At 47.9% G+C, this 57,038-nt stretch carries 57 protein-coding genes and 1 tRNA gene (1 of these 58 running past the window's edge); 31 read left to right on the top strand and 27 right to left on the bottom strand.

Features of this window, described 5'->3' with window-relative positions:
• Positions 1-258, top strand: partial view of an EamA family transporter gene (locus VM802_RS27625; RefSeq protein WP_325536853.1) — the end only. Its footprint begins 618 nt before the window's first position; 258 of the gene's 876 nt are visible here — the last part of the coding sequence; its start codon lies beyond the left edge, outside the window; it ends in the stop codon at positions 256-258.
• Between the two features lie 170 nt (positions 259-428).
• Here VM802_RS27625 and VM802_RS27620 read toward each other — a convergent pair whose 3' ends face one another.
• Positions 429-647: a hypothetical protein gene (locus VM802_RS27620; RefSeq protein ID WP_325536851.1), complete on the bottom strand. Its 219-nt coding sequence runs from the start codon at positions 645-647 to the stop codon at positions 429-431.
• 7 nt (positions 648-654) lie between these two features.
• A complete protein-coding gene (locus VM802_RS27615; protein WP_325536849.1) occupies positions 655-786 on the bottom strand; it encodes a hypothetical protein in 132 nt (43 codons plus the stop codon).
• A 183-nt stretch (positions 787-969) separates the two neighbouring features.
• Between VM802_RS27615 and VM802_RS27610 the strand changes: the two genes are divergently transcribed.
• Both VM802_RS27610 and VM802_RS27605 read left to right on the top strand, forming a co-directional pair.
• On the top strand, positions 970-2,400 hold the full coding sequence (locus VM802_RS27610) for a sensor histidine kinase (protein ID WP_325536847.1): 1,431 nt from the start codon (positions 970-972) through the stop codon (positions 2,398-2,400).
• Positions 2,401-2,409: 9 nt separating this feature from the next.
• Complete coding sequence (locus VM802_RS27605; RefSeq protein WP_325536845.1) at positions 2,410-3,105, top strand: response regulator transcription factor; 696 nt, start codon at positions 2,410-2,412, stop codon at positions 3,103-3,105.
• Here the strand turns inward: VM802_RS27605 and VM802_RS27600 are convergent.
• From VM802_RS27600 to VM802_RS27590, 3 genes are all read right to left on the bottom strand, one after another.
• Positions 3,092-3,364, bottom strand: coding sequence for a hypothetical protein (locus tag VM802_RS27600; RefSeq protein ID WP_325536843.1), 273 nt, complete (start codon positions 3,362-3,364; stop codon positions 3,092-3,094). The two genes, VM802_RS27605 and VM802_RS27600, sit on opposite strands and share 14 nt — an antisense overlap.
• A gap of 74 nt (positions 3,365-3,438) precedes the next feature.
• Positions 3,439-4,341 (bottom strand): LysR substrate-binding domain-containing protein, encoded by a 903-nt coding sequence (locus tag VM802_RS27595; protein WP_325536841.1) that lies wholly within the window; start codon positions 4,339-4,341, stop codon positions 3,439-3,441.
• Positions 4,342-4,438: 97 nt separating this feature from the next.
• A complete protein-coding gene (locus VM802_RS27590) occupies positions 4,439-5,017 on the bottom strand; it encodes a DUF1579 domain-containing protein (protein ID WP_325536839.1) in 579 nt (192 codons plus the stop codon).
• A gap of 80 nt (positions 5,018-5,097) precedes the next feature.
• Here VM802_RS27590 and VM802_RS27585 point away from each other — a divergent pair, with 80 nt between their 5' ends.
• The 7 genes from VM802_RS27585 to VM802_RS27555 all read left to right on the top strand — a co-directional run bounded on the left by VM802_RS27585 (position 5,098) and on the right by VM802_RS27555 (position 10,892).
• Complete coding sequence (locus VM802_RS27585) at positions 5,098-5,577, top strand: hypothetical protein (RefSeq protein WP_325536837.1); 480 nt, start codon at positions 5,098-5,100, stop codon at positions 5,575-5,577.
• A 227-nt stretch (positions 5,578-5,804) separates the two neighbouring features.
• Positions 5,805-6,668, top strand: coding sequence for a sugar phosphate isomerase/epimerase family protein (locus VM802_RS27580; protein WP_325536836.1), 864 nt, complete (start codon positions 5,805-5,807; stop codon positions 6,666-6,668).
• A gap of 25 nt (positions 6,669-6,693) precedes the next feature.
• Entirely contained in the window at positions 6,694-8,058 is a 1,365-nt protein-coding gene (locus VM802_RS27575) for a Gfo/Idh/MocA family protein (RefSeq protein WP_325536835.1), read from the top strand.
• A 192-nt stretch (positions 8,059-8,250) separates the two neighbouring features.
• Entirely contained in the window at positions 8,251-9,420 is a 1,170-nt protein-coding gene (locus tag VM802_RS27570) for a T9SS type A sorting domain-containing protein (RefSeq protein WP_325536833.1), read from the top strand.
• Positions 9,421-9,456: 36 nt separating this feature from the next.
• Positions 9,457-10,125, top strand: a complete 669-nt coding sequence (locus tag VM802_RS27565; RefSeq protein ID WP_325536831.1) for a GDSL-type esterase/lipase family protein — start codon at positions 9,457-9,459, stop codon at positions 10,123-10,125.
• A gap of 25 nt (positions 10,126-10,150) precedes the next feature.
• On the top strand, positions 10,151-10,519 hold the full coding sequence (locus VM802_RS27560) for a DUF4260 domain-containing protein (protein WP_325536829.1): 369 nt from the start codon (positions 10,151-10,153) through the stop codon (positions 10,517-10,519).
• Positions 10,520-10,523: 4 nt separating this feature from the next.
• Complete coding sequence (locus tag VM802_RS27555) at positions 10,524-10,892, top strand: YccF domain-containing protein (protein WP_325536827.1); 369 nt, start codon at positions 10,524-10,526, stop codon at positions 10,890-10,892.
• On the opposite strand, the gene VM802_RS27550 is transcribed toward VM802_RS27555, so the two are convergent.
• The 3 genes from VM802_RS27550 to VM802_RS27540 form a co-directional block, all read right to left on the bottom strand.
• Positions 10,886-11,287: a glyoxalase superfamily protein gene (locus VM802_RS27550; protein WP_325536825.1), complete on the bottom strand. Its 402-nt coding sequence runs from the start codon at positions 11,285-11,287 to the stop codon at positions 10,886-10,888. The two genes, VM802_RS27555 and VM802_RS27550, sit on opposite strands and share 7 nt — an antisense overlap.
• A gap of 98 nt (positions 11,288-11,385) precedes the next feature.
• Positions 11,386-12,132, bottom strand: coding sequence for a YqjF family protein (locus tag VM802_RS27545; RefSeq protein WP_325536823.1), 747 nt, complete (start codon positions 12,130-12,132; stop codon positions 11,386-11,388).
• 13 nt (positions 12,133-12,145) lie between these two features.
• Positions 12,146-12,505 carry a winged helix-turn-helix transcriptional regulator gene (locus VM802_RS27540; protein ID WP_325536821.1) on the bottom strand — a complete coding sequence of 120 codons (360 nt, stop codon included), beginning with the start codon at positions 12,503-12,505 and terminating at the stop codon, positions 12,146-12,148.
• A gap of 83 nt (positions 12,506-12,588) precedes the next feature.
• On the opposite strand from VM802_RS27540, the gene VM802_RS27535 reads away from it, so the two are divergent.
• Entirely contained in the window at positions 12,589-13,536 is a 948-nt protein-coding gene (locus tag VM802_RS27535; RefSeq protein ID WP_325536819.1) for a quinone oxidoreductase family protein, read from the top strand.
• Here the strand turns inward: VM802_RS27535 and VM802_RS27530 are convergent.
• A complete protein-coding gene (locus VM802_RS27530) occupies positions 13,531-14,406 on the bottom strand; it encodes a class I SAM-dependent methyltransferase (protein WP_325536817.1) in 876 nt (291 codons plus the stop codon). The genes VM802_RS27535 and VM802_RS27530 overlap by 6 nt on opposite strands.
• Positions 14,407-14,416: 10 nt before the next feature.
• Positions 14,417-15,394, bottom strand: coding sequence for a GNAT family N-acetyltransferase (locus tag VM802_RS27525; protein WP_325536815.1), 978 nt, complete (start codon positions 15,392-15,394; stop codon positions 14,417-14,419).
• A 50-nt stretch (positions 15,395-15,444) separates the two neighbouring features.
• Between VM802_RS27525 and VM802_RS27520 the strand changes: the two genes are divergently transcribed.
• The 4 genes from VM802_RS27520 to VM802_RS27505 all read left to right on the top strand — a co-directional run bounded on the left by VM802_RS27520 (position 15,445) and on the right by VM802_RS27505 (position 18,638).
• On the top strand, positions 15,445-16,347 hold the full coding sequence (locus VM802_RS27520; RefSeq protein ID WP_325536813.1) for an SAM hydrolase/SAM-dependent halogenase family protein: 903 nt from the start codon (positions 15,445-15,447) through the stop codon (positions 16,345-16,347).
• 30 nt (positions 16,348-16,377) lie between these two features.
• The gene (gene rluF / locus VM802_RS27515; protein WP_325536811.1) at positions 16,378-17,124 is read left to right on the top strand and encodes a 23S rRNA pseudouridine(2604) synthase RluF; all 747 of its coding nucleotides are present in this window, start codon (positions 16,378-16,380) and stop codon (positions 17,122-17,124) included.
• The gene (locus tag VM802_RS27510; protein ID WP_325536808.1) at positions 17,117-17,653 is read left to right on the top strand and encodes a 2'-5' RNA ligase family protein; all 537 of its coding nucleotides are present in this window, start codon (positions 17,117-17,119) and stop codon (positions 17,651-17,653) included. Before rluF ends, VM802_RS27510 begins: the two co-directional genes overlap by 8 nt.
• Positions 17,654-17,756: 103 nt before the next feature.
• Positions 17,757-18,638, top strand: a complete 882-nt coding sequence (locus tag VM802_RS27505; protein WP_325536806.1) for a hypothetical protein — start codon at positions 17,757-17,759, stop codon at positions 18,636-18,638.
• 129 nt (positions 18,639-18,767) lie between these two features.
• On the opposite strand, the gene VM802_RS27500 is transcribed toward VM802_RS27505, so the two are convergent.
• The 3 genes from VM802_RS27500 to VM802_RS27490 all read right to left on the bottom strand — a co-directional run bounded on the left by VM802_RS27500 (position 18,768) and on the right by VM802_RS27490 (position 20,790).
• The gene (locus VM802_RS27500) at positions 18,768-19,766 is read right to left on the bottom strand and encodes a DUF6528 family protein (RefSeq protein ID WP_325536804.1); all 999 of its coding nucleotides are present in this window, start codon (positions 19,764-19,766) and stop codon (positions 18,768-18,770) included.
• Positions 19,767-19,861: 95 nt separating this feature from the next.
• The gene (locus tag VM802_RS27495) at positions 19,862-20,317 is read right to left on the bottom strand and encodes a nuclear transport factor 2 family protein (RefSeq protein ID WP_325536802.1); all 456 of its coding nucleotides are present in this window, start codon (positions 20,315-20,317) and stop codon (positions 19,862-19,864) included.
• Positions 20,318-20,397: 80 nt separating this feature from the next.
• Complete coding sequence (locus VM802_RS27490; RefSeq protein WP_325536800.1) at positions 20,398-20,790, bottom strand: DoxX family protein; 393 nt, start codon at positions 20,788-20,790, stop codon at positions 20,398-20,400.
• A 220-nt stretch (positions 20,791-21,010) separates the two neighbouring features.
• On the opposite strand from VM802_RS27490, the gene VM802_RS27485 reads away from it, so the two are divergent.
• Positions 21,011-22,000 (top strand): SRPBCC domain-containing protein, encoded by a 990-nt coding sequence (locus VM802_RS27485; protein WP_325536798.1) that lies wholly within the window; start codon positions 21,011-21,013, stop codon positions 21,998-22,000.
• A gap of 65 nt (positions 22,001-22,065) precedes the next feature.
• Here the strand turns inward: VM802_RS27485 and VM802_RS27480 are convergent, their stop codons facing one another.
• From VM802_RS27480 to VM802_RS27465, 4 genes are all read right to left on the bottom strand, one after another.
• On the bottom strand, positions 22,066-22,854 hold the full coding sequence (locus tag VM802_RS27480) for a PhzF family protein (protein WP_325536796.1): 789 nt from the start codon (positions 22,852-22,854) through the stop codon (positions 22,066-22,068).
• Positions 22,855-22,995: 141 nt separating this feature from the next.
• Positions 22,996-26,217, bottom strand: coding sequence for a S41 family peptidase (locus VM802_RS27475; RefSeq protein WP_325536794.1), 3,222 nt, complete (start codon positions 26,215-26,217; stop codon positions 22,996-22,998).
• Between the two features lie 166 nt (positions 26,218-26,383).
• The gene (locus VM802_RS27470) at positions 26,384-26,722 is read right to left on the bottom strand and encodes an ArsR/SmtB family transcription factor (RefSeq protein ID WP_325536792.1); all 339 of its coding nucleotides are present in this window, start codon (positions 26,720-26,722) and stop codon (positions 26,384-26,386) included.
• The gene (locus VM802_RS27465) at positions 26,703-27,158 is read right to left on the bottom strand and encodes an SRPBCC family protein (protein WP_325536790.1); all 456 of its coding nucleotides are present in this window, start codon (positions 27,156-27,158) and stop codon (positions 26,703-26,705) included. Before VM802_RS27465 ends, VM802_RS27470 begins: the two co-directional genes overlap by 20 nt.
• Positions 27,159-27,337: 179 nt before the next feature.
• On the opposite strand from VM802_RS27465, the gene VM802_RS27460 reads away from it, so the two are divergent.
• A complete protein-coding gene (locus tag VM802_RS27460) occupies positions 27,338-28,318 on the top strand; it encodes a terpene synthase family protein (RefSeq protein ID WP_325536788.1) in 981 nt (326 codons plus the stop codon).
• 71 nt (positions 28,319-28,389) lie between these two features.
• Here the strand turns inward: VM802_RS27460 and VM802_RS27455 are convergent, their stop codons facing one another.
• Together VM802_RS27455 and VM802_RS27450 are read right to left on the bottom strand one after the other, a co-directional pair.
• Positions 28,390-29,268, bottom strand: a complete 879-nt coding sequence (locus VM802_RS27455) for a dihydrodipicolinate synthase family protein (protein ID WP_325536786.1) — start codon at positions 29,266-29,268, stop codon at positions 28,390-28,392.
• 45 nt (positions 29,269-29,313) lie between these two features.
• A complete protein-coding gene (locus tag VM802_RS27450; protein ID WP_325536784.1) occupies positions 29,314-29,775 on the bottom strand; it encodes a cupin domain-containing protein in 462 nt (153 codons plus the stop codon).
• A gap of 106 nt (positions 29,776-29,881) precedes the next feature.
• On the opposite strand from VM802_RS27450, the gene pdxR reads away from it, so the two are divergent.
• The 3 genes from pdxR to VM802_RS27435 all read left to right on the top strand — a co-directional run bounded on the left by pdxR (position 29,882) and on the right by VM802_RS27435 (position 33,524).
• Complete coding sequence (gene pdxR, locus VM802_RS27445; RefSeq protein ID WP_325536782.1) at positions 29,882-31,351, top strand: MocR-like pyridoxine biosynthesis transcription factor PdxR; 1,470 nt, start codon at positions 29,882-29,884, stop codon at positions 31,349-31,351.
• Between the two features lie 168 nt (positions 31,352-31,519).
• On the top strand, positions 31,520-32,644 hold the full coding sequence (locus VM802_RS27440) for a hypothetical protein (RefSeq protein ID WP_325536781.1): 1,125 nt from the start codon (positions 31,520-31,522) through the stop codon (positions 32,642-32,644).
• A gap of 4 nt (positions 32,645-32,648) precedes the next feature.
• Positions 32,649-33,524: a hypothetical protein gene (locus VM802_RS27435; protein WP_325536780.1), complete on the top strand. Its 876-nt coding sequence runs from the start codon at positions 32,649-32,651 to the stop codon at positions 33,522-33,524.
• Here the strand turns inward: VM802_RS27435 and VM802_RS27430 are convergent, their stop codons facing one another.
• The 3 genes from VM802_RS27430 to VM802_RS27420 are packed head-to-tail and all read right to left on the bottom strand — an operon-like array spanning position 33,525 to position 36,390.
• Positions 33,525-34,631: an ABC transporter permease gene (locus VM802_RS27430; protein ID WP_325536779.1), complete on the bottom strand. Its 1,107-nt coding sequence runs from the start codon at positions 34,629-34,631 to the stop codon at positions 33,525-33,527.
• Between the two features lie 20 nt (positions 34,632-34,651).
• Positions 34,652-35,419, bottom strand: coding sequence for a 3-oxo-5-alpha-steroid 4-dehydrogenase (locus VM802_RS27425; protein WP_325536778.1), 768 nt, complete (start codon positions 35,417-35,419; stop codon positions 34,652-34,654).
• Positions 35,416-36,390, bottom strand: coding sequence for an NAD-dependent epimerase/dehydratase family protein (locus VM802_RS27420; protein WP_325536776.1), 975 nt, complete (start codon positions 36,388-36,390; stop codon positions 35,416-35,418). The genes VM802_RS27425 and VM802_RS27420 overlap by 4 nt, the downstream gene beginning before the upstream one ends.
• A 128-nt stretch (positions 36,391-36,518) precedes the next feature.
• Here VM802_RS27420 and VM802_RS27415 point away from each other — a divergent pair, with 128 nt between their 5' ends.
• Positions 36,519-36,992 carry a DinB family protein gene (locus VM802_RS27415; RefSeq protein WP_325536774.1) on the top strand — a complete coding sequence of 158 codons (474 nt, stop codon included), beginning with the start codon at positions 36,519-36,521 and terminating at the stop codon, positions 36,990-36,992.
• Positions 36,993-37,048: 56 nt separating this feature from the next.
• Here VM802_RS27415 and VM802_RS27410 read toward each other — a convergent pair whose 3' ends face one another.
• Both VM802_RS27410 and VM802_RS27405 read right to left on the bottom strand, forming a co-directional pair.
• Positions 37,049-39,373, bottom strand: a complete 2,325-nt coding sequence (locus VM802_RS27410; protein WP_325536890.1) for a T9SS type B sorting domain-containing protein — start codon at positions 39,371-39,373, stop codon at positions 37,049-37,051.
• Between the two features lie 168 nt (positions 39,374-39,541).
• Entirely contained in the window at positions 39,542-41,278 is a 1,737-nt protein-coding gene (locus VM802_RS27405; RefSeq protein ID WP_325536772.1) for a hypothetical protein, read from the bottom strand.
• Positions 41,279-41,449: 171 nt separating this feature from the next.
• Here VM802_RS27405 and VM802_RS27400 point away from each other — a divergent pair, with 171 nt between their 5' ends.
• The gene (locus tag VM802_RS27400; RefSeq protein WP_325536770.1) at positions 41,450-41,794 is read left to right on the top strand and encodes a hypothetical protein; all 345 of its coding nucleotides are present in this window, start codon (positions 41,450-41,452) and stop codon (positions 41,792-41,794) included.
• Positions 41,795-41,886: 92 nt separating this feature from the next.
• On the opposite strand, the gene VM802_RS27395 is transcribed toward VM802_RS27400, so the two are convergent.
• A complete protein-coding gene (locus tag VM802_RS27395) occupies positions 41,887-42,516 on the bottom strand; it encodes a helix-turn-helix transcriptional regulator (RefSeq protein WP_325536768.1) in 630 nt (209 codons plus the stop codon).
• Positions 42,517-42,587: 71 nt separating this feature from the next.
• Between VM802_RS27395 and VM802_RS27390 the strand changes: the two genes are divergently transcribed.
• From VM802_RS27390 to VM802_RS27380, 3 genes are all read left to right on the top strand, one after another.
• Positions 42,588-43,739, top strand: a complete 1,152-nt coding sequence (locus VM802_RS27390; RefSeq protein WP_325536766.1) for an efflux RND transporter periplasmic adaptor subunit — start codon at positions 42,588-42,590, stop codon at positions 43,737-43,739.
• 91 nt (positions 43,740-43,830) lie between these two features.
• The gene (locus VM802_RS27385) at positions 43,831-46,995 is read left to right on the top strand and encodes an efflux RND transporter permease subunit (RefSeq protein WP_325536764.1); all 3,165 of its coding nucleotides are present in this window, start codon (positions 43,831-43,833) and stop codon (positions 46,993-46,995) included.
• A 26-nt stretch (positions 46,996-47,021) separates the two neighbouring features.
• A complete protein-coding gene (locus tag VM802_RS27380; RefSeq protein ID WP_325536762.1) occupies positions 47,022-48,398 on the top strand; it encodes a TolC family protein in 1,377 nt (458 codons plus the stop codon).
• 60 nt (positions 48,399-48,458) lie between these two features.
• On the opposite strand, the gene VM802_RS27375 is transcribed toward VM802_RS27380, so the two are convergent.
• Positions 48,459-48,953: a hypothetical protein gene (locus VM802_RS27375; RefSeq protein ID WP_325536760.1), complete on the bottom strand. Its 495-nt coding sequence runs from the start codon at positions 48,951-48,953 to the stop codon at positions 48,459-48,461.
• Between the two features lie 52 nt (positions 48,954-49,005).
• Between VM802_RS27375 and VM802_RS27370 the strand changes: the two genes are divergently transcribed.
• The 5 genes from VM802_RS27370 to VM802_RS27350 all read left to right on the top strand — a co-directional run bounded on the left by VM802_RS27370 (position 49,006) and on the right by VM802_RS27350 (position 55,886).
• Entirely contained in the window at positions 49,006-49,602 is a 597-nt protein-coding gene (locus VM802_RS27370; RefSeq protein WP_325536758.1) for a pseudouridine synthase, read from the top strand.
• Between the two features lie 92 nt (positions 49,603-49,694).
• The gene (locus VM802_RS27365; protein WP_325536756.1) at positions 49,695-50,750 is read left to right on the top strand and encodes a hypothetical protein; all 1,056 of its coding nucleotides are present in this window, start codon (positions 49,695-49,697) and stop codon (positions 50,748-50,750) included.
• A gap of 69 nt (positions 50,751-50,819) precedes the next feature.
• Positions 50,820-53,117 (top strand): family 20 glycosylhydrolase, encoded by a 2,298-nt coding sequence (locus VM802_RS27360; RefSeq protein ID WP_325536754.1) that lies wholly within the window; start codon positions 50,820-50,822, stop codon positions 53,115-53,117.
• The gene (locus VM802_RS27355) at positions 53,099-53,383 is read left to right on the top strand and encodes a hypothetical protein (RefSeq protein ID WP_325536752.1); all 285 of its coding nucleotides are present in this window, start codon (positions 53,099-53,101) and stop codon (positions 53,381-53,383) included. Before VM802_RS27360 ends, VM802_RS27355 begins: the two co-directional genes overlap by 19 nt.
• A 40-nt stretch (positions 53,384-53,423) precedes the next feature.
• Positions 53,424-55,886 carry a glutaminase family protein gene (locus VM802_RS27350; RefSeq protein ID WP_325536750.1) on the top strand — a complete coding sequence of 821 codons (2,463 nt, stop codon included), beginning with the start codon at positions 53,424-53,426 and terminating at the stop codon, positions 55,884-55,886.
• A gap of 134 nt (positions 55,887-56,020) precedes the next feature.
• On the opposite strand, the gene VM802_RS27345 is transcribed toward VM802_RS27350, so the two are convergent.
• A complete protein-coding gene (locus VM802_RS27345) occupies positions 56,021-56,719 on the bottom strand; it encodes a CDGSH iron-sulfur domain-containing protein (RefSeq protein ID WP_325536748.1) in 699 nt (232 codons plus the stop codon).
• Positions 56,720-56,921: 202 nt separating this feature from the next.
• On the opposite strand from VM802_RS27345, the gene VM802_RS27340 reads away from it, so the two are divergent.
• Positions 56,922-56,997, top strand: a tRNA-Lys gene (locus VM802_RS27340).
• Positions 56,998-57,038: the final 41 nt, after the last annotated feature.

The raw sequence follows: 57,038 nt of genomic DNA, 5'->3' as shown, positions 1-57,038 counted from the left end.
GGCAGCCCTCACTTTGATATGGGCCTGCTCAAGTGGGTGTTATCGCTCTCCCTGTTTGGAACAATCCTGCCGCCATTGCTTTTTGCACGCGGTATCCCTAAAATAGGGGCAGGCATCAGTGGCATTATCATGACAGCTGAATTGCCTGTAGCAGTGATCTGCTCACATATTGTGCTGCACGAGCCGGTTGATGTATGGCAATGGACCGGCGTAGTCATTATGCTCATAGCAATCGCTTTGCAAAAGGTAATTGTCTGAACTGTGATTTATGTGATTAGTATGATTATTATGATGTGCGAAGATGTGTGTGAAAACCCATTTAGATGACGCTATATAGGCCTTTAGTGTTTTATAACCTTTTATTATCTCCATAATCTTCGCACATCATAATAATCACACTAATCACATAAATCACAGTTCAGACAATTTCACAGTCTGTTTACATGTTTCACCTTCACCGTTACCAGGTAAGTACCCTCCTGGTAGACCTGGAACTGGAAGCGCGGGTTCACGCTGTATACTCTATCGGTAGAAGGCACATAGGCTGGATCTATATTTACAAAGCTGCTGGGGATACGATAGTAGATCAAATAACCAAAGGAACTTTGTTTAAGCGGAAACGGAGTGGTTTCAAAATTGCAGATCATAGCGGTATCATTTGTCAGATACACGCTGTATCTTCACTTCAGGGTCGCCGAGGTCGCCGCTGGTGCTGCTATTGTCTTTGAACCATGCGCAGCCTCCGTCTCCGATGAAATAGGGATCTATTTTTTTAAAGACAGCCAAAGGCTAAGTTAGTGGAATCAGTCAACGGATGTTGTGAACAGAAACTAAACAGAATGCAAACAATTTTAAACAGATTTTAAACAGAATGTAAACGATAAAATTTATCTGCCGGCAAGAGATACAACCTGTTGCTGAATACATATATTTGTAGGTATTCCACGGGAGCATTTAATATCAACCAAAATGAAGTATCAGGTCAAAATATACGGCATTGTGGCCATCGTATGTTTTCTCGGATTGGCACTGGTGCAGGTGATCCTGTTGTACAATACCTATGAACGGCAGTACAACCGTTTTTACTACGATAAGAAAGGAACACTGGCAGAAGTGTACGCGCGTACCGTTACCAACGATAAGATATTTCCCGGCGCCCAGCCAGTGATAGACAGCATCATCATCCCGCAATACCGCCAGCTGGAAACACTGTATACCAGCGACCGAAAAGCCTTTGATGCCGCCGCCGCGCAGCTGATGGTCCGCGTATACAAAGCACTGCATCATTATGGCAATGCCGACAGCCTCCTGAACCAAATCCGGGAAGAAGGACATATTTCCGAAAAACTCTATTACGCCTTTTGCATCCATCGCTTGCAGATCAAATTCAGCGACCATCATTATATCAACCTGTATGATCCTATCAACAAATCATCCCTGATACCCGCCGGCATACAATGCGAACAGGGACTGTACCTGACCGGTAACCTCCGCAGCCTCAATGAAAACAACCGGATCATCACGCTGTCCGTCAGTTCCGCTACGGACTACAGCTATGCTATCGGCTACTCATTTTATGCAGAGCCTTACGACCGCCAGGCCACCGTACTGCAACAGATAAAGTTCACCATCATTCTTACTTTGCTGTCGCTGCTGGCCATCACCGCCCTGTTTATCGTTACCATGCGCAACTGGCTGCGGCAAAAACTATTGTCAGAAATGAAGTCCGACTTCATCAACAGTATTACACATGAATTCAATACCCCGTTGACGGCTATCATTGTAGCCAATAAAAGCCTCCGCAATGAAAAGACCCTGGGAAACAAAGAGGCGGTACAGGGGTTGTCAGATATCATCGGGCGACAATCCGACCGGCTGAGGCAACTGATAGGGCAGGTACTGGAAGTGGCTACGATCAACAGATTACAGATCTCCAGGCAACGTTGCAACCTCCACCAGCTTACTACACAGGTCCTGGACGCCTACCGGCTGAAAGTAACAACAGCGGATATACAGTTTTCAGGAGACCCCGATGCAGCAGATATTCTGGTAGAAGTAGATACCTTTCATTTCACAACCTTCCTGCAGAATATGCTGGATAACGCCCTGAAATATAACCGGCAGGAACACAAACAGGTAACCATCCATACCATGATGCAGAAGAATACGCTGGAACTGCGCATTGAAGACAACGGAATCGGTATGCACCAGCGCACTATCCGGCACATTTTCGATAAATTCTACCGCGACCCCGCCTCCCAGGCAGGCCACCCGAAAGGACTGGGGCTCGGACTCTACTATGTCAAACAGTTTGTGGAAGCGCATAAGTGGAAAATCACCGTGGAAAGCGAGCAAGGCAAAGGCAGCACATTTATTTTAACCATCCCGAACAGCATTTAATAAGATACTATGAAACAGAAAGTCCTGTTAGCAGAAGACGAAAAAGACCTGGGCAATGTTATGCAGCAATACCTGGAACTGATGGATTTCTCAGTGGAGCTGCAATTGAACGGGAAGTCCGCTCTTGCTGCATTTACCGCCAACCCCAGGCAATACGATGCCCTGTTGATAGATGTGAACCTCCCCGAAATGGACGGGTTTACACTGGCCCGCGAGATCGTTCGTATAGACGATACCGTGCCCTTTATCTTCCTAACCTCCCGCACCGAGAAAAAAGACCGCATCGCCGGCCTGCAGATCGGCGCAGACGATTACATTCTCAAACCCTTTGATATAGATGAGCTGATACTACGGGTCCGCAATATCATCAAAAGAAAACAGCGCTTCAGAACCTGCGCAGACCCCGACTGCATCGCTCTGGGGGGCATGTTCTATTATAAAAGCGCAATGAAACTGGTATGTGATACAGGGGGGGAGATCATGCTCACACCACGCGAGAGTGAACTGCTGCTGCATTTCTATTACAATAGCAACAGGGTGCTGAGCCGCAAGGAGATACTGGACCAGGTGTGGGGCTCCAGTGATTATTTTGTCGGAAGAAGCCTGGATGTATTCGTATCGCGGTTCCGTAAATATTTCCAGCACAACGAACATATCAGTATCCGGAACATTTACGGTATCGGCTTTATGTTTAGTTTAAAGTAGGCGTGTTCAGCCCGCTGTCATGCAGTTTGCTGAGCCCCGCATACTCCGCCGCAGCCTGCGGACAAAGAACCATTCCCAGGCTGTTCGTGATGTTACGCATCACTATTTCAATATCTTCAGTGGTCACGGGAAAATCCGGGCAGTGCTCTTTCAGCATCTGCAAGAGCCAGTCCCTGTGCTGCATAGATATATCTTTAATGGCTTTAATACGTGCATAGGCTGTTTTGTATAGCTCCTCGTAATAAAGGAAAGTATTCATAAAGATGGCTGTTTAGACTTTTTCAAATGTAAGCAAGGCTAATAAAACACTCTATATGAAAAACCTATAACCTATCACTTCAGATTATAGATCCTCCTGGCCATTTTAATGAACTGGGTATTAAGCTGGCTGCTTTCTCCCTTGCGCTGCATGAAATAGAAGGTACGCTCAATACGAAGCCCCTCAAAGTTCAGGGCCTTCAGTTCGCCATGCTGTAGTTCTTTCGCAATGGCGCGCGTAGACAAAAAGCCCAGGCTGCCCGATTCCAGCAGGAAATTCTTCAATGCTTCCGTGCCACCCAGTCTTACTTTGATATGTAGCATTTCCGGCTTGATCTTATGACGTGCCAGCGCTCTTTTCACCGCTTCATGAGTGCCGCTGCCCCGCTCGCGTATGGCAATAGGCATCTCCAGCATTGCCTTCAGCGGGTAGCTCTTGGCTCGCGCCAGCGGGCTGGCGGCACTGCATACCGGAATAATGATGTCCTCCAGGAACGGCTGATAGGTAATATTGGTGAGCTTACCTTTCTCTTCGCTTACACCCAGGTTAATCTCCTTGTTCAACAATGCCTCCAGTACAATCTCACTGTTGCGGTTCAATAAAGACACATCCACTTTAGGGAATTCCTTATGGAAAGCAGACAGAACTTTGGGTAGGATATACAATGCCGCAGTAGTGCTGGCCCCCAGGCTCAGCTGGCCGCTGGCCTCTTCCTTCCCATGAAGAACGGAAAGACTGAACTCCGTATCCTCCTGGATGCGCTTTACCTCCTGCAGGCGTTTATATAAAAGCTTGCCCGCTGCTGTCAGTTCTATCTGTATCCCGTTGCGCTCAAATAGTTGCGTTTTGTATTGCTCCTCCAGTGCTTTGATATGTGCGCTCACCGACGGCTGGGAGATGAACAGTTCTTCTCCTGCACGCGAAAAGCTCTTCTGCCGGGCTACCTCAAAAAATGCCAGATGACGTATGGAAAGCATGAACGATATATCTTTTTTTATTTAGGTATTCTTTTATTTGATGACGGCATTTACGCACAATCAAACAAAAAAATACCTAAATAAAAAAAATAAATAACTATTTCCGGGTGAACTTTATTTCCATCGCCTTCATTTCCTTACCATTTATTTCATGGTACATTTCCATGGTGTGATGGTTGTCGTCCTGCCGTTTCAATACCTCCCGGACATTCAATTCCTTGTTGGTCATAGGGTCATATTCTTTTCCTTTCAGGACAACCGCCTTTAATTCATCATCCCAGGTTCCTTCCATCACCATAATGCCGGTACCCATATTGTCGTACCATGTGCTGATGAATTTTTTACGGCCATTGTCATACGCCATCGTGCCGAAACCTTCGAAGGCCATGCCCATAGCATTACCGGTGTAATGCGTTTGCTCATAACGGCCTCCCAGTATCATAGTGGCAGTACACTCGCCGGTGGTTTTCTGCGGATTAGGATTGCCAGGCTCCCAGAAAGTGAGGTCAGTGGTCCATTCACCCGCGCCCTTGGCCATTTTTTCATGAATGGGGCCGGGAGACATATAGGTCATCCAGGCTTTCATGGCGGCGGCAGAATCCATCTGCGCAGAGGCAGCAGTCGAAATTAACAGGCATAATGCAGCTGTCAGGAAGTACAGTGAGTAAGTTTTCATTTGAGGTGGTTTAAGACTGTTAGAAATTGGGGTATGTGACGGATTGTAAAATTATACTAATTTTCTCTTTATTTGTCAAGATGAAGACAGCTACAATTAACGAACTGAAGAAGGAACTGGCAGAGATTCCGCCGGCACAACTGGCCGCCCTGTGCCTGCGACTGGCAAAATTCAAGAAAGACAATAAGGAACTGCTAACCTATCTGCTATTCGAAGCCCACGACGAACAGGTTTATATCGATAGCGTGAAAACAGAAGTAATAGATGAAGGAATGCAGGACATATCCGGGGATAACTTATATAACGCCAAAAAGCGGCTGCGAAAGATCCTCCGCTATACCACAAAACATATCAAATACACCGGTTCCAAACCGGCAGAGGCCGAATTACTGATCCATTTCTGTAAATGTGTGAAGGAAACCGGCCTGCTCAGAAAACACAGTACCGCACTGAACAACCTCTATGAGCAACAACTAAAAAAGATAGGGAAGGTGATTGCCACCTTGCATGAAGACCTCCAACATGACTATCAGCGGGAGCTGGACCGGCTCCTGACCTAGTCATCCCGGCATATTGTGAGATGCTAAGGGGCAAAGCCCACTCAAAGCTTACTCAAAGCCCGGTTAAAAGCGCACTATGGTATGATAGTATGTCATAGCAACACTTATGTAAGGCATTCCACTTAAACTTCTCAACCAGTACATTAAAAGTAAACAAACTAAACTTACTGCTTTGTTTTCTCAGGTTTAAGTATTACTTTTTGGATACGATAAGATCAAATTCCCGTATGAAAATAGTCCTGATATTACTTACGCTCCCATTAGCCTGCCTGTTTTTGCAATCGAATGCACAAAACAGGTATCCCTCCATAGGAATAGCCACTTCGATGGACAATGACAGCCTCGCTTATGCCAACGGATTTGTATACCTGGAAGAGACAGTGAAAAAGCTGCTTTCTCCTGCAGTGAATGATTCGGTATTTGAATCTAATCTACTGAAAATCAGGAAAATGAAATGCAGGCTAGAAACCTGTAATGTCTTCATTCCAGGGCAAATAAAACTCGTCGGACCTGCCGTAAATGAGGAAAAAGTACTTGAATTTGTAGAGCAGGTCATGCAAAGAGCACAAAAAGCTGGCATCCGGCTGATCGTTCTTGGAAGTGGTGATGCAAGGAGACTTCCTGAAGGGGTAAATGCGGCAGCCGCAAGAAGCAGTTTTATTCCGCTGGGCAGGAAGATGGCAGAAATTGCAAGAAAATATAACTGCTTGATTGCTATGGAGAATCTAAATAGTACTGAAACTAACTTTGTAAATAAATTGACCGATGCATACGCTATTGCCTCCGCTATCAACCATCCCAATTTTATGGTGACGGCAGACATCTATCACATGCTGAAAGAAGGCGAATCTCCACTTAGCATTGAGCAGGCGAAAGATCGCCTCGTACATTGCCATATCGCAGAGAAAGAACTGAGAACAGCACCCGGAGTTGCAGGTGATGATTTCAGGCCTTACTTCCGGGCACTGAAGAAAGCAGGTTACCAGGGACGCATCATGATGGAGTGCCGCTGGGATGATCCAGCCCGGCAATACAAACCCGCGCTTACCTACCTGGAAACACAACTGAAAGAAGCATACGATGCCAGATAAAACAATCATCTAAATATTACATCCGATGGTATCTTCTAAAAAAACACGAAGGGAGTTCCTGCAACAATCCTTATTGGCAGGAGCCGGCGTAACAATCAGCGCTATGGGTATCCCGGCCAGCAGCTACGCCCGGATCATGGGTGCCAACGACCGGGTAAATGTTGGCTTGGTAGGCTTCTCAGACCGCGCCCGTCAGGCATTGCTGCCCTCCTTCTTTAACAACAACAAAGAGCTGAATTTCGACCTGGTGGCAGTGTCCGACATCTGGAACAGACGGAGGGAAGAAGGCAAGGCATTCCTGCAGGAAAAGACCGGACATGACGTACAGGCATGTACGAATAATGATGAGTTGTACCGGATCAAACACCTGGATGCTGTATTCATCGCCTCCGCAGATTTTCAGCATGCTTACCATACCATCGAAGCGGTAAAGAATAATTGTGATGTATACAGCGAAAAACCTTTCGCGGAAACTATGGATGAAGCCCGCCGCGCCCTGAAAGCGGTAAAGGAATCAGGCCGGATCATGCAGGTAGGCACACAGCGCCGCAGCGGCTCCAGCTACCATGCGGCAGCCGACTTTATCCAGCAAGGCAAGTTCGGCGACATCACCATGGTAGAGATGACCTGGAACGTCAACCAACCCGGACGCTGGCGCCGCCCGGAACTGGTGAAGCAGATAAAGGAGTCAGACACCGATTGGAAACGCTTCCTGGCAGGACGGCCACTGGATTCCTGGGACCCACGCAAATACCTGGAATTCCGCCTCTTCTGGCCTTATTCTTCCGGTATCTTCGGCCAGTGGATGACCCACCAGATTGATACCGTACATTGGTTCAGTGGTCTTAAACATCCGCGTAGCGCGGTAGCTAACGGGGGCATCTACATGTGGCACGATGGCCGTAAAAACCCCGATACCCTCACCGCTGTCTTCGATTACGGACCTGCCAATGAACCCGGAAAAGGTTTCCAGGTAATGTACAGCAGCCGTTTTCATAATTCAGCCGGTGGCACCAAAGAGATCTACTATTCCAATGGCGGCACCATCGATATGTCCACCAACAAAATAAGCCCTACCGGTGGCCTCACCGAAAGAGAAGCCAGCGAAATGGGCCTGCATGCCAACCTGTTACCTTCCTTGTCACTCCGGAGTGAAGAGAAAGTAGAGACCAGCGCCAATACCGGCGGTGATGCCCTAACCAATGCGCACGTACGAAACTGGATGACCAGTGTGCGTGACCGTAAGCAACCCAATGCACCTATTGAGGCTGCCTATTCCCATTCCATCGCGCTGATCATGGGCAACGCCGCCTATCGCACAGGCATGAAAGCCACTTTCGATGAAGCTACACAGGAAGTGATGGTAGGAGGTAAGGTATTCACACTATAACCTTTTTTCCCGCAAAGCAACAGGGAACACAACAGAATAGCGTTCGTCAATATCCTTTATGTTCTTTGCTTCTTTGCGGGAAGAATATTCTCGTATCATACCAAAAAATACATTAACTTAATGATATAGTACAATCGATTGCATTTTCACCCAAAACACTGAATCAAAACCCTTATCTAAAATTGTTCCCTTATGAAAGCTTTTACCACGCTGCCTTACCCGCTGAGGCAACCAACCTTTTATTGCAAAACCGGATTGCTGACGATAGCATCCCTGTTCCTGTTTTCGTATAGCCACGCTCAGGTAACCCTGTCAGCCGATGGTCCAGGCAATACTTATGAACTGATTGAAAGCGTATTGGGCAACGGCACGGCAAGTGAAGTGCCCGACTGCGCGCACCCTGCCTTCGGCCGTCACATCACGGAGGTGTTTGACTCCCAGCTAAACAAGAATGTATTTGTATTCCACCTGCATGTAACGCCTGACAACGATCGCTGTGGGCCCAATACTGACCGGCAGCGGAACGAAATCAAGACTTTCGGCCCCTCTCCGGATAATGTGAAGGCGACCTATGGCGAAACAGTTACCTATCGCTGGAAATTCAAAATTGACGCGGGCTTTGTACCCACCACGAGCTTCTGCCATCTTCACCAGATCAAGGCGGGCGACGGCGATGACGGTGCGCCGCTGATAACTTTAACACCCCGCGCCGGCTCTCCACAGAAGTTGCAGGTAATCTATACCCCGGGTACCGGCGGTACCGGAGGCGGAGAGAAGGCGAGTGCATCACTCTCAGACTTCAAAGGCAACTGGGTGGAAGTGGTGGAGAAGATCACTTACACGACGACCGGTAAGTACCAGGTAACAATTAAGAAAGTGAGTGACGGTACTACGCTGTTAACGTATACCAATAACAACATAGATATGTGGCGCGATGGCACCACCTTCTGCCGACCTAAGTGGGGTATATACCGCAAGCTGGTGGCCGGTCTCCGGGATGAGCAGGTAAGATTTGCTGATTTCTGTATTGCGGAAGGCAGCGCCACCTGCGGCAGTTCACTGGATGAGACGCCAGCTGCAACCCAGGTAGCAGATAAGAACGGGGACGGTCTTGTCTTCAATGTTTTTCCCAATCCGGTGCAGCAGGTTGCCAATATTGAATTGCAGGTGAAGGATGCCGGCAATACAGCTGTGGAAGTATTTGATATGAATCAGCACAGGGTGGCCGCGGTGATGAACTCGAACCTCGATGCCGGTACACACCGGACTTCTCTTGATATAAAAAACCTTCCCGCCGGTTCCTATGTAGTGAAGGTTTCTCATAACGGTAAGATCTATACGAAAATCATTACACGTCAATAGCTATGACAGCAGCAATATTTTCCCGATATTTGATGCATGGGTAAATTCTTTTGCATCACAGCCTTGCTGGTTGCAGGTCTTACAGGATCGGTCGCAGCTCAGGAAGCTAATCCGTATCAGGAAGATATTGAAACGATCAGGCATTTTGATGAAATGTATGCGCCGCCGCAGCACCCTGTTCTGTTCACCGGCAGCTCGTCTATCCGTAAATGGGAAGACCTGGAACGCACTTTCAGCAGCTACGTGGCTATGAACAGGGGGTTCGGCGGCTCTACGATCAATGATGTGATCCACTTCGCCGACCAGATCATTTTCAATTATCATCCAAGACAGATCATCATGTATGCGGGCGAAAATGATCTCTTGGAAGAAGGCGTTACGGCAGATACCGTCTTCAACAGATTCAAAAACCTGTATGGCCTTATCCGTAAAAAACTGCCCCAGGTTCCCTTCGATTATATCTCCATCAAGCCAAGTCCTGTAAGGGAAAAATATATAGCAACAGCAAAACGTGCCAACCAGCTCATACGCGCCTTCCTGGCCAAAGAGCCTAACACCGCATACATAGATGTGTTCCCGCAAATGGTTGACAGGAACGGTCGCCCACGCCAGGAGTTGTTTGTGGAAGATATGCTGCACATGAATAAGAAGGGCTATGCCATTTGGGAGAAAGCTGTAAAACCTTACCTTGTAAAGCAGCAATAGCTCACACTTATCGCAAAATATAGTTATGAAACGTCTCCTTACTCTGGAAGAAGCTGGCATGTTGCTACTTTCCATCGCTGCCTTCTATTACCAGTTGCCCTATGCCTGGTGGTGGTTACCGGTATGCATATTATTACCAGATCTCAGCATGCTGGGATACGCCGCTGGCAATAAAGCCGGCGCATATATCTACAACTTCTTTCATCACAAAGGCGTGGCGGTATTGATCTGGCTCGCGGGTATTGTGTTGCACCAGAACTGGCTGCTGTTTACAGGCATCATTCTCTTTGCACATTCCTGTATGGACAGAATATTCGGATATGGATTGAAATATACCACTGCTTTTAAAGATACACACCTGGGCGAAATCGGCCCCAACGCCAATAAATCCTGACATTATGAACTTAATTGGAAATATTATCTGGCTGATATTCGGCGGCTTCGCCGCATTTATCGGCTATATGGTTTCGGGTCTCGCATTCTGCGTCACCATCATAGGCATCCCTTTCGGGATACAGTGCTTTAAGATCGGACTTTTCACCCTGATGCCATTTGGCCGCCAGGTAAGAGATGTACCGGGACCAACCGGTTGCCTTGCTACAATATTTAATATCCTCTGGATATTTACAGGAGGTCTGTGGGTTGCGCTGACCCACCTGTTCTTTGGTTTCCTGCTCACTATCACCATCGTCGGGATACCTTTTGCCCGTCAGCATTTCAAGCTGATGAGCCTTACCTTTACACCTTTCGGAAAGGAGATCTACTGAGTACTTTCTTCAAAGACGATGCTGTTATGAAATGGATCAATTACGGTCATCAGTAAAACATCGGGATTCCAGGATGCCCTTTCCAGCCCGGGTTTCATGTACTTGTACTCCCTGGCTATAAGCTGCGCATGGTAAGCTTTGATGCCTTTGAAGTCAGTGATGGTAATCCTGGTGCCCGGGCTGCTGTCCCCATGATGTTCAGACAGATCGATGACAGCATCGTCTTTTGCAATCCTCATGTATACAGGATTGCCCTCTGGCTTATGTTCCCAGACAATATCAAAGCCCAGCCAGTCAATGTAAAACTGAATTGTTTTTGCATAATCGAAAATCCGCATGATCGGGATAACACGTGCCATAGTGATGTTTATTATTCTGGTTGTCCGGAAAAACAATATCTGTGCCGTATATCCTGTCCGTTGTTCCTGTTCTTAAAAGTTCATCTTTTCTTAAATCTGAACGCGGGAAAAGTTCTTCTCTTAAATATAAAATATTATTTCCTTACTGTTACCGGGATATATTTCTTAGCCCAGGCTATCACTTCCACACCTTCAGAGTAGTGCACGAGATTCAGATTGTCTGTGTGCAGCCGTAAGGGGCCTGTATTATAGGCCACACTGACGTTAATCATTTTCGGTACGGAAAGCGGCCATTCCTTATGATGAACATCATATCGGTAAAGCCGGTTATTGTCTTCATGGTATACCGCGTAGCGTTCTGTCAGCCAGGTATCCAGTGCCGTTTTTTGAGGAAGCTGATCGCCGGTTGTGTAGCTGACATCAAGATAGTTGCCGGTAGCAGTATTCCGGGAAATATATGATGGGGTGTTACCCGTCGTTCTCAGTAGGTCAGCTTTTTGATACGGCAGCCCGCTGAAGCTACGTGCCACCAAGACAGAGAGGTATTTCTGTGCCTCGATGGAAAGAAAATAAACACCGGGTGTTTGTCCGTCAGTTACATAAGTGCGCAGGTTGATCTCATGAAAATCAGATACCAGGGGGACAGCCACCAGTGATCGCGGACGCGTTGCATTCATTGTAAAAGCTACCAGCGATACCCATGTGTCGCTGTTGATAGTGTCCGCTAGTAATCCTGCCGGCAGCAACCGGCTGATGATGCCAGGAGAAATTTTCCAATGCAGGAACAGGGCTTTGTTCCACTCCTGGTACCAGCGCCATGCTGTAGCTGGCGCTTCCCATCCGGGTCTGTGCGCACTTGCAAGAAGAAGCTGATTAGCCATCCGGTTTGTCATCCTATTTCCCTATAACCATTTTTCTGTGTGTAAACCCGAACTCCACCAGTGCATCAAATACTTTCTGGGTGCCATAGGCGTGTTCCGTAAGCGTGTAGGAGACGCTGACGGGCTTGGTATGATTAACCGTGCGGGTAATGAGGTAGTTCATTTCCATCTCCTGCAATTCCTTAGTCAGTACTTTGGGGGTGATACCGATGATATGTTCCTGTAGTTCTGTGAAGCGTTTGCTGCCGGACCATAGTGCACTGATAATGCATGGCTTCCATTTGCCGCCAAGCAGGTATATGGCATCTTTCAGGGCCTTCCCTTTCTCCCTGCATGTTCTCTCCGGTAAAACAGTCAATAAAGAAGTTTCCATAAAAATACAAGTTACTATCCTAAAGGTAAGGCATAGTGCAAGTATAGCGAAATGCCTTCACCTTTGTTTGCAAAACAACTCATATGAAAGCCATTATATTAAAGCAGGAAGATAACCGGCGTGTATTGTCGCTTGAGGAGAGGGGCATACCTGACGTGACTGCACAGGAAGTATTGATTAAGACCATTGCTGTAGGTATCAACTATGCCGATATACAGATCCGGAAAGGCGTGTATCCGCCGCCGGTAGAACTGCCCGCTATCATGCAGGGAGAGGTAGAAGGCATTATTACTGTAGTGGGCAGCGAGGTAACTGGGTTTCGTATAGGCCAGCGGGTTAGTGGCTTTGCCACGCATGGTTATGCAGAATATGCGGTGCTGCACAGTGATATGGTAAACAGTCTGCCCGATGAGCTGCAACCGGGACAAGGATTAACCGGACAGGCACTTACAGCGAAGCATCTGCTGGAAGGAGCTGCACATTACCAGGCGGTGGTCATTACTGCCGCAGCTGGTGGTGTAGGCACTTTTGCGGTACAACTGGCAAAGCAACTGGACATACCGGTCATTATTGCGATGACCGGAGACGACAGCAAAGCAGATTATGTAAAGTCGCTGGGCGCTACTCACCACGTGACCTATCGTAAAAGCGACTGGGAGCACCAGTTATCGGGCATCATTTCACGGACTGCACCGAATCTGATACTGGATGCAGTTGGCGGAGAACTGGGTGCCGCGCTGGCGGCTCATTTGTCGTTCAGGGGGAAGATGGTGGTATATGGTGGTACCGTTGCGCAGCCCACTATGCTCAATCTCCAGGAACTGATCATGCGGGAAGCAGTTGTCAGTGGCGCTACACTATACGCCGTAACGAAACAGCAACAACAGGAATGGGTAAACGAAATTACCGCAGCCATACTGCAAGGTCAGCTGGAGATGCCGCTGACGGCCTACCCGTTTGCAGAGGTAGCCGGCGCGTATGCGGATCTTGAAAGCAGGCGTACACGAGGCCGTGTGATACTCACCTTATAATGGTTGTAGTTTCCAGGTGGCGCGCATTTTACCGGCCGCACGCATATCGTTCATCACGGCGGTGGTAGTATTCTGTAGGAGATAAGGCAGCGTGCTCAGTTTGGAATGATCCGGCTGGGCACGTTGTATCACTTCAAAGCCTGCTTCACGGAAGAATGCCTCAGCCGACTCATAGTCGTCAAACATGTTTTCGTATATACGGTGCTCCTGGAAGAATTCATTCAGCTTATCATTGATGCGGATAGTTTTGTAATGCTGACATACGTAAATGTCGGCCGTGATCCAGCAGCCACCGCGTGGCAGCAGGGCTTCACGGATCGTGTTGCACAGCTGCTCTTTCTCCTGGACGGACAAGTACATCAACAGCCCTTCGTTAAGGATGGCCAGTGGCCCCGGACCAAAGTGACTGACGGTGGTGTGGAATGCCTGTTCGTCCATTGCATTCAGTGGCAGTATTTCCAATTGGCTGCCGGTTGCGGGGGGCGCTTCCTGCAAGTCCCTGATCATGGCCTGTTTGGTAGCAATAAGATCCGGAAGGTCCGTTTCGATATAATGGATGCCCGGTTGCTGCGTGGTGATGTCAAGACCACGAAATGAAAAGCCGGACGATAGTTCCAGTATGTTATTGACCGGCGTGGTGGCCAGCAGCTGATTAATGCTCCAGTATCGGTTTTCGAAATGAACAAGCCTGCCCCAGAACGCTGGGTCCTTGATGTTATAGTCCGGGGTGTATGCTTCGGGGGCGCACATCAGTTCTGCGGCCTTTCTTACATAAGGGATAGTGGTCAATCCCTTTAGCATGAGTAAGGACCTGGCGGATGGACTGATAGCACTGTAATCGCGTTGTTGTTCCGGTGTATTGGATATCATGAGTGTGTATTTAGGGAAGCCGTGCCACTTCTATTCGTTGTACCCATTTGACGTGGCGGGGACCGGTGATATTGTCATTGCTGCATATCATCACAAAGCGGCCGTCGTCTGTAATGGGTTTTCCGTTTTCTTCAAAAATCAGATATACATGCGTGCCTGTCGGATTGTTGAAAATTTCGTTCCACGAATATAACACGGTATAGCTGTCACTTCCCTTCACTATAATATAGTATTTACCTTTTTCTTTCGGTTGTGGCATTACGATTTTTGCGCTGTCGAGTATACTCTTCAGAGATATGCCTTTATAGGTATGAAAAGTCTTTCGGACATCGCCTTTGGCGCCAACTATCTTCAGGTCATGACCCGTAAAGGTCTTCAGCCCCTGTAGGTGGTCAATGGAATAGGTGAGGGGATGCTCTACGAGGCCGGTTACTTCCACCTGCGTAGTCACCTGTGCAGAAACCTGAGGGATCATAAAGAACAATAACACGGCTATTGCCGCAAGTGTAGCTATTACAGCCTTGATGGTGTCATCATCTTTCAGATCCTTTTTCATACAGACGCTGAAGCTGACGCCGACGTACTGCCCATAATTAGGGGTCTGCTTGTATCCGTTTTTTTTATACAAAGCCACAGCAGAAGTCAATTTGATGCTGGTTTCCAGGATACAGGCGCTGTAACCGGATGCTGCGGCCCATGTTTCCAGCTCATTCAATACCATCGTGGCAACCCCCTGCCCTCTGAAGGTGGGATCAGTGTACATACGCTTCACTTCTGCTTCTGCTGAACTGTAATGTTTGAAAGCGCCGCATCCCGCAGGTTGGTCATCAACATAAACGACCACCACATGTTTAATATCTGTTGTCTGGTTAAACTGACTAAGAAAAGCGTGGTCATCTCCGTTAATTGACTGCAATTCTTTGTCAAGTCTGCTGATCAGCAGTTGAAAATCGGGATGGGCAGGATTTGTTCTGACTGCGCGAAGCATAGTTTATTTATTTTACAAGCGTTAAATTAGCGAATCAAAAATTATTTATAATGAGAAAGATTGCCTGGATGATGATCGGCGTATTGTTGATCTCCCATTTGTTACATTCCCAGAATAAAGTAGTAGTGTTTCAATCTGACTTTGGTTTGAAAGACGGCGCGGTGTCGGCCATGAAAGGAGTGGCTACCGGCGTATCCGATAAATTGAAACTGTATGATCTCACCCATGAGATTCCCGCCTATAATATATGGGAAGCTGCCTACCGGCTTGAACAGACCGTTCCTTACTGGCCAGCGGGCACCGTGTTTGTGTCGGTAGTGGACCCTGGGGTAGGTACCAGCCGCAAGTCCGTTGTACTGAAAACCAATTCAGGCCATTACATTGTGACACCCGACAACGGCACACTTACACTGGTGGCAGCATCGTTGGGAGTTGCGGAGTTGCGGGAAATAGATGAAGCGGTAAACAGACGTAAAGGTTCCGGCAAATCTTATACTTTCCACGGCCGCGACGTATACGCCTATACTGCTGCCAGACTGGCTTCAGGTGTTATCACCTTTGAGCAGGTGGGGGCGGTACTACCAAAGAAAGTGGTGACACTGCCTTATCAACATGCCACGCTGGAAGACAATAAGCTGAAAGGGAACATCGCCATCCTGGATGTACAATACGGGAATATATGGACGAATATTGATGCGGACCTGGTAAGTAAACTGTCTTTGAAGTATGGTGACGTTCTACACGCTGACTTTTTCCATAACGATCAGCAGATAGCGTCAGTAGATGCCCCTTACAGCGAAACATTTGGCGCCGTACCGGAAGGTAAGCCCCTGGCTTATTTCAATAGCCTGATGCAATTGTCGTTCGCCCTCAATATGGGTAATATCGCTGAGAGTTATCATATCGGTAGTGGGAGTGGCTGGAGCGTGGTGGTGTACAGGAAAGGGAAATAAAGTAACTTGCGGCTGATTTCAATGATAACTATGGATATAAGCGTTAATAAGTATATAAGTGAAACCGGCTTTTGCAGCAGAAGAGAGGCTGACAAATATATTGAGCAAGGCCGGGTTACTATTAATGATAACATTGCCTCCAAAGGCAACAGGGTCAAGGATGGAGATGTGGTGGAAATTGACGGGGAACCGCTGAAGAAGAAAAAGACGACTGTATACATCGCACTGAACAAGCCCAAAGGCATTACCTGTACGACTGACCTAAAGGATAAGACCAATATCATTGACTATGTGAATTACTCCTCCCGCATCTTCCCGATAGGTCGGCTGGATAAACGTTCCGAAGGACTTATCTTCCTCACTAACGACGGTGATATAGTTAACAAGATCCTGCGTGCCGGGAACCAGCATGAAAAGGAATATATTGTTACAGTAGACCAGCCCATTACGCCGGAGTTCATTAAAGCAATGCGTAGCGGGGTGAAGATCCTCGGAGTAATGACGCAGAAATGCTTTGTACAGCAGGAGGGTCCCAATAGATTCCGTATCATCCTTACGCAGGGCCTCAATCGCCAGATCCGCCGTATGTGCGAGGCACTGGGCTATAATGTCGAAACACTTAAGCGTGTGAGGATCATGAACATGACGCTCAAAGATCTGCCTCCCGGTAAATGGCGCTATTTCACCAAAGAAGAAGTAGCAAATATCAATACGCTGGTGGCCAACAGCAGTAAGACTGCCGATGGCCGTAATCACCAGGATAGTATGGATGAATAATATCTCTTATTCCTGCCGGAACAACATGCAGCGAAAGTCTTTAATTATTACCGTTGATATAGATGAAGAACATCAGCAGTTCTTCAACCAGATGCGGAAGCAACATTTCCCGGCGCATGCCAATTACCTGGATGCGCATATCACCCTGTTTTATAAGCTGCCTTCAGACGAAGGCGCGATCCATGAAGCGCTGAAACGCTTTGCAGCAAGAGAGCCAATAGCGCTGACAGTAGAAGGCCTGGTGAACTTCGGCACTGGGGTCGCCTATACGATTATCTCCGATGAACTGGCACAACTGCATACCGATATGCAGGTTGCTTTTGATGCCTGGCTAATCCGGCAGGACAGGAAGCCATTCCGGCCGCACATTACTATACAGAATAAAGTAACGGCTTTCAAAGCACAACAACTTCATACACAGCTGCAAAAGGACTTTCAACCATTTGTAGTAATGGCCACGGGAATACGTACCTGGCAATACCTCGGTGGGCCGTGGAAGGAGATAGAGGGCATAGCCTTTAGCTATTAATATTCAGCTTTCATACTAGCGGCTAACTGTGCTCCTTGTAATACAATAGCAGCACTATATGCTAGTTTTGCATTGTTTCCGCAAACCTTTAAACCCCTCTTTTATGAAAATAACCTATCTCTGGCTTATGCCGGCGGTTACCCTGCTGATGACCGCCTGCCAGAAAAACCTGAAAGACACGGAGATATCTCCTCTATCAACGAAAGCCATAATATCCGCCAGTACAGCCGCTCCCGCCTGGTTGATCAGTAAAATGACTTATACTAATTTCAATTGGGGTGATACACGTGAATCCATATTCAGCTATAACAGCTCAAATAAACCCGTGCGAGAGATAAGAGTCACAAAAACTTTCAACAATCAGATCATCCGTGATACGATGTTGTATATTTATAACAGTGCGCAACAACTTATCAGATATAACAACCCAACCACAGGGGCTTCTACACTGTTTAAATACGATGCGCAGGGAAGACTGTCTGCTATAATCCCTGGGGAACTGCTTGGGGTAAAGTACAGTTATATAAATGATACAGTAGTGCTCGCTGACTTCGGCGTGCGCTGGATCGACATGAAGCCGTTAGTTTATGCATACGCCAAGGTTGTTTACTTTATTTACGATCACAACGGAAACATCCGTTACCATAGGGGCTTCTTCCGAATGTCACTCACTGATGAAACCAGTATAACTGATACAACTGGTATGAAGCCCGCGGTGGTTGCTTATGGCCCATATGGTAATAAACCGGGTGTAGAGACTGCTTTCAATATTCCAGGCCCGGGCAAACTTGGGTTCATAACTCCTGCGTATGAGAGTGAAGAAGATTATTACCCGAAATTCACCACCAATATTATCTTTCACTCCTATGCATTCAACAAATACGATTACATATATAATGCGGCGGGGCTGCCAATAGAAATAACTACCTACTCATCAGCAGATCCTGTTTGCCGCTACAAGCTGGAATATATACCGGCTAAATAACATTCAGCTGTTAGCTTCCGGTATTCGATATCCGTCAGTTAACAGCTGAATATCATTATCATTCAGGCCGGGGGGCGGTTTTCACTGTCTTTTCAAATGTTCATATAACAGCACAACAACATAAAACCCTTATGGGTGCGTGCATTCATGGAATTTGTCACCGGTGGGATAACTGAAGGTATTCACTACTCTCCAGCGGGCTTTGTACAAACCGATAGATGCATTCTGGTAAACAATATTGCCTGAGAGGTCCAGTATGCGGTCAGTTCTCCATGTTTCGCCACCCACGCCATTCGCCTGCGCCATAATGTTGGCATAGCCGGAAGGCCCTGCGTCAACCGATTTCACTGCGCTGGTAGTTTTCACCAGCGTGAAGGCGCCGGTAGTAACATTGAATTTATAGATATGTCCGGAGTTGGTGAGCCAAAGGTCTGTAGTGCTGCCATATACCGGGAAGAGGTCATGTGCATCACCTTCAGGCATGGTGTAGGTTTTCTTGAGTGTAAGAGCGGGTGCATCACAGCTGTTGTTGTAAGAGAAAACTTTCAGTTTGTCTTTACCGGCAGCGTACAGGAGTTGACGTGAGTGATCCCATACTACATTGTGCACATCCTGGAAAGAGATAGGAGCGGTCTGTGCGGAGTTGTCATTGATATAGGAATCTACGGTAAAGATCATCAGGTAGCCACCCGTAGTGGAAGCAGTCACCACATTACCATTAGGCAGCAGTTCTGCACTGTGGGTATTGCCGCCTGCATAGTCGTACCAGATGGCCTTTTTGGAAGATACACTAATCAGGGCCACACCGCCGCCGGAAGCGGTGGCCAGAATATAACTGCCATTGTATACCAGCTTAGCTTCACTGAGATTGGAAAACCAACCCTGTGCACCGGAGCGGATCATTGCATAGGAAGCAGTGGCTTTCCATTCCCAGGTGACAGTGTTGTTGTTGGCTACATCTACCATGATGATACGGGCATTTTTCTGATCGCAGATGATCAGTTCTTTAGGGGTGGCCTCGGTATGTACAGATGCAGACTGGGTGTTGTTGCTGGCGGAAGGGGCCACGCTGTCGCGTTTACAGGCCAATGTCATCAGCATGGATGCGGCTAATAAGAGTGTTTTCATGAGTGATGGTTTAATGATAACGTGAAATAAGCAGAATAGCGCAATAAGTGTATTGCGCGTTAAATTTAATAATACAAACTTAATAGTTGCCGCAGTTATTCTTTACATCCGTCCTTGCGGCGGGTGTCTATCACAAACTGGATTTTCCATTCCCCATTGAGTTTCACCAGCTGGAAGGAATCGGCTCCGCAATGATGCAGCCGTTGTTTGTAGTAGAAACTGTAGGGTGTCCACACGGATGCCAGGTTTCCGTCTACCTTAATCATATCAAAAACAATGCGTTCATCAGCATCTCCTTTCGTCATCTTCGCTACGTGCGATACATAGCCGGAAACGGGTGAAGTCTCTACGCTGACATGTCCTTCTTTGTCATTGATAACGGTTTGCATGATGGCTTCAGAAGTAAAGCAGGATCGCAGGGCAGCGCTGTCGGCATTGCGCATGGCATCGAATAGTTTATTGACTGTTGCTTTGATGGCATCGTCATTGGATTGGGCATGTAAAGCGGCACAGGAGAAAGTAAGGGCAAGGATACAAAAGAGGGAGCGCATGTTTTTATTTAAAAGTACGAAAAGATTTATTTCATGCAAAGAAGCCACGCGACATAAGCATGGCTTCTTTGCACGAAATATTATTGCTTACGGCTTAAAGGCAGCAGTTCACGGAGCCTGTTATCCTGGAGATACAGGGCTGCCCATACCAGTACGCCGAAAATCACAGGGAAGTAGAATGAATAACCTGCTCTTGCCATAACAGATACCGCGCCTCCGAGGTAAGCAGTGATGAGTATTGCCCCCAGAATAGCCGTACGAGGGATGGCATATAGAATAGTGCAGAGCAGCAATACAATACCGATACCTTGTACGTGAGTTTCCGGCCATTGAAGGGCTACGCTGCCTTTTACAGATTCGGCTGCCTTGAACACTTTCATGATTGCATCTACCAGCAGGAAGAGGATGCAGAGAATTGCGATAACGCGACCGGTTATAAGCGCTTTGCGGGATGTTGTGTTTGCAGTAGTCATAGCTTTTGTTTTTACAGGAATTAATTTTTTTTTGTTGTCTGATGACACAAAATTATATCTGCTGAGATTAAGGAACATTGTGTGTTTCCGACTTTTTGGGTAGGTATTTGCGACGTATTTCATATCAACTGAGTATTTCACAGGATTTGTTTGCCATGCGGTACAAAAAATATTGGTGTAACAACAGGCTTTTCTTATATTTGAAACCAAATGGTTACATATGGAAACAGTGAAGACTACTTTATCATCACATTATGGCAGCTTCGCCAAGACAGGTGAAGTATATGATATCATTTTTGAGCGAAGCCTGTCGCATGCGCCAAAGGCAGTATGGGAGGCCATTACGGCGCCCGGTAAAATTGCAGAATGGTTAGGGCCTGCGCAGATAGATCTGCGGGTGAATGGGAATATAGCTGTGCAGATGCAGGATATAGAAGTAGTGGGGAGAATCACGCAACTGAAGGAAGAGCAACTACTCGAATACACCTGGACGAGTCCGGCATTTCCCAATCTGGTGAATGCATTGCGCTGGGAGTTACAGGCAGAGGGGCCTGACAAGTGTAAGTTGATATTCCGGGAGAGGCTGGTACCGGTCGCTTACCTGACCCCTACTGCTCCGGGCTGGCATTCTATCCTTGATGCATTGACGGCATTGCTGGATGGGAAGCGCATTCCTTCCTGGTCTAATGAAGACTGGCAGGAGGCATCCAACGAAGGTGCTGTGAAGTATGAAGAGATATTGAAGCGCCTGAAGTTGCAGAACGATGCAGCACCGGTGGTAAAGGCTGAAATGCTGATCCGTAAGCCGGTGCAGGATGTATATGAAGCCATGATCGATCCTTCCGTTACTGCCAACTTCTGGTACAGCAAAGGCAAGGGGCGCCTGGAAACGGGGAAGGTGTCAGAATGGATATGGGAACGTTACAACGCCAATGTCCAGGTAAGCCCGCACCGGATGGAAACGGGCAGTCTCGTGGCTTTCACCTGGAATAACGGCGATATCAGTACTACCGTAGAGTGGGTGTTCAAGCCACTCAGTGATGATACTACTTTCCTCAGCATAACAGAACAGGGCTGGAGTAAGGATATGCCGAATCTCCTGCAAACCCTTGTAGGGCAAACAGAAGGCTGGACCATTGTGTTGGCAGGACTCAAAGCATACCTGGAACATGGTGTGCGCCTGAATCTGGTGGATGACCGTTTCCCATGACCTGGCTTTAATACACTTGGGCCTCTCTGGAGAACTGAATGTCTTAGTACAGGGACAGATCCTGGTTATCTCGTGTAGAGGATCCCGTTAGCATAGGTTCTGGCGTGTCCGGCTATCCAGACTTCGTCGTCTTTGTCTGTGCAGTAGAGTTTACCTCTTCTGTCGGAGAGCTGCATGGCCACCATTTCCTTTTTGCCGGTCTGCCTGCTCCAGTAAGGAATCAGCGAACAATGCGCCGAACCCGTAACGGGATCTTCGAAAACAGAGGCCTGTGGCGTAAAGAAACGAGATACAAAATCGCATGCAGTACCCCGGGCGGTGATCACTACGCCGCCAGGATCGATGTTAATCTGGTCCATGATCTGCCGGTTTATCCTGATTTGCAGAATATCTTCTTCACTTTCATATACGAGTACATAATCCCTGGCTTTCAGCACCTGTACAGGCTGTTTGCTCAATGCTGTGCTGATCTGCAACGGAAGTGCTGCAGGTTGAGGTGGGCGCGCGGGGAACTGTAAACGGTACAGATCATCCATTATGGTCACTTGTAAGGGGCCGCTCTGGGATTCAAATATCAGGGAAGGGGAAGTGTTGCCAAGGATGGTGTGGATGGCGTGTGCGGTAGCCAGGGTAGCATGACCGCAAAGGTCCATTTCTATTTCAGGGGTGAACCATCTTAGTGCATAGTGATCGCCGGAAGGGATGAAGAAAGCGGTTTCCGCAACAGCATTTTCTTTCGCGATCTGCAGCATCAGTTCATCCGGAAGCCATTGCTGCAGTGGTACCACACAAGCTGGATTGCCACCGAAGAGCTGATCTGTAAATGCATCGATCTGGTAAAGAGGAAGCTCCATTTTTATTTTTTAATTTTTGAATTGTGTGAATGTAGGAATTTTTAAATGCAACGAAAATTATATACTGTTACATTAAACAATTAATATCAATCTCGCTGCATTTAAAAATTCCTACATTCACACAATTCAAAAATTAAAAAATTATTTAGAAAGTTCTTTCACGGCTGTTTCCAGCTGTGTATCATTGCCGGAGAGGAAGTCCTCGTAACGCAGCGGTACGCGAATATCCGGTTCCACCTGCAGGTTTTCGGTAGGACGATTTTCTTTACCGATCGTGGCGATCATCGGTATACCGAATACGATAGTAGGATCGATCTGCGTTTCCCACCATACAGCGGTACCAGTTCCGGGAACCGGCATGCCGATCAGTTTTCCAACCTGTGCCTGTTTGTATACATAGGGGAAGATAAAGGCGTCGCTATAGTTACCTTCGCTCATCAGTACGCAGCTGGGGCGCTGCCAGCGGCCGATAGGCTCGCCGCCTGTCAGTCTTTCACCCTGCGGAGCAAACTCCAGGTATTTTTTTCCGGTGAGGAAGGTGAGGAGATCGTCGTGCAGCCATCCGCCGCCATTGAAGCGTGTATCCACGATCAGGGCTTTTTTATCTTTGTTGCGGCCCATCACTTCATCGTATACAACGCGGAAGCTGGCGTCATTCATACCTTGTACATGTACGTAGCCGACTTGTCCGTTACTGAGCTGATCTACTTTTTTACGCATGATACTGATCCAGCGTTTATACATGAGCGCACCTTCTTCGCCGTCGGGGATCGGTTTCACGGTTTCATCCCATCGGGTATTGTTTTCCGGGTTGTAGATGCTTACCAACACGTTTGCACCGGCTTTGCGGTTCAGCAGGGAGGCCCAGTCAGCTTGTGCAGTGATCTTTTCTCCATCGATCTTTTCGATGATATGACCTTTACGCAGCTTGCTACTGGCTTTGTCGAACGGACCGCCATCTATTACTTCCTCCACTTTCAGGCCATCCTTGGTACTGGTTTCGTCGTACAGCAGGCCTAATGCAGCGGTGGCGTCACCGTTGGGAGACTGCGGAGAGTAGCGGCCACCGGTGTGTGAACCGTTCAGCTCTCCGAGCATTTCGCTGAGCAGTTCCTGGAAGTCGTAGTTATTGCTGATGTGCGGCAGGAATTTCGAGTAGGTTTCACCATACATTTTCCAGTCGATGTTATGAAGGGAAGGATCGTAGAATTTCTCTTTCACCTGTTTCCATACGTGCTGGAGGATGTAGCTGCGTTCAGCTTCCTGGTTGAGTACCAGTTCGGTGCTGATGTTGATCGGGGTGATCTTGCCGGAGCTGGCGTCTACTTTTACTACGCTGCCTTTGTTGCTTACAAAAACGGTGTTGCCGTCTTTACTGAGTTCTATGTCGCCGGGAGTGCCGCCCAGTTTGGCGAGTATTTTAGTCTCGCCGGTACGCGGTTCTGTAACCCAGAGGTCATAGCCTTTTTCAAAAGAGGCCATGTAGAATACCTTGCTGCCATCTTTGTTCAGTACATAGTCACTGACAGATGCACTGTTGATAGTGAGTTTTATTTTCCTGTTTTCAAGGTTGTTGAAATCAGGCTGGAATGCCTTCTTCTTATCTGAGGAGTCTTTCGCGGTGCTGGAAGAGTCTTTGCCTGCTTTGTGGCTGCTTTCTTCCTTTTCTTTCAGCAGGTTGAATTCGTCTTTGGAGAGTTTGAATTTGTCGAATGCATCCTGGTCGAAGAAGAGGGCATATACATCTCTTTCGCGGCTGCCCTGGTTGGCGAGGGAGCGACGGCCTTCACGGCCGCTGAGCCATGTCAGCATCGTGCCGCCGGCAGCCCATTTGCTATTGTCTTCACCGAAGCCGCTGTTAACGGGATAGATGTTGGAGCCTTTACCATCAACAGGGATCATGGTGACATTGCTGCCGAAGAAGTGCTGTTGCTGGTCGTCTGTAACAATCCATTTGCTGTCGGGGCTCCAGGAAAAGTCCCAATCGCCGTCGGAGTAGGAGTGGTTGCGGCCTTCCGGTAACAACCTGCGGCTTTTGCCGGAAGCGATGTTATATACTTTCAGGATGTTCCTGTTTTCAACATAAGCAACCTCTTTGCCATCGGGAGAGAACGCTGGTTTGAATTCTTCCGCCGGTGTGGCTATCAATGGTTCTTCCTTCAGGAGGGTAGCGGCAAAGAAGTAAGGTTCTTCCTTGCGCACGATGGTGGTCTGGTAGATGTCCCAGTTGCCGTTGCGTTCAGCGGAGTAGACAAGACGTTTGCTATCCGGCGACCAGCGGATCATTCTTTCCTGCTGTGGCGTGTTGGTGATACGTTTGGTCATGTTGCCATCCACACTGGATACGAACACTTCACCCCTTGCTACGAATGCCATTTCCTTGCCATTAGGGCTCATGGCAAATTCAGTGATATTACCGCTTACCGGGAAATTCTTTTCTACATTGGCTCTACCATCGTTCAATACTTTTACGCTGATCTTCCTCGGTTCCTGACCGTCTTTCAGCGTATATATTTCACCGTTATAGGTGAAGCAGAGGGTATTGTTGTCGGATATAGAGAGATGACGCACCGGGTGCTTATCGAAGCGGGTAAGCAGTACGGTTTTACCTTTGTCTGCAAGAGAAGCCCTGAACAGGTTCTGAGAGATACCGCCTTTTTCGCTGAGGTAGTATACCTGGTCGTTGTCTCCGAAAACAGGTTCTCTGTCCTCGCCGGCGTAGTCGGATACCTGCTCATAGGAACCCTTGCCTATGTTGTAGATCCATATATCCCTGGTAACGGAAGATACATGATGTTTACGCCAGGGATCTTCATAACCTTTTCTGTCCTGGAATATAAGGCGGTCACCTTTTTTGTTATAGTGCGCAATATCAGCGCCGGCAGCGCTCAACAATTGAGGCCGGCCGCCGGTAACTGGTACGGTATACAGGTTACGGAACAATTTGCTGGGGAAGCGGATACTGGCTGCCGGTGCGTTGCGCGCACTGCCAAACAGTACCTGTTTGTTATCTGGCGTAAAGTCGTACGGATAATCTCCCGAGCTGTTGGTGGTGAGTCTCACCGGAGTGCCGCCTGTGGCAGGCATTACAAACACGTCGAAGTTCCCGTGCCTGTCGCTCGCGAAAGCGATATACTTGCCATCATGGCTCCATACAGGCATCATATCGTGTGCCTCATGGATGGTGAGTGGAACGGCTACGCCGCCTTTTGCATCCACTTTATAAATGTCGCCTTTGTAACCGAAGGCGATGGTGCTGCCATCGGGCGATATAGCAGGATATCGCAGCCATAGCGCATCTTCCTGGGCATAGGTAGCAGCAGACATTAACATTGCCGCACATGCGAATAATAGTCTTCTCATAAACGTTTAGAAAAAGTGTTGATTTTAATGTACACCGACAGTTATTTCTCCCAGTACCAGTTCCGGAGGGAGGACAACAGTTAAGATAACTTAAAACGGGAAGATATGTTTTCTCCTTAGTGATAAACGGTTGTAAATGGTGATTTGCGCAGCAGGGGCGCGTATTTTATCTGTTGTGTTTTTTGGTTTTGGCTGTCTGATTGAGCAGGGATTCCAGTTTTTTCAGTTTCGTATGCCAGAACTTATCAAAGTAGTCGATCCATTCCTGTAAGGCATGAAAGCCATCCTGTTTAAGTGTGCAATGTCTTTCACGGCCATTGTCATTAATGGCGATGAACCCTGCATTGAAGAGTATTTTGATATGTTTGGAGACAGCGGGCCGGCTCATGTCGAAGTTCTCTGCCAGGGCATTAATTGTCTGACTCTCTTTTGCCAGCAGCAGAAGGATCTGGCGCCTGTTAGGATCGGAGATAGCCTGGAACGGGTCAGCGGCGGGTTGTTTCATACTCGTATTGTTGAAAGGAAGCCATGAATCTTTTTTTCACGCCGGTACGCCAACCTTTGTCGAGTACCATTGAAATGATATAGTTCTTTACACCTTTGAAGCCGGTGTGTTCGAGCAGTAACATGGTGCCGTTGTCTTGCGGAGTAAGTGTCCAGGTGACAACGGATTCGAGTGTGATTTTTCCGTTGCCGGGGCCACCCTTCCAGGTGAAGGTGAGGCGTTTCTCCGGTATCACTTCCAATACCTCGCAATAGATGTTGCCATCGAAGCCCATTTTGATCTTTGGTTTCGAATGGAAGGTAAATTGGTGGCCTATCACGGGCTTGAAATTATTTTCCATGAACCAGTGTTTCAGCAGTTCAGTATCCGTAAGGAATTGCCATACCATTTCCGGTGGATGGGGCAGGAACCAGTTTTGTATAATGTCTCGCTGCATAATGCGTAACTTTTTAGTTACACAAATTTATATGTAACTTTTTAGTTACCCAATTTTTTCTGTAAAATTTTATGTTGATCCGGATACCCCACAGGAAATGATAAGCTGTTATAACAGGTATATTGTTGCATATAGATTCTGGAATGCTAACCTCAAAATAATATCAATAACCGCGAAATATGAAAATGTATGCGATCCCTCAGGTGTTCTGCCCGTTCGAGACAGGTGGACTCCGGTATCTGTATCAAGTAAGATGTCACACTACCCAATGGCTGAAAACATTCAGACTTACCAGCAGTAAAGAGCAGCTGGATTATTACCTCGACCAGAAATTTGCTGAAATGATTGTGCTGAGTTATCCTTTTGGCCGCGCGGAAGATCTCTGTATATGGTGTGATCTTAACTCACTGTTATTTATTGTAGACGACCAGCTGGATGAACAGGGCGTGATCCGTGGAAAAAGGGCGCTGCTAGCCTTTTTCCGGCGCTTTATCCGTGTACTGGAGAATCATGAAACCTGTACGTTGGAGCATGATGGCCCTGTGTTTACGGCGCTCTCAGATTACTGGAAACGTATTTGTATGCGATCGGGGTCGGCATGGCAGCAGCAGTTCATCAAGGGGGTGAGGCAAATGTTTGCAGGTGGCCTCTGGCAGTTTGAGCACCTGGAAAACAACACGAGTCCTTCACTGGATGAGTACCTGGAGCACCGGCAATTTCTGGGCGCCGCCAATCTTGCGACAGATTCCATTGAGATCATGGCTGGAGTGAGTCTGCCGGCCTTTGTACATCAGCATCCTGTTATGGAGCAACTGGTAAAGCTCTGCAGAGATGCCATCTGTTTTTCAAATGATCTTTATTCGTACAGCAAGGAAGCTGCGTATTCCCAGGGTGGAGCAGCTTTTAACCTGGTAACTGTTTTGTCGGATGCCTATGACCTGTCCGTTGAAAACGCCATCCGCAAATGTGTTGCTATCCATGATGAATGTGTAAAGGAGTTTATTCGTCTTTCCGGAAGCATTTATGTATTCAATACTACTATCAACTATAAACTGAGAAGATATGTCAAGGCGCTGGAAGCCCTGATGAAAGGGAATATAGAATGGAGTACAAGGTATACAACAAGGTATCCTCATTTGACTTGTGATTATGTTGACTAAATATGAACGGTGATTGGTATGATTGATATGATCATACCAATCACCGTTCATTCACTTGTTTATCATTGTGGTCACTGTCCCAGTAATTTTTCTAATTGGGTATATTCCTCCTGTGTCAGTTGCTGGAGCGGAGCGCGGAGGTGGCCGCCATTGAGTTGTTTGATGCGGAGCCCAGCCTGTACACTACGTGGAAGGCCTTTTGCTACAATGAACTGTAACAGGCTGAACTGACGATAGAATACTTCCCTGGCCAGGTCCAGGTTGTTGTTGGATACTGCTTCATAGAGCTGATTATTCAGTTCCGGTATGAGGTTGGGCGCAGCTGTGCACCAGCCCCTGGCGCCTGTTGCAAATGCTGCAAGTGCAAGGGGATTGGAGCCATTATAAAAGGCTACTTCTTCACCCAGCTCACGACGGAGATAGTGCATGCGCTGCACATCGCCGGTGCTCTCTTTGATCATGGTGACGCTGGGAATCTGTAATAATCTTTTCAGCAAGGCCGGCGACATATCCACGCCACCGGTGGCAGGATTGTTATAGGCCATGATGGGAATGGAGAGTTGTTCTGCTACGGTATCATAGTGCCGGAAGATCTCGTCGTCAGTGAGTTTCCAGTAGCTCATCGGGATGATCATTACGGCGGTAGCGCCGGCCTGCTCTGCGAACTTTGCATGATGTACAGTGCGCTCTGTGGTCAGGCTGGATACCCCAACGAGAACGGGTACACGTTTATCTGTCTGTTGCACGGATGCGGTAACGATTGCCTCTTTCTCTTCGTCGGAGAGGTAGGGCAATACGCCAGTGCTACCTAATGGCGCAACGCCATGAGATCCGCTGGTGATCAGCCTTTCCAGTAATTGCTTGTACAGGCCGATGTCTACCTGGCCTGATTCATTAAATGGTGTGATCGGGTAGGCAATGATCCCTTTGAATGGTACTTCCTTCTTCATAAAAATGTTTTAATCTTTTAATCAAAATCCTATCTGATGCTTTCCTTAGAGATCCCTTCCTTCTTCTTCGCGTAATGCTACGCCCAGGTTCTGTAGCTGCGGCGCATTTTCGCAGGCAATGTATTTTGCCGGCGCTGTGTCGCTTAGGTTCTGATGCCGGTGCCAGGCCCAGGAAGGAATATACACGGCATCGCCTGCCTGCCATTCTACCTTTTCGTCTTCCACTTCTGTGTAGCCCATGCCCTCGATCACATATAGCACTGTTTCGTAGGTATGGCGGTGCCTGTTGGTCAGCTGGCCGGGCAGGAGGCCCCCTATAGTCATGCTTACATTACGTGTGGGGAGGTCCACAAAGAAAACCGGATGCTTACGTTCTGTGGAGAACTGATCGTGTTCGCCAGCCTGTTCTACATTCTTGTGAATGAGCCTGGAGGGTTTGGTATAGACTGGGCGGGCAAATGTCTGATGGAAATCTTTTGAGCTGAATTTTTTTTCCTCTGTCTTCATAACTTAAAAATTTTTACTGATTGCCGGAATCATTTCCGGTAATGCAAATGTTATATATCTTTGGATGGTGCAAATCATCCAGTTTTTAATAAAATAGATGGTCCAGATGCTTAGACCCTGGAAAACAATACTCCACATTAACCTGGACTGCGAAAAGGCCGTATTCCAGCAGATAGCCGACGGTATAACGGAAGAAATCAGGAAAGGACGCTTGCAACCGGGGATGCCTTTGCCTGGCAGCCGTGTGCTGGCGGATGACCTGGGCGTGAACCGCAAGACAGTAGTGTTGGCGTATGAAGAGTTGCTGGCGGAAGGGTGGTTGCAATCAGCTTACAAGCGCGGCACTTTCGTATCAGAGAAATTGCCGGTTGCTACCGGCAGCCGCAAGCGGCAAGGAGAGCGGAATAGAACGGCTCCTGAGCGATTCGGTTTCATGATGCACCGCTCTGGTATGGTTTCATCCCGCATTGCGGAAAAGTCAGTTATTACTTTCAACGACGGCCTGCCAGATGTGAAGCTGGCCCCGCTGGATGAGCTGTCGCGCGCCTATAAGCGTATATTTCAACAGAAAGCAAGGTGCCAGCTATTGGGTTATGGCAACGAGCGTGGTGAAGAAAGACTGCGTGCTGCGGTCAGCACTATGCTTACACATGACCGCGGCCTGCATGTAAAAATGGACAGCATTTGCATTACCCGTGGTAGTCAGATGGCGCTGTATCTTACTGCCCACACGTTGGTGCGTCCGGGTGATGTAGTGGCTATTGAATCGCCGGGTTATCTGCCCGCCTTTGAAGCATTCACTTATGCCGGCGCGAGGATGCATCCCGTGAAAGTGAATGAACAGGGTATCTGCGTGGTGGAACTGGAGAAGCTATGCCGCCGGAAGAAAGTAAAAGCTGTATATGTAACACCGCACCATCAGTTTCCTACGACTGTGAGCATGAAGGCCGACCGCCGGATGGAGCTGATTGCTCTTTCAAACAAATATGGTTTTGCTATTGTGGAAGATGATTATGACCACGACTATCACTTCGGGCTGAGAAACCTGTTGCCGCTGGCCAGCTATGCGGATGCGGCGAATGTTATTTATATCAGCTCTCTCAGTAAACTGATTGCGCCTGCTGTGAGGATAGGGTATGTTACAGGACCAAAGGATTTCATCGATTCCTTGTCGGCCTTGCGTATGATTATTGACCGCCAGGGAGATACTGTGATGGAACATGCTGTAGCGGAGTTGATGGAGGAAGGTATTATACATAAGCATGCGCGTAAGGCGCTGGGGGTATACAGAGAGCGCAGAGAACACATGGCTGTCAGCCTCGATAAGTATGCGCACCGCATCGCCACATACCGGAAACCAGAGGGAGGACTTGCCTACTGGATTACTTTTAACCAGTATATTAATACAGAAGAGCTGGCAGTGAAGCTATTAAAAAAAGGAGTACAAGTAACAGCGCCCGATAAGTTCTTCTTTGATAATATGCCTGTAAGTGCGCTCCGGCTTGGGTTTGCTTCACTTGATAATCATGCTTTGGAAGAAGGAGTAAAAATAATCGCTGCCAATGTGAAATTCTAATGAAGGTGATACAAACATCAACCGAATAATTATATTTGCCGTATACAATTTGTTTAACCAGCATATTTTACCCGATAAAATCAATTGTCCCGTACCTGCATATCCTGTCTGTATAGCCTATACATGCCATGTACTTCAGGTCAGGAAATGTGAACAAACCTATAACATATGAATAAATATTTTTTGCCTGTGCTCATTGCGCTGTCAGTGCCTGTAGCCTTGTCTGCACAAACCAACCGCGTTGAGAAAGATGGGTTTCTTGGTATCGGTACTACTACGCCTGCTGCACCGTTGCATATTATCAATGGTAAGCAGGAGATCAAATTTGGTACCGGTACAAATACATCCGCTTATTCGTTGAGCCTGGGGCTTAATGACGATGGTATCAACTTCGATATTAACTCCAGCGTACGTGCTATTAACTTCCGGAATATAGGTAACATGAAATTCTCTCTCCTTCCGGACGGCAACCTGTTGATAGACAGAAATGGAGATGTGAGCCTTTATACAGGTACCGCGGCCGTGGAACAGAACAGGTATCTTGCCTTGATGAACTCTCAGTCTTTTACTTCAGCATCTGGTTTGAAAGCCGGTGGCGTGTTGGTTTCAGGCGATTTCAGTTTTGCCAGCCCGGGTAAGAACGACCTGGTGGTAAAGGGGAATACCGGTATGGGCGTACCAGCCCCCAAAGCCCGACTGGATATCGCTGGTGGGTCACCATGGACTACCAATGGCTGGGGTAAGGCCATTAAACTGGCCAATGCAAATACGATAGAGTTTACAGGGCTTCAGCGCTCATTTGGCATCGGGACAACGCAGAATATCTTGTATTTCTTTCATGCCAATGCGGATGGTACTGGTGGCGCCAACTATTTTATGATGGCAGATGGTACTACCGGGAATGTTGGTATCGGTACTGTACTTCCTCCTGGAGCCGGCTATAAACTGGCAGTGGAAGGCACTATTGGCGCACGTAAGGTAAAGGTTACACAAGGCAGCTGGGCGGACTTTGTATTTGCTGATGATTATAAACTGCTGCCACTGAAAGACGTGAAGAATTTTATTGATCAACATAAGCATCTCCCAGATATTCCTTCCGCGAAAGAAGTAGCACAGGAAGGACTGGATGTAGGAGAGATGAATAAAAAGCTGTTGCAGAAAGTTGAGGAGCTGACCCTGCATCTTATTGCGGAGAGCAAAAGGAATGATGAATTGCAGGAGGAAGTGAAACAGCTCAGAACAGTGACATCATCTCTCGGGAAACAGGTTTTTCATCTTCAGCAAAAAAGGTAAAATTATGATAAGACATGCATTATTAATTTTATCCTCACTCCTGGTGTTTTCAGCAGCCCAGGCACAAAGTAAATATGTGAGCTTTAATGATACCAGGAATATCAACGAGCCCCCTGACAGTTTTTACTTTCAGACGAGGTTTGATTTCAAGGATCGCGGAGTGGTTGGCGCACCCGGTTCCGGTATGTTTTCCGGTACGATGACTATCGCTCCCTGGAGTGATGCCACCGGCGGAGGTGTTCATCAAATGACTTTCAATGAGGGCGGTATTTTCTATCGCCTCGGAATTCGTAACCAAGGCTGGCAGGCCTGGCGGAGGATTCTTACCGACAACAGCTCGCAAACAATCAATGGTGCGCTGACACTGATGTATGACGATCGTCCGCTCAGCTTTCAGAGCTCCAAACCTGCTACCTGGCAGTATATTGAATTTAACGGTTCTGCCGGCAGGAAAGCCTGGGCTGGCATGGACCCCAGCAATAACTTCAATATTGTACGCGAGAACGGCGGTAATATAATCCTGAGAGGTGGCAATGTTGGTATTAACACAGAGAATCCTGGCCCATATGCGCTAGCTGTAGAGGGTACTATCGGGGCGCGGAGGGTAAGGGTAACGCAGGTGTTACCCTGGGCTGACTTTGTATTCAACAACGATTATAAGCTACTGCCGTTGAAAGAGGTAAAGGATTTTATAGAACAGCACAAACATCTTCCGGATATTCCTTCTGCAAAAGAAGTGGCAGAGGACGGAATTGATGTAGGGGAGATGAACAAAAAGCTGCTGCAGAAAATTGAAGAACTGACTCTGTACATCATCCAGCAGGATAAGAAGCTGGATGATGTGAAGAAAGAGCTGGAGCAGCTGAAAAAAGAAAGGTAGTTATTCCCATTTAAACAGCTTCACCGATAATACAGCCGTGATGAGGCTCCAGACCAGCAACCCGGTCAACTGGTGCGGTATCTGCCATATATGCAGCCCTTCAAAAGCGATCTTACGCAGTCCGTCCACAAAGAACGTGAGCGGCAGTAATTCGCAGAATGAACGCAACCATACCGGGTAGCTGTCTATCGGGAAGAAGAGCCCGCATAGCAGGATCTGGGGCACCGTGATAGTGTTGGCCACCGGTGCAATAGAGCTTTCATTCCTTATAAGGCCGCTGATGATAAAGCCTATACCCATGAAGATGATCAGTCCGAATACAGAGAGTAGCATCATTTCCGTAAATGTCAGCAGGCCATTCACTAATGTAAAGTTGAATATAAAATATCCCAATGCAGTAATGATGATAAAGCAGATCAGCTGAAATACCAGTCTGCTCAGCATTTCACCAAGCAAAAGATAAGGGCGTGAAATGGGTGTTACAAATATCCGTTTCAGGACCAGCGTATGACGGAGATTGAATAACAGGAAGGCAGACCCGAAAACACCCGCCATTAGCAGGGAGAAGCCCAGTTGTCCCGGTAGTATGAAATCGATCTGCCGGTATGTTCTCCCGGGTACGGTAATCATTTTCAGTGATGCTACCTGTGGCTGATCCGGTATTGCCTGCTGGTTGATCCTGCTGGTGGCTTGTTCCAGCGCGGCTTGTATCAGCGGTAGCTTGTCTGCTCCGGCGCTTGAGCTAAGCAATTCCATATCATAACGGGGTAAAGCTGTGGTGTGTGCCACAGGGTGTATGTAAAGAATACCTGCTATCCTACCTTTTTTCAATGACGCGACCAATGCAGCGGAATCTTTTCCTGGCGACAGGTCAAAAATACCGATAGCCTTTACGGCTTTATACAATGGGCTGGTGGTATCACTTGCGGGCGACAATGCTATCTTCACTTTTACGGCGGTGCTGTCTACCATTGCACCAAATACGGTTACAAAGATAATAGGGAACAAGAGGGCGAACACAACAGAGGTCGGGCTGCGCAATGTGGCTATCAGGCTCGCTTTGGCGAGCACCAGTGATGCTTTTAACTGACTGTATCTTTTAGGCATGGTTGTCAAAACTAAATAATCTACCAGATAAATGGTAATAATGCTTTCCGTTCAGCCGGATAACCAGGAAACTGCTGCCTGTACCATTTGTGATTGGTCATTGCTCTCGGTACGAGATTGGCGCAGGTCCAGATGAAAAAGGCCAGCGCTGGCATGCTCCAGGTAAGCAATGCATAGCCGCCCCATTCCAGTATTTCGCCGGCGAGATTAGGAGAGGAGATGTAGGTAAACATACCACCCACAGGTATTTTGTAACCGGTTTCCCCTCTGCCACGTAAGTGTATTAATTTATAATCGGAGAACCAGTTCAGCAGCATGCCAGTGACAAAGCAAATGCTTCCTGTAATGAATGCAGGACTGCTTAACCAGTTATCAGGATATGCCGCAAAGCGGGCAAACCAGATGCCCAGTAATGAACCGTTTACTGTATTAAAGATGATGGCGGACAGCATGATCACGAGCGGCATCTTCTTTCCACGGGTACGTATCATGAACGGATATACGAAGCTGCGGTGAATGTAATGGATTACAAACAAAGCAATCATCATACCGGCAGGGGACCACCAATTATAACGGTTTAATGGCAGCCATGCGAAGAAAGATACCAGCACAGCAGCTTCCATGAGCAGCCAGCCATATTTATTACTGACAAGCGGTCCCCATTTTTCATTGGTGTAGCGACCATAAGGCGCCGCGGTTTTCAGCAGGTATATTCCTGCTCCGATGCCGATAGCGATCCAGCACCAGATAAAGAGAAAATAACTTTGCGGTGATAGTAAGTTGTTCATTTGATTTTGCCTGTTTGCCTGAACCAATCAATAGTATCTTCTATTGTAACGCTGATAGGACGAGGATTAAACCGTAAGTCATTGCGCGCTTTACTATTGCATATCTTTTTATTACTACGAATGAGATTGTATATCGATTGTCGTGTATAATAGGGCGGCCCCCCGGTAATGAGCGACCAGCCCCGTACGAGTGGCAGTATGCCAGTGATGAACCATAATGGCAACACCGGCAGGGATATTTTTTTGCCTTTCGCCTTGCCGATCTGTTCACTCAGTTCTGTGAGTGACAGCCAGCAACCACTTAGCAGGTAGGCTTCTCCACCCTTACCTTTGGTTAGTGCCTGTATAATTGCATCCGTCACATCCCTGACATCCACAAAGTCTACGCCTCCGGGGAAGAGGGCGGGGATACGGCCTCTATAAATATTGATCACGGCTTTCCCGATGAGGGAAGGTTGCCTGTCGTATGGCCCGATCACGGCTGTGGGCGCAAGCGCCAGTACTTCCATACCGTTGCCGTTGTATTCCAGCGCAATGGCCTGTGATACTGCCTTGGAATGGTCGTATCCATACTGTAATGCATCCGATGGGCCACGATACTCATCCAGTGGCGTATCATAGGGATATTGATTATAGGCGGTAACGGAGCTGAGGTGCAGGAATCGCTTTACGCCGGCAGCTTTTGCGGCGGCGGCTAATATACGCGTACCAGTGGTGTTGACGTGAAACATGGTGCCATCGGGGCGGTCGCTGACGGAAATCATTGCGGCGAGGTGAATCACCGCGTCCGCACCAGACACCAGCTGACCGATTGCTGCTTCGTCTAACAGCGTCCCATATACGAAAGTTATCCCTTCCCGGGAAAATTGTTGTCTGCGGGCCAGCAGGCGCAGTTCGTGTCCTGCTTCAAGCAGCAGTGGTGTAAGTACAGAGCCGATGTATCCAGTTGCGCCGGTGATAGCTATTTTCATCTTTATCCGTTTGCGGATAAATCGCAAACGGGTGTTAAAATACACTATTCATAGCAATCATTCATCATATTATTTTGCGGGTCTTTATAATGCTGGTAATTTCGCTGTTGCATCAAAAAGTATTTATCATGGATACTACCGCTGAAATAAGGGCCGTAGCAGAGCGGCTGGCTTTGCTCTGCAGGGAGGTACCTGTAAAGATCAGGGAGATTTCCGACGAAGATTTTCATTATAAACGGCCGGGTAAGTGGTCTAAGAAAGAGATATTGGGGCACCTGATAGATTCTGCTACCAACAATCATCACCGTTTTGTGAGGGCCAGGGTGGAAGAACAGCCACCGCGTGTTTTTTATGATCCTGATGACTGGGTAGATGTACAGCAATATCAGCAGGAAGACCGCGAGCTGGTGTTATTGCTCTGGGAAACTTATAACCGCCATCTCGTATTGCTGATCAATGGTATGAGAGAAGAAGACCTGGCCAAAGGATGCGCTACTAAGGATGGGAGCGGCTTGCTCTCGCTACATTTCCTGGTGACAGATTACCTGATTCATCTGGAACACCACCTGAAGCAAATTTTTGGAGAAGCGTTCCGGTTTTAGCGTATATCCGTAAGCGTTATATTTAACGCTTACGGATATACGTCGGTATTGAATCCTTATCTTATCAGTACTGTTGTACCTTTCCTGAGTACCTTCTTACCACTTTCCTTCTCTGTATAGCGCAGCATCCAGACGTATGTGCCGACATCTGCGGGCTGGCCTTTGACAGTGCCGTCCCATCTTTTTTTCCAGTCGGTTGTTTCAAAGAGCAGCTGACCGGAGCGGTTAAATACCGCGAAGTACAGGTCTACCGCCTTATAGGCGCTGAGTGGGTAGAGATAGTCATTATTGCCATCGTTGTTAGGCGTAAATGCCGTAGGGACATCTATGTAACAGCTGGACACGGCTGTAATAACGTGATCTGCTGTGTCGAGGCAGTGCAGTGTGTTTTCCGCGATCAGGCGGATATGATAGTCCTGTTCTTTCCGGGTCGGGAAGTATTGCATTCGCTGTGGCGTAGCCGAAGTGGTGACGGCGCCGTTACCGTATTCCCATTTCCAGGAGATAATGTCTCCGTAACTTTTATTGACAGGCGCCACAATGTCCAGCGGACAATAAGGACCTGGAGATACGTCGAAGAGAGCGGCAAAGCTGGTCTTGATTTCAAACGACTGAGAAGAGGTATCGGCGCAGACGCCATTAGAAACGATAAGGCGGATTGTACGCTGACCGAAACCGAAGTATTTTTTTACAGGGTTCTGTTCACGCAGCACTTCTCCGTCATCGAATGACCAGGTCCAGCTGTTTACGCTATTGAGTCCATTATGAGCCAGGTTGACCGTGGTATTTTTACACAGGCTTTCTACCGTGTAGGTGAATGCAGCCGATACGTTGTCGGCTGTGCGAAAACTTACCTGTTGCCCTGCTGCGGCGGGTTGCCAGCATTCGCTTTCCAGCGTATTGCCATCACCGCCACTTTGAAGACGAATGGTATAGTTGCCATTCTGGCGAATAACGTCCGACAGCTGTAATACAATAGAATCTGCCAAATTGCTGGCATTACAAATACCTGTTGCTCCCTTTATGCTGATATTGGTGGTGCCGGTGATCGTGAAATCGCTGCCGTCAGCAGCGATGGATGCACAACGCACAGGTACAGACAAGCCTATTTTGATAGTAGAAGGATTACAGCCTATGGGCGCTGTATTACCCAGCAGTACGGCAGGTTGAGGATCTATATGAAAAGTGGCCGCGCCGCCGGGAGTTGAAAATACGTGACAGTCACTTTCGAGTGTATTGCCATCGGTACCTTGTCTCAGGGTCACCCTGTAATCCCCGGGTATAACGATGCGCTTGTCGAGTTGCAGGGTGATCAGTTGTGCCAGGCCATCAGCGCCACAGTTAACAGTTGCGCCGTTAATGCCTACTGTGGAGGGGCCGCTAAGGATAAAGTCGCTACCATCTTTCACTACAGAGGCGCAGCGGAACGGACTACTGAAAGCTATCTGTATTTCATTGGGGCCACAAGGCAGGGGATTGACTTTCCCCATGTCTACAGGCGGCGTTTTCACTACAATGAAGCTGGTAGCTTCACCTGTAGGCAATGAATTACCACATGCGTCCAGCAGCGTGTTGCCGTCGGTACCTTTCTGCGATATAACAGTGTAGGAACCGGGGGCCAGTGGCTGATCCAGTTGCAGCAACACAGAGTCCATATCGAAGCCATTGTTACAGTTCACGCCGGTAGCGCCAAGTATTTTTGGACCTGCGGGAGAGAAAGCGAAATCGCTGCCGTCAGCCGCGAGGCTGTTGCACTTCAGTTTCTTGTTAAGCTTAACGCCAACAGTTATAGGTCCGCAATTATAGCCGGAGCCTTTTACGTGAGCCATGGTAGGATCTGTGATGTTGGCAGTACCTCCGGCGAAAGTAAGTTCATAGCCAACCTGCGAGTTGGAGAAGTTACTGATCAGCAGCAGATAATCATGTCCCTGTTTGAGGGTGGGCATGGCACTGAAGAGTGGCTGGCCCGGGCCGCCGCACACCGTAAGGGTTTGGGCGGTGGCGGAAGTTCCGGTAACTCCTTTTTCTCCCGACCAGTTGTTTCCTACCAGCATGCTGATATCGGTATAGACGTCGTCCGGGTTGTGTCCTGTTACATCAAATATCTGCCAGTCGTAATCATCGATAAGGCTGATAGGCGTTATTGTAAAACCCAGTGTACCAGCCGTATAACAAGTGAACTTATACCAGAAGGGATTTCTGTCTTCATGCGGTCCATCACCAGGAACGTTGGCGCAGCTGGGACCAGGGATCACGCCTCTGAAACAGCTGGGTACATTTAACTGCTTGAACGTCTGGGTACCGCAGACGGGGAATGCTGTTGACGGATTTTGCCCTATTGTAGTACACTGGGCACTTACAGCAGTGGTGAAGGTTAACATCGTCAACACACAAACGATATATTTTTTAAGGTACATAAGGATGGATATCGACAGCAGATTTTTCCTGAAAGTATGAAAAGTTTTGCATTTTCCCGCAAAGGCACAAAGGGAGCAAAGACGCAGCGGTTTTTTTGCATCTTTGCTCCCTTTGTGCCTTTGCGGGAAATATTATAGCAGGAAATCTATGTCCACCGCTCCAAAATGCCTGGGTATTTCGTGTGGAGAGATTACGGCTCCATAGCGGAATTTTAGTGGCAGCAAGTATTGCAGCGGGATACGTATCCAACTTTTCATGCTCTGTGTGTTGATGCTTAGCAGCGAGGATAATTGCAGCCCTACAGATGGAACAAAAATGAAGTCGGTGCCACCGTGTCTGAACTGTGCGCCAGCTTCCACATAAGAATAGAGGCCGATGAATTTACGGTTGCTGATCCAGTAATCGAAATTGCCTTTCAGTCCTGCGCGAACCTGCTGTGCAGCAGCAGTGCGTACCGGGCCTTTGTCGCTCTTCAGATTGGCAATGCTGTAGCTGAGCGTATAGCCGATCCAGTGATCCAGTAATCCTTTCTTGCCACCGTCGCGATTGTAGACGAAGTGGCGGAGAAAGTTGCCGGCATTAATCCTGAGCTCGGGACCGCGCAGGTATTCGTCTGTAAAGGAAGCGCCTATCAGTCCGATTACAACGGAGTTGCCTACACGGCTGCGTACAAAATCACGGTAGCGGAGCGGCTCGTTGGCTTTATGCATAGCGGCTGTGATTTTAGTGGGTTCGCTAAACAGTGTGTTAAGACGTGAACCGTAGGGGATTGGCACCAGCATCAGGCTGGGAATATGATTAAGCAGGTAAATTGGTTGTTGTTCTTCCTGATCTGGGATGGAGGTAATAAATGGTGTGAAACCGTTGGTGCTGCCACGGTGAAAAGCCTGCGCAAGGTCATCGAGCGACAAATTTACTGCCTGTATGATCCGCTGGGCCTCCGGCGTAAAGTCGGCATATCGTACAGCCGGCAATGTTGTCTGTTGTTGCCAGCTGTGATGAGGGTTATTGAACTGACCATCGCCGTAGGCGTACCAGATCTCTCCCTTGCGGTTCAATGCAGTACAGCCGTTGGCGCAGTAAAAGTCGTGCAGTGATTTATTGTTGGTCAACGACTGAAATATCAGACGATTCACCACAAGGTGACCGGCAGAAAAGGCATCTTCGAGGAAATGATCTGCAAAGCCATTGAAAAGAATAGCATAGAAGAGCAGCTGTTTTGCAAGTGCAGGATTGTTTTGTAGTTGCTGACCACTTTGCTCCGCGAGGTCGATAGCTATTGCGTGCAGGGTCACGTACATATTGATGGCATTCGTTTTCCCCAGGCGGTTAAAGATGTGATCTACCATTGCAGGATTCTCGCAGTTTTTAACGTCTGCTTTATTGAAGTGGCGCAGCTGTTCCTGAAAGCCTTTGCGGTATTCATAAAAATGGGAAAGGTTTACAGCAGCCTTCAATGCATAACTGAAATCCACTTTTGACAGTTTGCCGTCAGGCGCGGCAGTATAGCCCATACGGATATATTGTTCGTGCAGGTCTATGATACGTTCCATCACAGAGCTCTGGTAGCGCAACTGCTCTTCGAGTAGGAGCGGGTTGCTTTCGTGGTCTCCGCTCAGGCCGTTGAGAATGCCGTAGGAAATATTGTTTCTGCCTACGCCAGAGAGGGCTCCCAGGTAATAACGGTTATAGGTGGTATCATTCTTTAAGTCCATTAGCTGAATAAACGATAGCTGGCCGGTATGCTGCAACGACTGAATAAACCGCAGGAAGGCTATATCACCAATAACCTTGTGCTCTCCGTAGTTGTAGGCGAATAAACGAATTGACAATAGTGTATATAGAAAAGCAACAGAAATAACTTTCATACATTTTGGTTATGAATCTTGATGGTTATGTATGATCAGTTATAGTGGAGGGGAGCAAAATAGTATTTTTTTACTTCTGCAGGAATTAATTTTCTGTCATAGGAGAAATATTGCAAGATTGTGCCTGCTAAGAATTTTATTTTTGTTCTACCCATCCAAACGGATTATTGAATGAATCTGACGATAAGTGCAAAGCAAGCTGACCGCAAACATCTGCTGATAGCACGAAGAACGATTGTCATAGATGACCTCGCGCTTGCGCCTTCCTTGCGTGAGTTTTTGCTTGCGGTAGTAAAGCAGCAGGTAACTGAATACAACAGTAAGTCTTCCGAAAAGAATTTACTTCCTTTTTTATCAAAACAGGAAATTGATAATCAGGCCAATACCGGCAAGATCGGATTGGGAAATATTTACAATGAAAACAAAGCTGATGTACTGGAAGCACAGGTTCTCGCAAAGACGCAGAGGGAGCAAAGAACGCAAAGATTTTTTTGTTTGATTATGACTGTTCGTTAGTATCAAAAAATGATAAAAACAGAAGCTAATTTTATCAGACTAAGAAATCTCTTGCGTTCTTTGCTCCCTCTGCGTCTTTGCGAGAAAAAAAACTATTCTTCTGTTATTCTATACGCACACCTGCGTGCACCTCCCAGTATATGATCCACGCGTTTTACGGAGACGGTTTTTCCCAATACTGTTTTGAAAGTACTTAATTCGGAGGCACAAAATCCCTGGCAAGTCTGTGCTGCCGCACAAATAGGGCAGTGGTTCTCTATCAGCAGGAAGCCTTCTTGGTCTTTTACATATTCCGCCATGTAGCCTTCCGAATCGCGGATACGGGCCAGCTGTTTTATTTTATCTTCGAGGGTAAGGTGAGGGTTCACATCCCGTTGATATTTGGCAGTGTTGCTTTTTTCATGGGCCTTGATTACCTGCTGCACGGCCTCTTCACCGAGCGTATCTCTCATCATATTGATCAGCTTCACTGTCAGCTCCGCGTGCGTATCCGGGAAACGGGCATGCCCTGCGTCGGTGAGTGACCATATTTGTTGTGGTCTGCCTCGTCCTTTAGCTACGGTGTCAGCCTGCACCACGCCCTCTCCGGCCAGTTTCAACAGCTGAAACCTTGCGCCTTCGGTGGTGATACCCAGGGCTTCCGCCACTACAGACAGTGGTTGCGGCCCTTTGGTCTTCAGTATCCAAACCGCTTTTTCACAATCCAGCATAATCTTATTCATAATTAACCAAGTATTTATTTGGTTTATTCGCAAAAGTACTAACTTTGTCGCAGGATTTAAAATTTAATGTTATGTCTTATAGGTTACCACTACTACCCGCCGCAATATCCATCATATTGTTATCCTGTCAGAGCAAGCAGCAGCAGAGCGATGCAACCGGTGCTCCCCCTGACTATCCCGTCATAACACTGGCTTCGCAATCTACTGTCATGTATACAGATTACCCGGCATCATTGCAGGGGCAGCAGAATATTGAGATCCGGCCTAAAGTGGACGGCTTTGTGGCGCAGATCTATGTGGATGAAGGCAACGCTGTAAAAAGAGGACAGTTGTTGTTCCGGATTAGTGCGCCGCAGTATGAACAGGAACTGCGTACTGCCAACGCGGCAGCAAAGAGCGCAGAGGCTGCCGTTAATACAGCAAAAATGCAGGTGGCTAAGGTAATGCCGCTGGTGAAGAAAGAAATCGTCAGTAACTATGAACTGGAAGCTGCGCAACTGACGTTGCAGGCACAGGAAGCTGCGCTGGCACAGGCGAAGGCCAGTGTGGAAAATGCCCGCATCAACCTGGGCTATACCACTATCTATAGCCCTGTTGACGGTGTGGTAGGCAGCTTGCCTTATAAGCTGGGAAGCCTTGTCAGCAGTAGCTCTCCGCAGCCGCTTACAACGGTGTCGGATATATCAAAAATATACGCCTACTTCTCATTCAACGAAAAGCAGTTTCTCGATCTGGCCGGAACTTCTACCGGCAGTGTGGAAGACAAGCTGAAGAAAATTCCGCCAGTATCTTTAGTGCTGGCTAACGGCGACGGGTATACGGAAAAGGGACACATAGAAACTGCCGGCGGTTTGATTAATGCCGGTACCGGAGCTGTATCTCTCCGGGCTGCCTTTCCCAATCCTGCCCGGCTGATCAGGAGCGGAAGCAGCGCTGTTATCCGTATAGAGCAGCCCGTTAATAACGCCATCCTGATTCCCCAGAAGGCCACTTACGAACTGCAAGGCAAACGCTTTGTATATACCGTAGATGCTTCCGGCACTGCAAAGAACACAGAAGTAACTGTCATGGATCTCTCCTCTGACGAAAGTTACGTAGTAAAGAGCGGTCTCAAAGCCGGCGACAGAGTTGTGATCAACGGCCTCAACGCCCTGAAAGACGGAATGAAGATCAAGCCAGTGCCTGCCACACTCACCAATAAAGCTACCGCACAGGCCAGGTAATTACTCATCATAAAAGACGCTTCAGCCATCCCGGTTAACTGCTCCCCGCAGCTAACCCTGCCACTGCTTTGTCTTTACTAATTCTATTATTATGCTGAAAAAATTTATTGATAACCCGGTACTATCTACCGTTATCTCCATTATCATCGTTATACTAGGTGTATTGGGATTGTTGTCGCTGCCGATCTCACAGTACCCTGAGATTGCGCCGCCCACTGTGGAAGTAGCCACCTCTTACCAGGGCGCCAGTGCCGACGTGGTGATGAAGAGTGTGATTATTCCGCTGGAAGAGCAGATCAACGGTGTGGAACACATGACCTATATGACATCCAAAGCCAGCAATGACGGAAGCGCTGTTATAACCGTGTTTTTCAAACAGGGCACTGACCCTGATCTGGCTGCCGTGAATGTGCAGAACCGCGTTAACAAAGCTACCAGCCTGATGCCCGCGGAAGTGATCAGGAACGGTATCACCACTACCAAAAAACTGAGCAGTGAAGTATTCAGCTTTCTGGTGTATAGTGAGAACAAATCATACGATGAAAAATTTCTCGACAACTATCTGCGCATTAATGTTGTGCCGCAGTTAAAGCGCATATCCGGCGTAGGAGATGTTGCTATGTACAGCGATCAGGCCTACAGTATGCGCATATGGCTGAAACCTGATGTGATGGCCAGTTATGGACTGATGCCCGACGATATTATCAATATCCTGAAAGAGCAGAATATAGAAGCCGCTCCCGGTAAGGTAGGAGAGAACAGCCGGAAGAATTTCCAGTACGTACTGAAATATACAGGCCGGTTGGAGAATCCTGAGCAGTTTGAGCATATCATAGTGCGCAATGGTGGCAACGGGCAGTTACTTCGGCTGAAAGATGTGGCCGATATAGAAATGGGGGCCTTCAATTACACCACCGATCTCAAAACCAACAGCTATGCATCTTCCGGCGGTGCTATCAGCCAGACCGCAGGCTCCAACGCCAACGAGGTGATCAAGGAAGTGGAACGCGTCTTTGCGGAGGCACAGGCAGGCTTCCCACCCGGCGTGAAGATCAGTACGTTCATCAACGTAAATGACTTCCTCGGTGCATCCATCAAAAAACTGATACAAACGGTCATTGAAGCGTTTATCCTGGTATTCATTGTGGTTTTCATCTTCCTGCAGGATTTCCGTTCGACGCTCATCCCGGCTATTGCTGTACCGGTAGCGATTATAGGCACGTTTTTCTTCCTGAAGATATTCGGTTTCACCATCAATCTGCTTACATTGTTTGCGTTGGTACTGGCGATTGGTATTGTGGTAGATGATGCTATTGTAGTGGTGGAAGCCGTGCATGCGAAACTGGACCACGGCGCCAAATCAGCCAGGAAAGCTACTATGCATGCTATGAGTGAGATCAGCACTGCGATTATTTCCATTACGCTTATTATGGCGGCTGTGTTTGTACCGGTTACTTTTATCACTGGTTCTGCCGGAGTATTCTACAAGCAGTTTGGTATTACGCTGGCTGTGGCGATTATTATCTCTGCGGTTAATGCGCTGACACTGAGTCCTGCGCTCTGCGCCATCCTGCTCAAGCCGCATCAGGAGCATACGGATGAAAAGAAAAATTTTATGCAGCGCTTTTATGCGGCCTTCAATGCCGCTTTCGATACCGTTACCCATAAATATATCAGGGCTGTACAATTGCTGATACGTCGCAAGTGGCTGGCGCTGGGCTGTATAGGCATCTTCAGTATTTCATTGTATTTTCTGCTGAAGACAACGCCAACCGGCTTCGTACCCAACGAAGACTCCGGCGCCATCTACGGTGATATTATCCTTCCCCCGGCCACCACGTTGGATCAGACTTCCATCGTGATGGACCAGGTAGACAGCATCGCCCGTTCCATACCTGAAGTAGTGGTCTCTTCCAGGCTGGCTGGTATGAACCTTATCAGCGGTACTGGTAGCTCTTACGGCGCACTGTTTCTTAGCCTGAAACCCTGGAAGGAGCGTACCAAACAGGGGCAGGACATCAACAGCATTGTAGGACAGTTGTTTGCGAAAACGGCTTCCATCAGGGGCGCCAGCATCATTTTCTTTGCAGCGCCCACCCTTCAGGGATTTGGTAACAGCAATGGTTTTGAATTCCAGTTACAGGATAAAACCGGCGGCAGTTACCAGGAGTTTGGCGGGGTGATCAACAACTTCATGCAGAAGATCAACAGCCGCCCTGAGATCATGTATGCTGCAACACCTTACAACACTGACTTCCCCCAGTATGAGGTGAGTGTAAACGTAGCAAAATGTAAAGAGGCGGGGGTTAGCCCCAGTATGGTGCTTAATACTTTGCAAGGCTATCTGGGTGGCATCTATGCGTCTGACTTTAACCGCTTCGGCAAACAGTACAGGGTGATGTTGCAGTCGGGCCCCGGATACCGTACCGACAAAGAGGACCTGCACAAGATCTTTGTGCGGAATGATAAAGGAGAGATGGCGCCCATCAATGCGTTTATTACGTTGCGGAAAACCAGCGGTCCTGAATTCATCAACCGCTTCAATCTGTATACCTCTGCGGCGGTTACTGGTCAGCCTAAACCGGGCTACAGCTCCGGGGATGCTATCAGGGCTATTAAAGAAGTAGCGGCAGAAACGTTGCCGCGCGGCTACAGCTTTGATTTCTCCGGTCTAACACGCGAAGAGATCTCCAGTGGGGGGCAGACCATACTGATCTTTGTGTTGTGTATTATCTTTGTATACTTCCTGCTAAGCGCACAATACCGCAGCTATATACTGCCTTTCTCTATCCTGTTATCGCTGCCGGTGGGACTTGCCGGCGCTTTTGCCTTTGCCCGCTTGTTTGGGTTAGACAACAATATCTTCCTGCAGATAAGTCTGATCATGCTGATAGGTTTGCTGGCGAAGAATGCGATCCTGATTGTAGAGTTTTCCCTGCAACGGAGGCGTAGTGGTCAGCGTCTGTTCCATGCGGCGATCTCCGGCGCTTCCGCACGTCTGCGCCCTATTCTCATGACGTCTTTTGCCTTTATCTTTGGCTTGATACCGTTGATGCTGGCTACCGGTGCGGGTGCGTTGAGCAACCGTTCCATTGGCACGGCCGCAGTGGGGGGCATGCTGATCGGTACTGTGTTTGGCGTATTCATTATTCCCGTGTTGTTTGTGATATTCCAGGCATTGCAGGAACGGATCACGGGTGCGCCTGCCGCGCAGAAAGAAGAAGAGGAGGAAGAAGTGACGGCAGCAACGTTGTAAAATATTCATCTCACAAAAAAACAATCATGATCAATAAATATAAATGGTTGCTGCCTGTTGTTGCGGTGCTGGCAGCCTGCAATATCACCAGAACATACCGGCAGCCGGATATCAATACTGCCGGTATGTACCGTAACCATTCCGGTACTGATACTATTACACTGGCTGTAAGGCCCTGGCAGCAGCTATTTACAGATGAGCGCCTGCAACAATTAATCAGTGCTGGTCTGCAACAGAACCTCGACCTGAAAATAGCCATGCAGCGGATCGAGGCTGCCAGGGCTGCCTTCAGAGCCAGCAGGCAGGCATTCCTGCCTGCGCTAAACGGGAACGCAGGTGTCAAGCAATCCCGGCTTGCCTACCCGCAGGGCTTTGGTATTTTCACTTCAAATACGCAGTACGACATTGGCCTTACTGCCACATGGGAAGCGGATATCTGGGGTAAGCTGCGCAGCGCCAAACGTGCGGCGTTAGCTGACCTGCTCCAGACGGTAGAAGCACAGCGGGCTGTGAGAAGTCAGTTGGTGGCGGATATTGCAACCTCTTATTACTCCTTGCTGGCACTGGATGAACAACTGGCTATTCTTCGGCGTACAGCAACAAACAGAGTGGAAGACGTAGCCGCCATGAAAGAGCTGAAGGCCTCTAATGTGGTAACCGGCGCGGCAGTTGTGCAAAGTGAAGCTAACCGCTATGCCGCGGAGGTAGCCATCCCTGACGTGTTGCAGCAGATCCGCGAAACCGAAAATGCATTGAGTATACTCCTGGCATTACCGCCAGATACCATACAGCGTGGGTTGCTGGAAAAACAACAGTTGCCTGATTCGTTGCTTGCCGGTGTACCGGCACAGCTGTTACAGAACAGGCCGGATGTGAAAGCAGCTGAACTGGCCTATCGGTCTGCTTTTGAAAACACTAATGTAGCACGCACTGCTTTTTATCCAACGCTGAGCATTACTGCCGCCGGAGGCTTCTCCAGCTTCGACTTTTCAAAATGGTTTACTTCTGATGGATTGTTTGGGAATGCAGTGGGAGGCATCACACAGCCGATATTTAACAGGGGCGCCAATAAGGCAAGACTGGCCATCGCAGAAGCGCGCCAGCAGGAGGCGTTGTATAGCTTTGAAAAAGCGCTGCGTACGGCAGGCAAGGAAGTGTCAGATGCATTGTATGCTTTTGAAGCGGCGCACGAAAAAGAAAGCAGTCGCGGAAAGCAGCTGGTGGCACTGGAAAAATCAGTGGACTTCACCAAAGAGCTGTTGAAATACAGTTCAGCTACCAACTATACAGATGTATTGACCTCAGAGCAAAGCCTGCTGGCTGCACAGATAGGAAAGGTGAATGATAAGTTACAGCAATGGCAGGCGGTGATAACACTATACCGCGCACTGGGAGGCGGGTGATCTTCCCGCAAAGGGAACAAAGATGTATTTGCTCCCTTTGCTCCTTTGCGGGAAACCTTTTTACAGGCTTTTCGCAATAGTAGTACAGTAACCTGCATATTTTGCCTGCGAAGCGGCGGGATAAGTGATCATGAGTGTCTGAAAAACGGCAGTAGCACCTTCTCCCAGGTAGTTGACATTTTTTTTGATCGTTTTACGGTAAACGATATTCCCGGATTTATCAGTGCCGGAGAAGATAAAATAGCTGGGCTTAACCACCTTATACACCACCTTAATATCACTGACAGCAGTTTTGTAAACATCGGTGATCTGGTCAAAGTCAGTAATGGCGAGACTCCCGAAGGCACGTATCTCGGCGCCGTCGCCGCCGGTGAAAATCTGTCCGTCGCCGTTGGGTGATTCCCCTTCTCCTTTGAAGTTGTTGGGGTAGGTAATGCAGAACACGAACCTGCCGTTGCAATATTCCTTATCTTTATCGCCGGGGCTGAAGGAGCATAATAACAATGCCATGCTTATTACAGCGAGTATGTGCCGGTAGTTGAATAGTTTCTTCATGTACTTTAATAATTTCGGAGGATAAAATTATAGAATATTAGTCTGACTAAGCATGTGTCATCGGTACTTTATCATCAACAAACCTTATAACATGGTTTCGCAGTTTGTGAGCGATGTGAAGGTGAACCTGCTCAGCGACCTTCCCTTTGCCTTCCCGGAAGGTACGCATGCAGTGGGCCGCCTGGACAGCGATTCGGAGGGTTTGCTGATTCTGACAACAAATGGAAGAGTGACCCGCTTATTATTTAATAAAGAAACCCCGCATATCAGGACCTATCTTGTAAAGGTGAAGGGTGTGGTAAGCGATAAGACGCTTCAATACCTGCAAACAGGGGTGCCTATACGAATTGCTCCCAGTGAAATGTACACAGCAGTTCCTGAAGAAGCCGTTATTGTATCTAGGCCGGAAGGGCTCTTTGAACGGGGAAATGATCTGCCTGAAAATGCACCGCATACCTGGCTGCGCATCACGTTAACAGAAGGCCGTCACCGCCAGGTGCGCAAAATGGTAGGGGCATTGAAACACCGCTGTCAGCGGTTGATACGGTTGTCTATTGAAGACCTGGAACTGGGAGATATGCAACCCGGAGATGTAAAGGAGTTGGAGGAAAAGGAATTCTTCAACCTGTTGAAGCTGGACGGGAATTAACAATAAATTTTTTCTTACCGTTGTAAACGACCGATTCCTGCGTTACATTTGTGGTATATTATAAAATATATTTTATCCCTAACATTTAACCCATGAAGATTTCTCTCTTCTGTACAGCGCTTGGATTTCTAATAATCCCCGCTGCAGTGAACGCCCAAATCCTGAACCAGACAAGTAAGCAGCCGAATGCAAATTTCAATATCAGTGGTAATGGTATTGCCCAAATGTTTAGGGCAGAAAAAAGCACCGATGAATCAGGGGCGGTGCACTTCGGAATTTATTCCGGACCTGACCAGTTGAGATGGGGTCTGGGCATGCTTAACACAGAGGCTGCAGGCAATCAAGGTGGTAATTTCACAATTTTTGGTTATGGTAATAGCAATGAATATCTGGGGGCGTATTTATCGATTTTGAGACGTGACGGTAGAATTGGCCTGGGCTGGGGAAATCCGCAGGCTAAACTGCATATGAATCTTGATGCAAATGGAAACATGCCAGCTATGCGTATCGGCAGGCCGGGTGATGCGGGTAATATTAACGTGCCGCAATATGCAGCGACCGGAGGATATGACATTGACTTCTATACCTGGCGAGACATGACACCAGACCAGATTGGAGCGAGGATCAGGGCCGAAAGGATAAACATCTACGCTAACAATAATGCACAGGTACAGGGAATGGACCTGGTGTTCAGTACTTCCGACGGTTGGGTAAGCACCAGCATTAAAGAAAAAATGCGTATCAGATACAATGGAGAAGTAGGTATTGGTACCACGGATACTAAGGGCTATAAACTTGCGGTGGCTGGTAGCATGATCGCTGAAAGGGTAAAAGTGAAGCAATATGTCAACTGGCCAGATTTTGTTTTTCATCAGGATTACCAACTTCCTTCGCTGGCGACGGTAGAAAATTATATCAAAGAAAATCAGCATCTCCCGGAAATTCCTTCCGCTGCTGATGTCGCAAAGAATGGTATAGATGTGGGAGAGATGAATGAAAAATTACTGAAGAAGATAGAAGAACTCACCCTCTACCTTATAGACCTCAAACACAGCAATGATGCGCTGAAGCAGGACAATGAACAGCTGAAACACCAGATGGAACAGGTGAAAGTGCAGCTGAGCGGATTAAAATCCCCACAGCAATAGGCAATTTCGCATTAGTTTTCCTATGATTTTCTTGTTACGTTTGCCCGGAAACTATGTAACAAGTGAATTATGAGAAAGCTTTTCAGATGGGCTGGCGTACTGGCGCTGGCGATGCAGTTGCAGGATGTCTTGGCTCAGACGCAGCGTTATCCGCTGATACCTTACCCACAACAGCTGACGCCGGCCGCAGGCGAGTTTGTGATCACCTCCGCCACAAAGCTGGCGTTGCCTGTGAATGCTGCCCTGTTCAGCAATGAAACGGCACAGTTGCAATCCCTGATAAAACAGGCATTAGGCGTTACGCTCAAAACGGGTAAAGGTGCAGGTGCTATTATATTGAAACAAGACTTACAGTTGAAAGGAGAGGAAGATTATACCATGCAGGTTGCTCCTGATCAGCTGTTGATTACCGCAAAATCACCAACCGGCTTCTTTCGCGCTGTGGAAACGCTACGGCAGCTGATGCCTTCTTCCATTGAAGGTGCAACCGGTGTTCGTCTTCCTGAAATATCCATCCCTGCGATGCAGCTGGAAGATCACCCGGTGTATAGCTGGAGAGGTATGCATCTCGATGTGTCGCGTCATTTCTTCTCCATAGCCTATCTGAAGAAGTACATTGATCTGCTGGCACTTTACAAAATGAACAAACTGCACCTTCATCTTACAGATGATCAGGGTTGGCGCATAGAAATAAAGAAGTATCCGTTGCTGACGCAGCAGGGGGCATGGCGTACGTTCAACAACCAGGATTCCGTCTGCATGCAGAAAGCCAGGGGGAATCCTGATATGGAGATCGACCGGCAGCATATAGTAAACAGAGGTGGAAAGACGCTCTATGGCGGTTTCTATACACAGGCGCAGATGCGCGATATTATTGCCTATGCGGCGGCACGTCATGTGGAGATCGTACCTGAGATAGATATGCCAGGTCATATGATGGCTGCTATCAAAGCTTATCCCTATCTTGCCTGCTCCGATAATACCGGTTGGGGTAAAGACTTTTCAACGCCTGTATGCCCCTGTAATGAAGCTACTTTTAAATTTGCAGAAGATGTATTCAGCGAGATAGCAGCGCTGTTCCCGTCAAAATATATTCATCTTGGCGCTGATGAAGTGGAGAAGACCAGCTGGGCGCAATCTCCGGTCTGCACTGAAGTGATGAAGGCTAATAACCTGAAGAATGTGGAGGAGCTCCAAAGTTATTTCGTGAAGCGTATGGAGAAATTCTTCCACTCCAAAGGCAAGCTGCTGATTGGGTGGGATGAAATACTGGAAGGTGGTATCAGTCCTACCGCTGTATTGATGTACTGGCGCAGTTGGGTGCCTGAAGCCCCGGTGAAGGCTGCTCAACACGGTAACCAAGTGATTATGACGCCGGGTAACCCACTTTATTTCGATTATCAGCCTGATCGCAATTCACTTTATAACGTTTATCACTTTAATTCGGTTCCTAAAGGGCTCACAGCCACCGAGGCCGCACATATTATTGGCGCGCAAGCCAATCTGTGGACGGAGTACGTTCCTTCAGAGCGGCGTGCCGATTACATGTTCATGCCCCGTATGACAGCGCTGGCGGAAGTATTATGGACGAACAATCACTATTACGATACATATCTGGAACGGCTACACGAACATTACAGCCGGCTGGATGCGCTTGGAGTACATTACCGCCTGCCTGACCTGGAAGGTTTCACTGAAGACAATGTCTTCGTAGATGCGGCAACGTTACAGGTGCGGAAACCCTTACCTGGATTGACGCTAAGGTATACCGCTGATGGTACTTTGCCGGATGCAACATCCAAAGAGCTGCCTGCTTCCCTGGAAATAACAACGCCTGCAGATCTGAAGCTGGCGGCGTTTAGTCCTGCCGGTAACCGGGGCGATATTTATACGCTGCATTACCGTCAGCAGGCATATGCAGAACCTGTGGCTGAAACTCCTGGCAGGAGCGGATTGCAGCTGGATTTCTTCAAAGGATCATTCAAAAGTGTGACAAAGCTCTCACAACAGGCAGACAGCACTACATGGGTGAGTAGTGTCACTATTCCAGAAGCACCGGGGCATAAGGGCGCCCCTTTCGGTGCAAAGCTGCGCGGATATGTTGAAGTGCCCGAAACCGGTGTCTACAGCTTCTTTCTGACTTGCGACGACGGAGGTATTCTGTATATAGATAATAAGCGGGTAGTGAACAATGATGGGCTGCATGCACCTTTGGTGAAAAGCGGACAGGTAGCATTAAAGAAAGGTGTACATCCTTTTGAGATTGCCTTTATAGAGGGCGGCGGCGGTTATACACTGAAACTTGAGTACAGCCTCAATGGGAGCAGGTTACAGCCTGTACCTGATTCATGGCTGAAGACGAAATAGGATCGTTTTTCACAGAGAAAGATAAAGGGAGCAAGGACACAGATCTTTGCTCCCTTTGTTTTTCTTTGTGGGAAATCTTTGCTTCTTTGAAGGAAATGTGTATTTTTGTTTTCTCCACTGATAGTATTTTAAAACTTAATAAAGAAACGCGCAGACCCAAACGTTGTACTGACAAGGCTTCTCAGGGCCTCAAGGGCAATGGGCACGGTCTGCGTTTTTTTATTCCCTCTCTTATCGTTGCTGATAGGGCCATTATGCCGGAATAAATATGCGTTATTTATTAAAGGTATAAAATACACGTAATCTATGAAAAATCACCTTATCAGAAAGATGCTGACCTGTCTCTCACTGTCAGCGCTAGCCGGAAACACCCTGGCACAGCAACAGGCGCCTGCCTACCCCCTGGTCACACATGATCCATATTTTAGTATCTGGTCTGCAGCAGATACGTTGAACAGCGCTACTACCATGCATTGGACGGGATCTCCGCAATCACTCACCGGGATGATTAAGGTGGACGGTACCGTGTATAGTGTGCTGGGCAAGGAATCCGGCAGATATACGGTCTTATTGCCCGCCTCTGACGAGAACGGCTATACGATGAAGTACACTGAAGCGCCACCACCGGAAGGATGGACGCAGCCGGGCTTTGACGACAGTCAATGGCAGACTGGCGCGGCGCCCTTCAGTGATGATGCTGGTCGCCGTGACGGCACACAATGGACCACTTTTGATCTCTGGACCAGGAGAACATTTGATCTGGATCATATTCCTGATGAAAAATTCATTCTGAAGATCTGTCATGATGACAACATCGATGTATATCTTAATGGCGAAAAGATCTACAATTATGTCGGCTGGCTGATCAAATACAAACTACAGGAAATACCGGACGAAGCAAGGCTGAAGCTGAAGCCGAAGGGCAATGTGCTGGCGGTTCACATTGCCAATACCCGCGGCGGCGCTTTCCTGGATTTTGGGATGGGATATGAAAAAAGAATGATGGAGGAGAACAATGTGCAGCGTGCGATACAAAGAAGTTCCACTTTCAATGCAACACAGACGGCTTATCACTTTGAATGTGGAGGTGTCAACCTTACGCTTACTTTTACGTCTCCCTTGCTCATAAAGGACCTTACGTTGTTGTCCAGGCCTGTGTCTTACGTGAGTTATAAAGTAGTGTCCAATGATCATAAAGCGCATGATGTGCAGTTGTATTTCGGCGCATCGTCGGCTATCTGTGTAAACCTGCCATCGCAGACGGTTGCTACGCAGCAGTATAATACAGGTGCCCTTTCCCTGCTGAAGGCAGGTACTGTAGAGCAACCCGTACTGAGGAAGCGCGGCGATGACCTGCGCATCGACTGGGGCTATATGTATGTGGCTACACCGCTGGCATCGAAGCCGGAGCAATATGTAGCCGGTCCTGATGTTGCAGTGGCGCATTTCACGAGTGGGCAGCCCATTACAGGGAAGACAGACAGAGATATAGTCCTCAGCACTATTGTGTCGCTTGGTAAGGTGAAAAGTACGCCGAAAGAACAGTTGTTTCTGTTAGGATATGATGATCTGTACGCTATACAATACTTTCATACCAACGTGAAGGCGTGGTGGAAGAGCGACTCCACACAAACCATCGAAAAGCAGCTGGATGCGGCTTTCAATGATTATACGGGCATCATGAAAAAGTGTGCGCTCTTCAATCAGCAGCTTTACAGAGATGCTGTAAAAGCAGGAGGGGAGCCTTATGCCAAGTTATGCGAACTGGCATACCGGCAGAGCATTGCAGCACACAAGCTGGTGAGAAGTCCGCAGGGAGAGCTGTTGTTTTTGTCGAAGGAGAACTTCAGCAACGGTTGTATCAGCACGGTTGATGTCACCTATCCGTCTGCGCCCTTATTCCTGTTGTATAATCCGAATCTGTTGAAGGGGATGATGAACGGCATTTTTCATTTCTCCGAGAGCGGCTTGTACACAAAACCTTTTGCAGCGCATGATCTTGGCACTTATCCGCTGGCCAATGGACAGGCATACGGAGAAGATATGCCCATTGAGGAATCAGGCAATATGCTGATCATGACGGGGGCCATAGCCCAGGCAGAAGGCAATGCAGAATATGCACGCAGGCACTGGAAAGTGCTGAGCATCTGGGCGGAATACCTGCTGAAGAATGGCTTTGATCCGGCCAACCAGTTGTGCACCGATGATTTTGCGGGACACCTAGCCCGTAATACCAATCTGTCTTTAAAAGCTATCATGGGTATACGCAGTTATGCCTATCTCGCGGAGCAACTGGGAGAAGTGGCGGTGGCAGCTCGTTACAAAGATAGCTCCAGGGTAATGGCTCAACGCTGGCTGCAATTGGCCGACGCCGGTGATCATTACTCACTGGTATTTGAAGATAAGGACACCTGGAGTCAGAAGTACAATATGGTATGGGATAAGGTACTCAACTTTAACCTGTTCCCGCCGGAAGTATACCGTAAAGAGACTTCTTACTACCTGGGGCATCAGCAGAAATATGGTCTCCCACTCGATAGCCGCAGAACCTACACCAAATCCGATTGGATCATGTGGACTGCGGTACTGGCAGATGATTTCAACGCCTTCGTTCAGCCGTTGTACGACTATATAACGGCTACGGATACACGTGTTCCACTGAGCGAATGGCATGACACTACTAATGGCAAGAAGATCGGTTTTCAGGCGAGGAGTGTAGTGGGAGGATATTTTATGAAGATGCTGGATGAGAAGATGAACCGGCAATAGCTGGGATTGATGTTGAGATTTTGGAATTACCTGGTGTAAGAATTTAAGCGAAGCGCAGATTATGTTGATTATTTTATTAACAACATTTGTTGATCGTTGCTTCGCTTAAATTCTTACACCAGGTAATTTCAAAATCACTCGAGTCCATCGTGGAATTTAATGGAGGCATGTGAACCGTCGCAATATGGTTTGTTTCTTGAAGCGCCGCACCGGCAGAGGGTTACGCGGTTTCTGATTTCATAAGGATTATTGGTGGCGTCGGCAATTTCGATACCACCACGTATCCATAGTGGTCCGCTTATGCCTTGTGCGGGGTCTTCGATGATGCCTATGGATGCTTCCAGTTGTGGTTCTATCGGTGTTTGTGTGGCCTTATCCCATGCGATGAGGCGCCCAGAAGGGCATTCGCTTGCCTGTTTGATGAATTGCTCTTTTATGGCAGGATCATCGGTTTCATTGACCATACCCCATACTTGTCCGTTAGGATCGCAGAAACGCGCGAAAGCGCATAGCTTCTGTACATCTGTCAGCAGCATAGCAGGGCCTTCCATCAAGTCGGCTTCTTCGATGTAATTGGTATGTCCCGCGGTTTCTGTGCCGTCAAACAGCGCTTGCTTGTGGGAGTTATCACAGAATGGTTTATTCCTGGAATGACCACAGCGACAAAGATAGAAGGGCTGCGACTCCGGCGTGATATGTCTTCCGGCTATCCATTCAATGGATTCCCCTTCTGTATTGGCGCCAATGGTTTGTATTTGCAGCGGCACATTACCACTTACCTGGTAAGGACCATTTTTGACTACTCTTATGCGGATATCTGGATGCTTTTCCATGCGAACCGTTTTGATACACTATAATTACAAGGATGCAGCGCATATTGTTGTTAGGTGGTAGCAATATCTTAAAATTAGCTACTGTAGAGGGTTTGAGGATATACTATTAAATTGAATGAGATAACTGATTAAAAATGAATGAAATAAATTTGGAGGTTATGAAGGAATGTGTATCTTTGCAATCCCTTTACAAAAAGGGAATGATTCCGTAGCTCAGTTGGTAGAGCAATACACTTTTAATGTATGGGCCCTGGGTTCGAGTCCCAGCGGGATCACCACCAAGAGTAAAAATAGAAACTCTTAAGTAATTAAAGCCTTG

The organism is Chitinophaga sp. (assembly GCF_035538455.1).
Classification (GTDB): domain Bacteria; phylum Bacteroidota; class Bacteroidia; order Chitinophagales; family Chitinophagaceae; genus Chitinophaga.
The sequence above is the reverse complement of the archived record's forward strand: the minus strand, read 5'-3'. Positions and strand labels throughout refer to the sequence as shown.

Excerpts from the sequence above, each read along its gene's own strand:
- VM802_RS27620 (WP_325536851.1), bottom strand. The coding sequence starts at position 647 with ATGATCTGCAATTTTGAAACCACTCCGTTTCCGCTTAAACAAAGTTCC.
- VM802_RS27610 (WP_325536847.1), top strand. The coding sequence starts at position 970 with ATGAAGTATCAGGTCAAAATATACGGCATTGTGGCCATCGTATGTTTT.
- VM802_RS27605 (WP_325536845.1), top strand. The coding sequence starts at position 2,410 with ATGAAACAGAAAGTCCTGTTAGCAGAAGACGAAAAAGACCTGGGCAAT.
- VM802_RS27600 (WP_325536843.1), bottom strand. The coding sequence starts at position 3,364 with ATGAATACTTTCCTTTATTACGAGGAGCTATACAAAACAGCCTATGCA.
- VM802_RS27595 (WP_325536841.1), bottom strand. The coding sequence starts at position 4,341 with ATGCTTTCCATACGTCATCTGGCATTTTTTGAGGTAGCCCGGCAGAAG.
- VM802_RS27590 (WP_325536839.1), bottom strand. The coding sequence starts at position 5,017 with ATGAAAACTTACTCACTGTACTTCCTGACAGCTGCATTATGCCTGTTA.
- VM802_RS27585 (WP_325536837.1), top strand. The coding sequence starts at position 5,098 with ATGAAGACAGCTACAATTAACGAACTGAAGAAGGAACTGGCAGAGATT.
- VM802_RS27580 (WP_325536836.1), top strand. The coding sequence starts at position 5,805 with ATGAAAATAGTCCTGATATTACTTACGCTCCCATTAGCCTGCCTGTTT.
- VM802_RS27575 (WP_325536835.1), top strand. The coding sequence starts at position 6,694 with ATGGTATCTTCTAAAAAAACACGAAGGGAGTTCCTGCAACAATCCTTA.
- VM802_RS27570 (WP_325536833.1), top strand. The coding sequence starts at position 8,251 with ATGAAAGCTTTTACCACGCTGCCTTACCCGCTGAGGCAACCAACCTTT.
- VM802_RS27565 (WP_325536831.1), top strand. The coding sequence starts at position 9,457 with ATGGGTAAATTCTTTTGCATCACAGCCTTGCTGGTTGCAGGTCTTACA.
- VM802_RS27560 (WP_325536829.1), top strand. The coding sequence starts at position 10,151 with ATGAAACGTCTCCTTACTCTGGAAGAAGCTGGCATGTTGCTACTTTCC.
- VM802_RS27555 (WP_325536827.1), top strand. The coding sequence starts at position 10,524 with ATGAACTTAATTGGAAATATTATCTGGCTGATATTCGGCGGCTTCGCC.
- VM802_RS27545 (WP_325536823.1), bottom strand. The coding sequence starts at position 12,132 with ATGGCTAATCAGCTTCTTCTTGCAAGTGCGCACAGACCCGGATGGGAA.
- VM802_RS27540 (WP_325536821.1), bottom strand. The coding sequence starts at position 12,505 with ATGGAAACTTCTTTATTGACTGTTTTACCGGAGAGAACATGCAGGGAG.
- VM802_RS27535 (WP_325536819.1), top strand. The coding sequence starts at position 12,589 with ATGAAAGCCATTATATTAAAGCAGGAAGATAACCGGCGTGTATTGTCG.
- VM802_RS27530 (WP_325536817.1), bottom strand. The coding sequence starts at position 14,406 with ATGATATCCAATACACCGGAACAACAACGCGATTACAGTGCTATCAGT.
- VM802_RS27525 (WP_325536815.1), bottom strand. The coding sequence starts at position 15,394 with ATGCTTCGCGCAGTCAGAACAAATCCTGCCCATCCCGATTTTCAACTG.
- VM802_RS27520 (WP_325536813.1), top strand. The coding sequence starts at position 15,445 with ATGAGAAAGATTGCCTGGATGATGATCGGCGTATTGTTGATCTCCCAT.
- rluF (WP_325536811.1), top strand. The coding sequence starts at position 16,378 with ATGGATATAAGCGTTAATAAGTATATAAGTGAAACCGGCTTTTGCAGC.
- VM802_RS27510 (WP_325536808.1), top strand. The coding sequence starts at position 17,117 with ATGAATAATATCTCTTATTCCTGCCGGAACAACATGCAGCGAAAGTCT.
- VM802_RS27505 (WP_325536806.1), top strand. The coding sequence starts at position 17,757 with ATGAAAATAACCTATCTCTGGCTTATGCCGGCGGTTACCCTGCTGATG.
- VM802_RS27500 (WP_325536804.1), bottom strand. The coding sequence starts at position 19,766 with ATGAAAACACTCTTATTAGCCGCATCCATGCTGATGACATTGGCCTGT.
- VM802_RS27495 (WP_325536802.1), bottom strand. The coding sequence starts at position 20,317 with ATGCGCTCCCTCTTTTGTATCCTTGCCCTTACTTTCTCCTGTGCCGCT.
- VM802_RS27490 (WP_325536800.1), bottom strand. The coding sequence starts at position 20,790 with ATGACTACTGCAAACACAACATCCCGCAAAGCGCTTATAACCGGTCGC.
- VM802_RS27485 (WP_325536798.1), top strand. The coding sequence starts at position 21,011 with ATGGAAACAGTGAAGACTACTTTATCATCACATTATGGCAGCTTCGCC.
- VM802_RS27480 (WP_325536796.1), bottom strand. The coding sequence starts at position 22,854 with ATGGAGCTTCCTCTTTACCAGATCGATGCATTTACAGATCAGCTCTTC.
- VM802_RS27475 (WP_325536794.1), bottom strand. The coding sequence starts at position 26,217 with ATGAGAAGACTATTATTCGCATGTGCGGCAATGTTAATGTCTGCTGCT.
- VM802_RS27470 (WP_325536792.1), bottom strand. The coding sequence starts at position 26,722 with ATGAAACAACCCGCCGCTGACCCGTTCCAGGCTATCTCCGATCCTAAC.
- VM802_RS27465 (WP_325536790.1), bottom strand. The coding sequence starts at position 27,158 with ATGCAGCGAGACATTATACAAAACTGGTTCCTGCCCCATCCACCGGAA.
- VM802_RS27460 (WP_325536788.1), top strand. The coding sequence starts at position 27,338 with ATGAAAATGTATGCGATCCCTCAGGTGTTCTGCCCGTTCGAGACAGGT.
- VM802_RS27455 (WP_325536786.1), bottom strand. The coding sequence starts at position 29,268 with ATGAAGAAGGAAGTACCATTCAAAGGGATCATTGCCTACCCGATCACA.
- VM802_RS27450 (WP_325536784.1), bottom strand. The coding sequence starts at position 29,775 with ATGAAGACAGAGGAAAAAAAATTCAGCTCAAAAGATTTCCATCAGACA.
- pdxR (WP_325536782.1), top strand. The coding sequence starts at position 29,882 with ATGCTTAGACCCTGGAAAACAATACTCCACATTAACCTGGACTGCGAA.
- VM802_RS27440 (WP_325536781.1), top strand. The coding sequence starts at position 31,520 with ATGAATAAATATTTTTTGCCTGTGCTCATTGCGCTGTCAGTGCCTGTA.
- VM802_RS27435 (WP_325536780.1), top strand. The coding sequence starts at position 32,649 with ATGATAAGACATGCATTATTAATTTTATCCTCACTCCTGGTGTTTTCA.
- VM802_RS27430 (WP_325536779.1), bottom strand. The coding sequence starts at position 34,631 with ATGCCTAAAAGATACAGTCAGTTAAAAGCATCACTGGTGCTCGCCAAA.
- VM802_RS27425 (WP_325536778.1), bottom strand. The coding sequence starts at position 35,419 with ATGAACAACTTACTATCACCGCAAAGTTATTTTCTCTTTATCTGGTGC.
- VM802_RS27420 (WP_325536776.1), bottom strand. The coding sequence starts at position 36,390 with ATGAAAATAGCTATCACCGGCGCAACTGGATACATCGGCTCTGTACTT.
- VM802_RS27415 (WP_325536774.1), top strand. The coding sequence starts at position 36,519 with ATGGATACTACCGCTGAAATAAGGGCCGTAGCAGAGCGGCTGGCTTTG.
- VM802_RS27410 (WP_325536890.1), bottom strand. The coding sequence starts at position 39,373 with ATGTTAACCTTCACCACTGCTGTAAGTGCCCAGTGTACTACAATAGGG.
- VM802_RS27405 (WP_325536772.1), bottom strand. The coding sequence starts at position 41,278 with ATGAAAGTTATTTCTGTTGCTTTTCTATATACACTATTGTCAATTCGT.
- VM802_RS27400 (WP_325536770.1), top strand. The coding sequence starts at position 41,450 with ATGAATCTGACGATAAGTGCAAAGCAAGCTGACCGCAAACATCTGCTG.
- VM802_RS27395 (WP_325536768.1), bottom strand. The coding sequence starts at position 42,516 with ATGAATAAGATTATGCTGGATTGTGAAAAAGCGGTTTGGATACTGAAG.
- VM802_RS27390 (WP_325536766.1), top strand. The coding sequence starts at position 42,588 with ATGTCTTATAGGTTACCACTACTACCCGCCGCAATATCCATCATATTG.
- VM802_RS27385 (WP_325536764.1), top strand. The coding sequence starts at position 43,831 with ATGCTGAAAAAATTTATTGATAACCCGGTACTATCTACCGTTATCTCC.
- VM802_RS27380 (WP_325536762.1), top strand. The coding sequence starts at position 47,022 with ATGATCAATAAATATAAATGGTTGCTGCCTGTTGTTGCGGTGCTGGCA.
- VM802_RS27375 (WP_325536760.1), bottom strand. The coding sequence starts at position 48,953 with ATGAAGAAACTATTCAACTACCGGCACATACTCGCTGTAATAAGCATG.
- VM802_RS27370 (WP_325536758.1), top strand. The coding sequence starts at position 49,006 with ATGTGTCATCGGTACTTTATCATCAACAAACCTTATAACATGGTTTCG.
- VM802_RS27365 (WP_325536756.1), top strand. The coding sequence starts at position 49,695 with ATGAAGATTTCTCTCTTCTGTACAGCGCTTGGATTTCTAATAATCCCC.
- VM802_RS27360 (WP_325536754.1), top strand. The coding sequence starts at position 50,820 with ATGAGAAAGCTTTTCAGATGGGCTGGCGTACTGGCGCTGGCGATGCAG.
- VM802_RS27355 (WP_325536752.1), top strand. The coding sequence starts at position 53,099 with ATGGCTGAAGACGAAATAGGATCGTTTTTCACAGAGAAAGATAAAGGG.
- VM802_RS27350 (WP_325536750.1), top strand. The coding sequence starts at position 53,424 with ATGAAAAATCACCTTATCAGAAAGATGCTGACCTGTCTCTCACTGTCA.
- VM802_RS27345 (WP_325536748.1), bottom strand. The coding sequence starts at position 56,719 with ATGGAAAAGCATCCAGATATCCGCATAAGAGTAGTCAAAAATGGTCCT.